Source organism: Tsukamurella paurometabola DSM 20162, assembly GCF_000092225.1.
GTDB classification, from domain to species: domain Bacteria; phylum Actinomycetota; class Actinomycetes; order Mycobacteriales; family Mycobacteriaceae; genus Tsukamurella; species Tsukamurella paurometabola.
The window spans coordinates 1826861-1883437 of the sequence record NC_014158.1 but is presented as its reverse complement, the minus strand read 5'-3'; the positions used below and the strand labels follow the sequence as shown (position 1 = coordinate 1883437).

56 protein-coding genes (1 of these 56 running past the window's edge) are annotated in these 56577 nt (G+C 68.5%); 18 read left to right on the top strand and 38 right to left on the bottom strand.

Annotated features, from left to right (window positions below; genetic code table 11):
- Window positions 1–46: 46 nt before the first annotated feature.
- Window positions 47–1021: a DMT family transporter gene (locus tag TPAU_RS09025; protein ID WP_013126449.1), complete on the bottom strand. Its 975-nt coding sequence runs from the start codon at window positions 1019–1021 to the stop codon at window positions 47–49.
- A 78-nt stretch (window positions 1022–1099) separates the two neighbouring features.
- Here TPAU_RS09025 and TPAU_RS09020 point away from each other — a divergent pair, with 78 nt between their 5' ends.
- Window positions 1100–1936 (top strand): LysR family transcriptional regulator, encoded by an 837-nt coding sequence (locus tag TPAU_RS09020; protein WP_013126448.1) that lies wholly within the window; start codon window positions 1100–1102, stop codon window positions 1934–1936.
- Here TPAU_RS09020 and TPAU_RS09015 read toward each other — a convergent pair.
- The 5 genes from TPAU_RS09015 to TPAU_RS08995 form a co-directional block, all read right to left on the bottom strand.
- Window positions 1933–2586: a DUF1345 domain-containing protein gene (locus tag TPAU_RS09015; RefSeq protein WP_049825812.1), complete on the bottom strand. Its 654-nt coding sequence runs from the start codon at window positions 2584–2586 to the stop codon at window positions 1933–1935. The two genes, TPAU_RS09020 and TPAU_RS09015, sit on opposite strands and share 4 nt — an antisense overlap.
- Window positions 2583–4022 carry a GTPase HflX gene (hflX, locus tag TPAU_RS09010; RefSeq protein ID WP_013126446.1) on the bottom strand — a complete coding sequence of 480 codons (1440 nt, stop codon included), beginning with the start codon at window positions 4020–4022 and terminating at the stop codon, window positions 2583–2585. Before hflX ends, TPAU_RS09015 begins: the two co-directional genes overlap by 4 nt.
- Before the next feature lie 62 nt (window positions 4023–4084).
- On the bottom strand, window positions 4085–4948 hold the full coding sequence (gene dapF / locus TPAU_RS09005; protein WP_041944896.1) for a diaminopimelate epimerase: 864 nt from the start codon (window positions 4946–4948) through the stop codon (window positions 4085–4087).
- Window positions 4949–4967: 19 nt separating this feature from the next.
- Window positions 4968–5888 (bottom strand): tRNA (adenosine(37)-N6)-dimethylallyltransferase MiaA, encoded by a 921-nt coding sequence (miaA, locus tag TPAU_RS09000; protein ID WP_013126444.1) that lies wholly within the window; start codon window positions 5886–5888, stop codon window positions 4968–4970.
- Complete coding sequence (locus TPAU_RS08995) at window positions 5885–6505, bottom strand: class III extradiol ring-cleavage dioxygenase family protein (protein WP_013126443.1); 621 nt, start codon at window positions 6503–6505, stop codon at window positions 5885–5887. Before TPAU_RS08995 ends, miaA begins: the two co-directional genes overlap by 4 nt.
- Before the next feature lie 125 nt (window positions 6506–6630).
- On the opposite strand from TPAU_RS08995, the gene TPAU_RS08990 reads away from it, so the two are divergent.
- Window positions 6631–7977, top strand: coding sequence for a DUF349 domain-containing protein (locus TPAU_RS08990; RefSeq protein WP_013126442.1), 1347 nt, complete (start codon window positions 6631–6633; stop codon window positions 7975–7977).
- Between the two features lie 6 nt (window positions 7978–7983).
- The gene (locus TPAU_RS08985; protein WP_013126441.1) at window positions 7984–8823 is read left to right on the top strand and encodes an AAA family ATPase; all 840 of its coding nucleotides are present in this window, start codon (window positions 7984–7986) and stop codon (window positions 8821–8823) included.
- A gap of 1 nt (window position 8824) precedes the next feature.
- On the opposite strand, the gene TPAU_RS08980 is transcribed toward TPAU_RS08985, so the two are convergent.
- The 3 genes from TPAU_RS08980 to TPAU_RS23145 are packed head-to-tail and all read right to left on the bottom strand — an operon-like array spanning window position 8825 to window position 11243.
- A complete protein-coding gene (locus tag TPAU_RS08980) occupies window positions 8825–9457 on the bottom strand; it encodes an Rv2732c family membrane protein (protein WP_176579859.1) in 633 nt (210 codons plus the stop codon).
- 58 nt (window positions 9458–9515) lie between these two features.
- Window positions 9516–11027, bottom strand: coding sequence for a tRNA (N6-isopentenyl adenosine(37)-C2)-methylthiotransferase MiaB (gene miaB, locus TPAU_RS08975; protein ID WP_013126439.1), 1512 nt, complete (start codon window positions 11025–11027; stop codon window positions 9516–9518).
- A gap of 60 nt (window positions 11028–11087) precedes the next feature.
- Window positions 11088–11243, bottom strand: a complete 156-nt coding sequence (locus TPAU_RS23145) for a hypothetical protein (protein WP_013126438.1) — start codon at window positions 11241–11243, stop codon at window positions 11088–11090.
- Window positions 11244–11442: 199 nt separating this feature from the next.
- On the opposite strand from TPAU_RS23145, the gene TPAU_RS08970 reads away from it, so the two are divergent.
- The 4 genes from TPAU_RS08970 to TPAU_RS08955 are packed head-to-tail and all read left to right on the top strand — an operon-like array spanning window position 11443 to window position 14715.
- Complete coding sequence (locus tag TPAU_RS08970; protein ID WP_041944894.1) at window positions 11443–12171, top strand: amino acid ABC transporter ATP-binding protein; 729 nt, start codon at window positions 11443–11445, stop codon at window positions 12169–12171.
- Complete coding sequence (locus TPAU_RS08965) at window positions 12171–13142, top strand: glutamate ABC transporter substrate-binding protein (RefSeq protein ID WP_013126436.1); 972 nt, start codon at window positions 12171–12173, stop codon at window positions 13140–13142. The genes TPAU_RS08970 and TPAU_RS08965 overlap by 1 nt, the downstream gene beginning before the upstream one ends.
- Before the next feature lie 5 nt (window positions 13143–13147).
- Complete coding sequence (locus tag TPAU_RS08960) at window positions 13148–13822, top strand: amino acid ABC transporter permease (RefSeq protein ID WP_041944893.1); 675 nt, start codon at window positions 13148–13150, stop codon at window positions 13820–13822.
- On the top strand, window positions 13819–14715 hold the full coding sequence (locus tag TPAU_RS08955) for an amino acid ABC transporter permease (protein ID WP_013126434.1): 897 nt from the start codon (window positions 13819–13821) through the stop codon (window positions 14713–14715). The genes TPAU_RS08960 and TPAU_RS08955 overlap by 4 nt, the downstream gene beginning before the upstream one ends.
- 50 nt (window positions 14716–14765) lie before the next feature.
- Here the strand turns inward: TPAU_RS08955 and TPAU_RS08950 are convergent, their stop codons facing one another.
- The 4 genes from TPAU_RS08950 to TPAU_RS08935 all read right to left on the bottom strand — a co-directional run bounded on the left by TPAU_RS08950 (window position 14766) and on the right by TPAU_RS08935 (window position 20907).
- Window positions 14766–15140, bottom strand: coding sequence for a VOC family protein (locus TPAU_RS08950; RefSeq protein WP_013126433.1), 375 nt, complete (start codon window positions 15138–15140; stop codon window positions 14766–14768).
- Between the two features lie 228 nt (window positions 15141–15368).
- Entirely contained in the window at window positions 15369–15965 is a 597-nt protein-coding gene (locus TPAU_RS08945; protein ID WP_013126432.1) for a regulatory protein RecX, read from the bottom strand.
- A gap of 5 nt (window positions 15966–15970) precedes the next feature.
- A complete protein-coding gene (gene recA, locus TPAU_RS08940) occupies window positions 15971–17023 on the bottom strand; it encodes a recombinase RecA (protein WP_013126431.1) in 1053 nt (350 codons plus the stop codon).
- Between the two features lie 356 nt (window positions 17024–17379).
- Window positions 17380–20907, bottom strand: a complete 3528-nt coding sequence (locus TPAU_RS08935) for an indolepyruvate ferredoxin oxidoreductase family protein (RefSeq protein ID WP_049825969.1) — start codon at window positions 20905–20907, stop codon at window positions 17380–17382.
- A 230-nt stretch (window positions 20908–21137) separates the two neighbouring features.
- Between TPAU_RS08935 and TPAU_RS08930 the strand changes: the two genes are divergently transcribed.
- Window positions 21138–24281 carry an arabinosyltransferase domain-containing protein gene (locus TPAU_RS08930; RefSeq protein ID WP_147291077.1) on the top strand — a complete coding sequence of 1048 codons (3144 nt, stop codon included), beginning with the start codon at window positions 21138–21140 and terminating at the stop codon, window positions 24279–24281.
- Here the strand turns inward: TPAU_RS08930 and TPAU_RS08925 are convergent, their stop codons facing one another.
- The 8 genes from TPAU_RS08925 to pgsA all read right to left on the bottom strand — a co-directional run bounded on the left by TPAU_RS08925 (window position 24282) and on the right by pgsA (window position 29220).
- A complete protein-coding gene (locus TPAU_RS08925) occupies window positions 24282–24473 on the bottom strand; it encodes a DUF3046 domain-containing protein (protein ID WP_013126428.1) in 192 nt (63 codons plus the stop codon).
- A gap of 9 nt (window positions 24474–24482) precedes the next feature.
- Complete coding sequence (locus TPAU_RS08920; RefSeq protein ID WP_013126427.1) at window positions 24483–25625, bottom strand: glycosyltransferase; 1143 nt, start codon at window positions 25623–25625, stop codon at window positions 24483–24485.
- 31 nt (window positions 25626–25656) lie between these two features.
- Entirely contained in the window at window positions 25657–25827 is a 171-nt protein-coding gene (locus TPAU_RS23140) for a hypothetical protein (protein ID WP_013126426.1), read from the bottom strand.
- Window positions 25828–25951: 124 nt separating this feature from the next.
- On the bottom strand, window positions 25952–26821 hold the full coding sequence (gene pspM, locus TPAU_RS21875) for a phage shock envelope stress response protein PspM (protein ID WP_049825811.1): 870 nt from the start codon (window positions 26819–26821) through the stop codon (window positions 25952–25954).
- A 7-nt stretch (window positions 26822–26828) separates the two neighbouring features.
- Window positions 26829–27647: a PspA/IM30 family protein gene (locus TPAU_RS08910; protein WP_013126424.1), complete on the bottom strand. Its 819-nt coding sequence runs from the start codon at window positions 27645–27647 to the stop codon at window positions 26829–26831.
- Between the two features lie 165 nt (window positions 27648–27812).
- Window positions 27813–28088 (bottom strand): helix-turn-helix domain-containing protein, encoded by a 276-nt coding sequence (locus TPAU_RS08905; protein ID WP_013126423.1) that lies wholly within the window; start codon window positions 28086–28088, stop codon window positions 27813–27815.
- Window positions 28089–28163: 75 nt separating this feature from the next.
- Window positions 28164–28655, bottom strand: coding sequence for a CinA family protein (locus TPAU_RS08900; RefSeq protein WP_013126422.1), 492 nt, complete (start codon window positions 28653–28655; stop codon window positions 28164–28166).
- Window positions 28633–29220 carry a CDP-diacylglycerol--glycerol-3-phosphate 3-phosphatidyltransferase gene (gene pgsA, locus TPAU_RS08895; protein ID WP_013126421.1) on the bottom strand — a complete coding sequence of 196 codons (588 nt, stop codon included), beginning with the start codon at window positions 29218–29220 and terminating at the stop codon, window positions 28633–28635. Before pgsA ends, TPAU_RS08900 begins: the two co-directional genes overlap by 23 nt.
- A gap of 55 nt (window positions 29221–29275) precedes the next feature.
- Here pgsA and TPAU_RS08890 point away from each other — a divergent pair, with 55 nt between their 5' ends.
- Both TPAU_RS08890 and TPAU_RS08885 read left to right on the top strand, forming a co-directional pair.
- Window positions 29276–29782 (top strand): amino-acid N-acetyltransferase, encoded by a 507-nt coding sequence (locus TPAU_RS08890; protein WP_013126420.1) that lies wholly within the window; start codon window positions 29276–29278, stop codon window positions 29780–29782.
- Window positions 29783–29862: 80 nt separating this feature from the next.
- A complete protein-coding gene (locus TPAU_RS08885) occupies window positions 29863–30600 on the top strand; it encodes a putative protein N(5)-glutamine methyltransferase (RefSeq protein WP_013126419.1) in 738 nt (245 codons plus the stop codon).
- Between the two features lie 9 nt (window positions 30601–30609).
- On the opposite strand, the gene TPAU_RS08880 is transcribed toward TPAU_RS08885, so the two are convergent.
- The 3 genes from TPAU_RS08880 to TPAU_RS08870 all read right to left on the bottom strand — a co-directional run bounded on the left by TPAU_RS08880 (window position 30610) and on the right by TPAU_RS08870 (window position 35130).
- Complete coding sequence (locus TPAU_RS08880; RefSeq protein WP_013126418.1) at window positions 30610–31608, bottom strand: TerC family protein; 999 nt, start codon at window positions 31606–31608, stop codon at window positions 30610–30612.
- Window positions 31609–31754: 146 nt separating this feature from the next.
- Window positions 31755–34439, bottom strand: a complete 2685-nt coding sequence (locus tag TPAU_RS08875; protein WP_013126417.1) for an FtsK/SpoIIIE family DNA translocase — start codon at window positions 34437–34439, stop codon at window positions 31755–31757.
- Window positions 34440–34512: 73 nt separating this feature from the next.
- Complete coding sequence (locus TPAU_RS08870; RefSeq protein WP_013126416.1) at window positions 34513–35130, bottom strand: TIGR03085 family metal-binding protein; 618 nt, start codon at window positions 35128–35130, stop codon at window positions 34513–34515.
- A 109-nt stretch (window positions 35131–35239) separates the two neighbouring features.
- Between TPAU_RS08870 and TPAU_RS08865 the strand changes: the two genes are divergently transcribed.
- From TPAU_RS08865 to TPAU_RS08840, 6 genes are all read left to right on the top strand, one after another.
- Window positions 35240–35833 carry a hypothetical protein gene (locus TPAU_RS08865; protein ID WP_013126415.1) on the top strand — a complete coding sequence of 198 codons (594 nt, stop codon included), beginning with the start codon at window positions 35240–35242 and terminating at the stop codon, window positions 35831–35833.
- 28 nt (window positions 35834–35861) lie between these two features.
- A complete protein-coding gene (locus TPAU_RS08860) occupies window positions 35862–36434 on the top strand; it encodes a hypothetical protein (protein ID WP_013126414.1) in 573 nt (190 codons plus the stop codon).
- Window positions 36431–37006 (top strand): hypothetical protein, encoded by a 576-nt coding sequence (locus TPAU_RS08855; protein WP_013126413.1) that lies wholly within the window; start codon window positions 36431–36433, stop codon window positions 37004–37006. The genes TPAU_RS08860 and TPAU_RS08855 overlap by 4 nt, the downstream gene beginning before the upstream one ends.
- Entirely contained in the window at window positions 37003–37572 is a 570-nt protein-coding gene (locus TPAU_RS08850) for a hypothetical protein (protein WP_013126412.1), read from the top strand. The genes TPAU_RS08855 and TPAU_RS08850 overlap by 4 nt, the downstream gene beginning before the upstream one ends.
- An 8-nt stretch (window positions 37573–37580) precedes the next feature.
- Window positions 37581–38168 (top strand): hypothetical protein, encoded by a 588-nt coding sequence (locus tag TPAU_RS08845; protein WP_147291076.1) that lies wholly within the window; start codon window positions 37581–37583, stop codon window positions 38166–38168.
- A gap of 131 nt (window positions 38169–38299) precedes the next feature.
- Window positions 38300–38776: a hypothetical protein gene (locus TPAU_RS08840; protein ID WP_147291075.1), complete on the top strand. Its 477-nt coding sequence runs from the start codon at window positions 38300–38302 to the stop codon at window positions 38774–38776.
- A 22-nt stretch (window positions 38777–38798) separates the two neighbouring features.
- Here the strand turns inward: TPAU_RS08840 and TPAU_RS08835 are convergent, their stop codons facing one another.
- The 8 genes from TPAU_RS08835 to dapB form a co-directional block, all read right to left on the bottom strand.
- On the bottom strand, window positions 38799–40751 hold the full coding sequence (locus TPAU_RS08835) for a ribonuclease J (protein ID WP_013126409.1): 1953 nt from the start codon (window positions 40749–40751) through the stop codon (window positions 38799–38801).
- 3 nt (window positions 40752–40754) lie between these two features.
- Window positions 40755–41660, bottom strand: coding sequence for a 4-hydroxy-tetrahydrodipicolinate synthase (gene dapA / locus TPAU_RS08830; RefSeq protein WP_013126408.1), 906 nt, complete (start codon window positions 41658–41660; stop codon window positions 40755–40757).
- Window positions 41661–41696: 36 nt separating this feature from the next.
- Entirely contained in the window at window positions 41697–42173 is a 477-nt protein-coding gene (locus tag TPAU_RS08825; RefSeq protein ID WP_013126407.1) for a dihydrofolate reductase, read from the bottom strand.
- Entirely contained in the window at window positions 42173–42970 is a 798-nt protein-coding gene (locus tag TPAU_RS08820) for a thymidylate synthase (RefSeq protein ID WP_013126406.1), read from the bottom strand. Before TPAU_RS08820 ends, TPAU_RS08825 begins: the two co-directional genes overlap by 1 nt.
- A gap of 57 nt (window positions 42971–43027) precedes the next feature.
- Window positions 43028–44260 carry an HNH endonuclease gene (locus TPAU_RS08815; protein ID WP_013126405.1) on the bottom strand — a complete coding sequence of 411 codons (1233 nt, stop codon included), beginning with the start codon at window positions 44258–44260 and terminating at the stop codon, window positions 43028–43030.
- A gap of 115 nt (window positions 44261–44375) precedes the next feature.
- Window positions 44376–44831 carry a flavodoxin family protein gene (locus TPAU_RS08810; protein ID WP_013126404.1) on the bottom strand — a complete coding sequence of 152 codons (456 nt, stop codon included), beginning with the start codon at window positions 44829–44831 and terminating at the stop codon, window positions 44376–44378.
- On the bottom strand, window positions 44831–45307 hold the full coding sequence (locus tag TPAU_RS08805) for a hypothetical protein (protein ID WP_013126403.1): 477 nt from the start codon (window positions 45305–45307) through the stop codon (window positions 44831–44833). The genes TPAU_RS08810 and TPAU_RS08805 overlap by 1 nt, the downstream gene beginning before the upstream one ends.
- A complete protein-coding gene (gene dapB, locus TPAU_RS08800; protein WP_013126402.1) occupies window positions 45304–46047 on the bottom strand; it encodes a 4-hydroxy-tetrahydrodipicolinate reductase in 744 nt (247 codons plus the stop codon). The genes TPAU_RS08805 and dapB overlap by 4 nt, the downstream gene beginning before the upstream one ends.
- Window positions 46048–46070: 23 nt before the next feature.
- Between dapB and TPAU_RS08795 the strand changes: the two genes are divergently transcribed.
- Both TPAU_RS08795 and TPAU_RS08790 read left to right on the top strand, forming a co-directional pair.
- Window positions 46071–46451 carry an MmcQ/YjbR family DNA-binding protein gene (locus TPAU_RS08795; protein WP_013126401.1) on the top strand — a complete coding sequence of 127 codons (381 nt, stop codon included), beginning with the start codon at window positions 46071–46073 and terminating at the stop codon, window positions 46449–46451.
- A 10-nt stretch (window positions 46452–46461) separates the two neighbouring features.
- The gene (locus tag TPAU_RS08790) at window positions 46462–47436 is read left to right on the top strand and encodes a magnesium transporter CorA family protein (RefSeq protein ID WP_013126400.1); all 975 of its coding nucleotides are present in this window, start codon (window positions 46462–46464) and stop codon (window positions 47434–47436) included.
- On the opposite strand, the gene TPAU_RS08785 is transcribed toward TPAU_RS08790, so the two are convergent.
- From TPAU_RS08785 to TPAU_RS08760, 6 genes are all read right to left on the bottom strand, one after another.
- The gene (locus TPAU_RS08785) at window positions 47433–48533 is read right to left on the bottom strand and encodes a tetratricopeptide repeat protein (protein ID WP_013126399.1); all 1101 of its coding nucleotides are present in this window, start codon (window positions 48531–48533) and stop codon (window positions 47433–47435) included. The two genes, TPAU_RS08790 and TPAU_RS08785, sit on opposite strands and share 4 nt — an antisense overlap.
- Window positions 48530–49804, bottom strand: a complete 1275-nt coding sequence (locus TPAU_RS08780) for an ATP-binding protein (protein ID WP_013126398.1) — start codon at window positions 49802–49804, stop codon at window positions 48530–48532. The genes TPAU_RS08785 and TPAU_RS08780 overlap by 4 nt, the downstream gene beginning before the upstream one ends.
- Window positions 49805–49830: 26 nt before the next feature.
- Complete coding sequence (locus tag TPAU_RS08775; RefSeq protein ID WP_013126397.1) at window positions 49831–52047, bottom strand: MMPL family transporter; 2217 nt, start codon at window positions 52045–52047, stop codon at window positions 49831–49833.
- A complete protein-coding gene (locus TPAU_RS08770; protein WP_013126396.1) occupies window positions 52044–52874 on the bottom strand; it encodes a GNAT family N-acetyltransferase in 831 nt (276 codons plus the stop codon). Before TPAU_RS08770 ends, TPAU_RS08775 begins: the two co-directional genes overlap by 4 nt.
- Window positions 52871–54205, bottom strand: a complete 1335-nt coding sequence (locus TPAU_RS08765; RefSeq protein WP_013126395.1) for a lysine N(6)-hydroxylase/L-ornithine N(5)-oxygenase family protein — start codon at window positions 54203–54205, stop codon at window positions 52871–52873. The genes TPAU_RS08770 and TPAU_RS08765 overlap by 4 nt, the downstream gene beginning before the upstream one ends.
- Window positions 54206–54297: 92 nt before the next feature.
- Window positions 54298–56577, bottom strand: partial view of an MGH1-like glycoside hydrolase domain-containing protein gene (locus TPAU_RS08760; protein ID WP_013126394.1) — the 3' portion only. Its footprint extends 456 nt past the window's final position; 2280 of the gene's 2736 nt are visible here — the last part of the coding sequence; its start codon lies beyond the right edge, outside the window — the gene reads right to left on this strand; it ends in the stop codon at window positions 54298–54300.

Genomic DNA, 56577 nt, shown 5'->3' with positions numbered 1-56577 from the left:
TTGACTCACACAATTCTACGGATTGCGATAGCGAACACTTCAGCGGTCATCGGTAGCCCCGTCCAGCGGGACGCACCTGGAGCGTCCCGCCGAGCCCGCGACGGTCCTCACCGCGAAGGCGATCGCCCTCCGAGGATGGACCGCCCACTCCGGCAAGCGGAGGCCTCCGCGAGCCCCACGATGCGGTGAGGCACGCGATACTGCCGAGTACCACGCCGATCACGGCACCCGGCCGCATCGATTCAGCGACCAATACGGCGCTGAGCAGCGCGGCGACTGCCGGGATCAGAGCGAACAGCATGGCCGCGCCACCCGCCCCGGCCACTGCGATCACCCGCAGATACAGCGTGGTGGCCACCATCGAATTCACCAGCACCATCACGACCAGGACGAGTGCCGCCCGACCGGGGTCGGTCACGGTGGCACCGAAAGCCGCGGTGAGCGCGGCGGCCGGCGCGGCGGCCACGAGCAGCCCCACGGCGTTACCCGCGACCGGATCGACGTTCCGGCAGAACCGCTGCTGATAGACGCCGCCTACCGCCAAGCCCGCCAGCCCGAGCACGGTGAACCCGATACCCGCTCCCGCGTGCGCGAGCTGCGGCACCGTCGACCAGCACGCCGCGACGACGGCTCCGAGACCGAGACCGGCGGCGACCACTTTGCGTCCGGTCAGTCGCTCGCCCAGCGCGATCCGCGCCACTACCGCTGTGGCCGCCGGATTCACTCCCAGGATGAGCGCGGCGACCCCGGCGGGAACCCCCGCCTGCAGCCCCAGATAGCAGCCGAGGAACTGCACGGCCTGCGTGAGTAGCCCCGCTACCGCGGCGTGTGTCAGATCCGCGCCGCGCGGCAACGTCCGGTGCGTCGCCCTGACCAACCCGATCATGAGCACGCCCGAGATCGCGAACCGCAGCAAGAGCAGAAGGAACGGACTCATGGAGGCGACGCCGATCGCCGCGACCGGATAGCCGAGGGCCCAGAGCAGCACGACGGACACGGCGAGAACGGGCGGGATGCGCATGCCCCATGGTCGAACGGCTACCACAGCGGCGTCCAACAATGATTGACGATCGCGATCGATCGAGAATATCGTTCATTCATGTCGGATCGCGTGCTCGATATCGTCCCGCTCCGCAGTGTCGTGGCGGTCGCGCGTTGCGGCGGCGTGCACCGGGCCGCCCAGGCGCTGCATCTCACCCAATCGACGGTGAGTGCTCACCTGCGCCGGCTGGAGCGCACGAGCGGCGCGGCCATCGTCGAGAAGACCGGACGCGGAGTGCGTTTCACCGATCACGGCACACGGCTGCTGCGTCACGCCCAGGCGATCCTCGAGGCCCACGACGCCGCAATCGTCGAACTGGCGTCGCCCGCGCCCCGAGTATTGACCATCGCCGCGACCGAGCACGGCGCCGATCTGCTGATCCCGGCTCTCAGCGCGGGCCTACGCGACCTACCTGGCGGGTGGACCGCACAATTCCGGTTCGACCGGAGCAGCCAGGTGGCGGGCGCCGTCGAGCACGGCCTCGCCGATGCGGCGATCTTCCTCGCCCCGACCGCACATCCCGATGCGGTGGGGGCGATCGCCCTGCACTGGTACGCCGCACGGGACTGGACGCCGCCGGCCGAGGATGTGCCCGTACTGCTGTTCGACGAGCCCTGTGTGCTGCGCGCGCCCGCCGTCGAGGCCCTGCACCGTCACCACGTGAGCCATGTGGTCGCGGCCGAAGCCGCCAACCTGGCCGGCCTCTACTCGGCGACCCGAGGCGGTCTCGGTGCCACCCTGTTGCCTGAGATCGACGCCACCGATGGCCTGGCCGTGGTGAATTCGCTACCGAGCCCGCCCCCGATCGGATTCGCCGTGACCATCGGCGACCGGGTGCCCGCAGCAGTGCGCAACGCGGTCCGCGAGGCGGCGGCCGCACTCACCGCGACCTAGCCCGCGACGATCCCCACCACCAGGTTGATCGCGGTCGCCAGGATCAACGTTCCGAAGACGTAGGACAACAGGCAATGCCGGAGCACGACACTGCGGATCTCGCGCGAGGAGACCCCCGTGTCGGAGACCTGATACGTCATTCCCAGGTTGTAACTGAAGTAGAAGAAGTCCCGATACGCAGGCGGATCGTCACTGCCCCAGTCGATCCCACCGGGTTCGTCGCCGCGGTCGCCGTAATAGAGCGCGGCGTACTGCGTGGAGTAGGTCAGGTGCAGCGCCGCCCACACCGCGAAGGCGGCGATGAGGGCCGCGGCGGCCGGTGCATCCTTGTTCTCGGACCGCCCGGCCACCAGCAGCGCCACGATCGCGACCAATCCGCTCAGTGCGAGCACCGCCACCACCAGTTCCGCTACCCGCGGCCGGAAGTTCTCGCGCTGCACCGTCGCCCGGGTCGACGCCGCGTCCAGCGGCCACAGCACCACCCATCCCGAGGCCGCGAAGACGCTGGCCGCTGCGCCGATACCGACGAGCACGCCGAGCGTCGGATCGACCAGGCCACCGACGACCAGAGCCGCGGCAACCCCGATCACGGCCGACGCCGCGAGCCGGGACGAGGCGGACACCGGCGGTCCGGCGGCCGGCCGGCTCACTCGACCACAGCAGGCGCGTCCGCGCCGAACTGTTGAAGCATTCCTGCCAGCGCAGCCGGAACCCGCGCCGTGATCCGGGTGCCATCGGCCTCGTGGTCGGTGGCGAGGATCGTGCCCTCGGCGTGAATCCGCGCGACCAGATCGCCGCGCTCGTACGGGACCAGGGCGGAGACCTCGACATCGCCGGCGGTGATCAGGTCCGTCATCCGTTGCATCAGCTCGTCGATGCCCTCGCGGGTGTGTGCGGAGACGAACACCGCCTCCGGCAGCGCGACCCGCAGCTGCGCCAGCACCATCGGGTCGGCGGCGTCGGTCTTGTTGATCACCAGCAGCTCCCGCGGCAGCGCGGCCTCGCGCTCCCCCGCCACCTCGCGCAAGACGTGCCGCACCGCGTCAATCTGCCGCTGCGGCATCGGATCACTGCCGTCCACCACGTGCACCAGGAGGTCGGCATCGACCACCTCCTCGAGGGTGGAACGGAAGGCCTCCACCAGCTGGGTGGGCAAGTGCCGCACGAACCCGACCGTATCGGTGAAGACCACATCACGGCCATCGGTCAGGGTGCCGTGCCGGGTCGTCGGGTCGAGGGTTGCGAACAGCGCATTCTGTACCAGGACACCGGCATCGGTGAGCGCGTTGAGCAGACTCGACTTGCCCGCGTTGGTGTAGCCGGCGATCGCGACGGCCGGGACCCCCGACCTGCGGCGTGCACCACGCTTGGTGTCACGGGCCTGCTTCATGCCCTTGATCTCCCGGCGCAGCTTGGCCATCCGCTCACGGATCCGGCGACGGTCGGTCTCGATCTTCGTCTCGCCGGGACCGCGCAGACCCACGCCGCCGTTGCTGCCGGCGCGGCCACCGGCCTGCCGGGACAAAGCCTCGCCCCAGCCACGCAGTCGCGGCAGCATGTACTCCATCTGCGCGAGACTGACCTGCGCCTTGCCCTCACGGGAGGTGGCGTGCTGAGCGAAGATGTCGAGGATCAGGGCGGTGCGATCGATCACCTTGACCTTCACCACCTTCTCCAACGCGTTGAGCTGGGCGGGTGTGAGCTCGCCGTCGCAGATCACGGTGTCGGCGCCGGTCGCGAGCACCACCTCGCGCAACTCATGAGCCTTGCCCGAGCCGATGTACGTGGCGGGGTCGGGCCGGTCGCGCCGCTGTACCACCCCGTCGAGCACCACCGATCCCGCGGTCTCGGCGAGTGCGGCCAGTTCCGCGAGCGACGAATCGGCCTGCGCCGCGGACCCCTCGGTCCACACGCCGACGAGCACCACCTGCTCCAGGCGGAGCTGGCGGTATTCGACCTCGGTGACATCGTCGAGCTCGGTCGAGAGACCGGCGACGCGGCGGAGCGACGAACGCTCCTGGAGCTGGAGTTCACCGACGGTGGGCTGCGTGCCGGGTGCCGGTTCCCAGGTATCTGTGTCTGTCATATGCCTCAAGTGTGACACGCGGGTGCACCCGAGGTCACGCGAGTTTTCCCGGGGCGAACCGGTCAGGCGCCCAGCGCGCCGATCCGGACGGTGCCGGTGGCCACGATGCGGCTCGGCCCGCGGAGCACGGCACCGTCGGGTGCGACGGTGACGGTGACGGTGCCACCGGGCACGTGCACGCCGACCACGCCCTCCTGGCGGTCGTCGGACCGGAGCGCGGCGACGGCGGCGGCGACGGTGCCGGTCCCGCACGACCGGGTCTCTCCCGAGCCGCGCTCGTGCACCCGCATGTGCACCGCACCGTCGACGAGCGGCGTGATGACCTCGACGTTGGTGCCGTGCGGGAAGAGGCCGTGGTCGAAGCTCGGAGGGCTCGCGACGTCGAGGCCGCCGAGGTCCGCGGCGGTGAGCCCGGGGACCACGCAGGCCAGGTGCGGATTGCCCACGTCCACGGCGATCCCCGCGAGGTCGCGTCCGTCGACCCCGGCGGAGGAGGAACCGAACACGGTGGCGGGCCCCATGGCCACCGAGACATCCGCAGCCTCGGGATCGGCGTGGTGCACCACGACGGGGCGTCCACCGGCACGGGAGCCGACCACGAACTCGGGCCCCGGTACCAAGGAGGACGCGGTGAGCACGTGCGCGAACACCCGGACGCCGTTGCCGCACATCTCGGCGATCGAACCGTCGGAATTGCGATAGTCCATGAACCAGTCCTCGCGGGCGACGCCGGCCGGCAGCGCGTCGAGGACGCCCGCATCCGCGAGGTCACCCGCACGGGCGATGCGCAGCACACCGTCGGCGCCGATGCCGGCGCGGCGGTCGCACAGCGCCGCCACCAGCTGCGGCGTGAGGTCGATGTCGACCCCGGGGTCCGGGAGGATCACGAAGTCGTTCTCGGTGCCGTGGCCCTTGAGGAAGTCGATGGCGCCCATGCGGTCCAGTCTACGGCTGGCGCACAGGCGCCTCGTGCGCGGCGAGGGCGGCGCCCCGCAGGTCGTCGCGGGCGGCGTCGAGCCACAGCACCCGCGGGTCGCGACGGAACCAGGACCGCTGGCGACGCACATAGCGGCGAGTGCCGATGAACGTGAGCTCACGTGCCTTCTCCAGGTCGTATTCACCGTCGAACGCGGCCAGCACCTGGGCGTATCCGATCGCCCGGGCGGCGGTGACACCGTCGCGCAGCCCCACGGCCTCCAACGCGCGCACCTCGTCGGCGAGGCCACCGTCGAACATCAGCCGGGTACGGAGGGCGATCCGCTCGTCGAGCAGAGCGGTGTCCCGGTCGAGCGCGACGATCGCCGTGTCCCAGCGAGCGGGCCCGATCTCCGGTGCCGATGCGGCGAACGGCGCTCCGGTGATGGTCACCACCTCCAGCGCACGCACGATGCGTCGGCCGTCGGTGGTGAGGATCTTCGCCCCGGCGGCGGGGTCGATCGCCGTGAGTTCGCGGTGCAGGGCGAGCGAACCGATCTCCTCGAGGCGGTCCTCGAATCGCTTGCGCACCTGAGGATCCGTGGCGGGAAATCGCCACTCGTCGAGCAGCGCCTGGTAGTACATCATCGACCCGCCCACGATCACGGGCGTCGTCCCGGCGGCGAGCAGTGCCTCGACGTCGGCGCGGGCCCGGTCCTGGTACGCGGCGACGGTGGCGGTCTCGGTCACCTCCAACACGTCGAGCTGGTGGTGGACGATGCCGCGCCGCTCGGCGACCGGCAGTTTCGCGGTGCCGATATCCATGCCGCGGTACATCTGCATCGCGTCGATGTTGATGATCTCGCCGCCCAGCCGCTCCGCCAGGTCCAGTGCCAGATCGGACTTGCCGGTGGCCGTGGGGCCGACGACGGCGATGGGGCGCACGGTCATACCGCGCCGCCGGTGGCCACCAGGTAGCCCACGCCGAAGGGCGCATCGCGGTAGAGCGTGGTCACCGGCCCGGCCCGAAACACAGCGGCCGCCGTGGCCCAGTCCGCATCGAGGCCGTCGGCGGCGGTGCCCTCGCACACCGCGTCGCACTGCGCGGCGAACACCGCGGCGTCCTCGGGGCGGTAGCCGCCCGGCGCGCGTTCGGTGAGGGTGTTCGGCCCGTCGAGTACGAACACGGTGCCCTCGGCGTCGTCCTCCGATCCAACGATCCGCGCCGACGACGCACTGATCCCACGCACCCAGGCCGCGATGAGCAGCGACAACGGCCATCGTGGATCGGGACCACGGTCGTGCGACGGCCCGCCGGGCGCGGCCGTGACCAGCACGTCAGCACCGAATCCGGCGAAGCTGCCGGAGCCTTCCGGCCTGGTCATCGGGCCGCCACCGACGACGCGCCAGGTGCGGGCGCGGTCGCCGAGCCAGGTTCCGGCGGCGACGACGGCGGTCCGGAGCCGGTCCGCCTCGGGATCCCCGGGCACGCCGACCAGCTCGGGAACGAGGAGCGGTGCGCCCGGGATCACGATCGCGGGCCCGGGGCGGGGCGGGGTCGACTGCACAGGAAGAACGCTAATCGATCACGCCGGGGAGCCCGCAGAGTGATTCAATGGACCACAGGTCCCCGGTGACGTGGGCCCCGACGACCGGCAGCCGTGACGCGCGGCGCAGATGAAGAGGAACCACCGTGGCCGAGAACGACCCGATCGCACAGAGCGCGCCGAAGCCCCACCCCGGGCCCAAGCCGCATCCGGGCCCCCGCCCCGCGGTGCCCCGCCCGCACGCCCCCGCCGCGCCCGCGCCCCGCGTGCGGCCCGCCTCGGATCCGAGCAAGTTCGGCCGCGTCGATCCCGACGGCACCGTGTACGTGACGACCTCGGCCGGCGAGCGTGCCGTCGGTTCGTGGCAGGCCGGCGAGTCCGCCGAGGGCCTCGCCCATTTCGGCCGCAAGTACGACGAGCTCGCCACCGAGGTCGAGGTACTCGAGGAACGGCTCGCGAGCGGCAGCGACCCGAAGAAGGTACGCAGCGCCGCGCAGCAGATCGCCGACGGACTGCCGACCGCCGCCGTGGTCGGCGACCTCGATTCACTCGCCTCCCGCGTCGGCGCTCTGCTCACCGGCGCCGACACCGCGATCGTGACCGCGTCGGCGGACCGGGAGAAGAACCGTGCCGAGGCCGTCGCCCGTAAGGAGGCGCTGGCCGCCGAAGCCGAACAGATCGCGTCCGAATCGACGCAGTGGAAGACCGCGGGCGACCGGATGCGGGCCCTGCTCGATGAGTGGAAGACGATCAAGGGCGTCGACCGCAAGACCGACGACGCCCTGTGGAAGCGCTACTCCAAGGCCCGCGACGCCTTCAACAAGCGCCGCGGCGCCCACTTCGCCGAGCTGGACCGCGAGCGGGCCGGCGCGAAGGCGCGCAAGGAAGAGCTCATCGCCGAGGCGGAGAAGCTCAAGAACGACACCACCTGGGGCGAGACCTCCGCGAAGTTCCGTGATCTGCTCACCAAGTGGAAGGCCGCCGGACGGGCGCCCCGCGACACCGATGACGCGTTGTGGGCCCGGTTCAAGGGCATCCAGGACGAGTTCTTCTCCGCCCGCAACGCCGCCGCGAACGAGCGCGATGCGGAGTTCGCCGAGAACGGCAAGGCCAAGCAGGCCCTGCTCGACGAGTACGGCCCGCGGATCGATCCGGCGCAGAACCTGACCGCGTCGAAGGCCGCGCTGCGCGAGCTGCAGGACAAGTGGGAGGCCATCGGCAAGGTCCCCCGCGAGCAGATGGGCTCCCTGGAGGCCGGTATCCGGGCACTGGAGAAGAAGGTCAAGTCGGCCGACGATACCCAGTGGCGCCGCACCGACCCCGAGGCCACGGCCCGCGCCGCGCAGTTCCGCGAGCGGGTCGCGCAGTTCGAGGACCAGGCCGAGAAGGCGGAGAAGGCCGGCAAGACCAAGGACGCCACGCGGCTGCGGGAGCAGGCGCAGCAGTGGCGCGAGTGGGCCGACGCCGCCGAGAGCGCGGTCGAGAACCGCTGAGCTACGGTGTTCGCACGGCGGATCTCCGTCGCACCGGAAGCGGGCAGCGGTGCGCCTCGGTGGGTCCGCGACGTACCCGCCTTGCGTCCCCTGTTCGACGGTGCCGCCATCGACCTGACCGCGCCGCTGACGTTCGTCGTCGGCGAGAACGGATCGGGCAAGTCAACGCTGGTGGAGGCCGTCGCCGAACAGTTCGGACTCGACGCCCGCGGTGGCCGCGCATCGGTTCCCGGCGGGAACGTCGACACCGAGAAGACTCCGCTCGGTGAGGTGCTGCGGCTCGATCTGACGCACCGCGGCCGGGCCATGCGGCGTGGCCCGCGATTGAATCGGAAGGGCTTCTTCCTGCGCGCGGAGACGGTGCTCGAGATGAACGAGCGGTTCAACGGCTGGCACGGGTACTGGGAGCACGACGTGAATACGCAGAGTCACGGCGAAGGCTTCTTCACCATCATCGACGCGATGCTGACCGATCCCGGCTTCTACGTGCTCGACGAGCCCGAGTCAGCCCTGTCCTTCCACTCCTGCCTCCGCCTGGTCGCGCAGCTCGGCGAACTCCGGGACAGCGGCTCGCAGCTCATCTGCGCCACCCATTCCCCGATCCTGTCCGCCACACCGGGCGCGCAGATCATCGAGATGCGGCCGACCGGCCCCACCGACACCGCGTGGGCGGATCTGGCCGTGGTGCAACACTGGCGGCGCTTCCTGAACCAGCCCGAGACCTACCTGGGCGAACTGGTGACCGCGCCGGACGCGCCGGAGCCGGACGCGCCGCGCACCGTCGCCCCGGGTGAGGAGGAGGCGTTCATCGCTCGCCTGCGGGAACGGATCTACCGCGAGGACTGAGCTACTGCTGATCGGTGGAGGGGCGCTCGGCCTGGACCGGGCGGTGCACGCCGATGTTGTTGGTGCGGGCGAAGCCCTCCCACTTCTCGGCGGCATCGCGGCGCTCCTGCTCCGCGGCGCGCTGGAACGCGGTGCGGGCCCAGATGGTCTTGATCCACACGATCGCGAGCACGATCATCGCGAACCAGCCGAGCAACAGGCCGATGCCGGCACCCGACGGGGGCTCACCGTGCAGGCCGGGGGTCTGCCGCGACCACACCGACAACAGACCGAACACGAATCCCACGCCGCAACCCGCGCCGGCGATCACCGCGAGCACCCAGCGGCGGGTCAGCAGCGCGGCGCCCGAGGCGAGCACCCCGAACAGCACCTCGAGCCAGACGAATACCTTGGAGACGATCACCAGCGAGCTGTTGTCGGCGTGGGCGTCGCCCATCAGGATCTGCAGTCCGGTCACCGAGCCGGTGTGCGGCAGTGCGAGCGAACCGATCACCACGAGCACGGCGGCCGCCGCCACGACGATGCGCGGGCTGGCCTCGAACTCGCCGGCGAGCTTGCGCTCCACGGATTCGACCTGCGTGCGCAGCTCATCGAGCTCTTCGGCGCTGCGCGGGTTCTCGCTGTCGGCGTTCATGCGGTCCATTGTCCACTCCGGGCTCGCGGTTGTCTCCTACAGGTCGTCGTAGGACGGGTCAGCAGGTCGAACATCCCGTCGCTGCGGGCTCGACGGCCGGTGCCGGGCGACCGACCGGCGGGAGTCCGAGTCCCACGCCGACGGGGGCCGTGACCGGCGTGATCGATGCCTCCACGTTGTCGCCCGCGCGCGTGCGGCGGTGACTGAGCACGCCACCGTCGGCGACCAGGTGGTGCGGCGCCGCGCCGGTGATCTCGACCTCGACCACGTCGCCGGGCCTGATGTCCGTACTTCCCGCGAAGTGCACGAGGCGACCGTCACGGGCGCGACCGGACATGCGCTTGGTCGCGGCGTCCTTGCGGCCCTCACCCAGCGCTACCAGCAGTTCGACGCGGCGGCCCACCTGCTTCCGGTTCTCCTCCAGCGTGATCCGCTCCTGCAGTGCGATGAGCCGGTCGTAGCGTTCCTGCACCACCTGCTTCGGCACCTGGTCGGGGAGGTCGGCTGCCGGAGTACCGGGCCGGATCGAGTACTGGAAGGTGAAGGCGGAGCTGAACCGGGCCTTCTCGACCACGTCGAGGGTGGCCTGGAAGTCCTCCTCGGTCTCCCCCGGGAAACCGACGATGATGTCGGTGGTGATCGCCGCGTGCGGGATGCGCTCGCGGACCCGGTCCAGAATGCCGAGGAACTTGGTACTGCGGTAGCTGCGCCGCATGTCCTTGAGCACTGTGTCGGATCCGGACTGCAACGGCATGTGCAGCTGCGGGCAGATGTTCGGGGTCTCGGCCATCGCGTCGATCACGTCGTCGGTGAACTCGGCGGGATGGGGGCTGGTGAACCGGACGCGCTCGAGTCCCTCGATCCGGCCGCACGCGCGGAGCAGGTCCGCGAACGCCCCCTTGTCGCGGGGAAGGTCGGGGTCGGCGAAATTGACACCGTAGGCGTTGACGTTCTGCCCGAGCAGGGTGACCTCGGAGACGCCTTGGTCGACGAGGGCGTGGACCTCGGCGAGGATGTCACCGGGCCGACGGTCGACCTCCTTACCGCGCAAGCTCGGGACGATGCAGAAGGTGCAGGTGTTGTTGCAGCCCACCGAGATGGAGACCCATCCCGCGTAGGCGCTCTCCCGGCGGGCGGGCAGCGTCGAGGGGAAGGCGTCGAGCGCCTCCTTGATCTCGACCTCGGCCTTCTCGTTGTGCCGGGCGCGTTCGAGCAGCGTGGGCAAGGACCCGATGTTGTGGGTGCCGAAGACCACGTCGACCCAGGGGGCCTTCTTCACGACGGTGCCGCGGTCCTTCTGCGCCAGGCACCCGCCGACGGCGATCTGCATACCCGGCCGCTCGCGCTTGATCGGAGCGAGGTGACTGAGGTTGCCGTAGAGCTTGTTGTCGGCGTTCTCGCGGACCGCGCACGTGTTGAACACCACGAGGTCGGCCTGCTCGCCGCCGTCCGCGCGCACGTACCCGGCGTCCTCGAGCAGGCCGGAGAGGCGCTCGGAGTCGTGTACGTTCATCTGACATCCGTAGGTACGGACCTCATAGGTACGGCTCTGCTGGGCGGGGTCGATCATCTGACCAGGATATCGGCAGGTGCAAATCGTCCGATGCTCCCGATCGGGACTACCTCCGGATCACTCCTCGGACTCGAGCTGCTCCAGTTCGGTCTCGGACTCGGAATCGAAATCCGCGCCCACCGCGGCGCGCGCATCGAGCTCGGCCTGGGCCGCTTCCGCCTTCGCCTGCTCTGCGGTCTCGTTCAGGTCGGAGAGATTCTCGTCGTTCGCCATACGTCGACTCTAGACGCGGCCCCGTCGCGGCGCGCGATGATGCTCCATGCCGCCGCCGAGGGCTCAGGGCCGTCACGATCGCACCGAGTGCGATTCCGCCGCACCAAAACCGGTCAACTTTACGCGGATGAAACGTCGAAACTCCTAGGCTCTCCCCATGACCACTCCCGCAGAGACCGCGCCCACCGGCGCGGCCCCGATGATCGAGATCCAGTCAGCCGACAAATACTTCGGCGATCTTCACGTACTCAAGGACATCAACTTGACGGTGCCCAAGGGGCAGGTCGTGGTCGTGCTCGGCCCGTCGGGCTCGGGCAAGTCCACTCTGTGCCGCACCATCAACCGGCTCGAGCCGATCAACTCCGGCACCATCCGGATCGACGGATCGGTGCTGCCGGAGGAGGGCCGCGGCCTCGCCGCGCTGCGCGCCGATGTCGGCATGGTGTTCCAGTCCTTCAACTTGTTCTCGCACAAGTCGATCATCGACAACGTGACTCTCGCGCCGATGAAGGTGCGTAAGAAGTCGGCCGCCGACGCCCGCAAGCGCGGTATGGAGCTGTTGGACCGAGTGGGCATCGCGAGCCAGGCCGATAAGATGCCGGCGCAACTCTCCGGCGGCCAGCAGCAGCGCGTGGCGATCGCGCGCGCGCTGGCCATGGAGCCGAAGGTGATGTTGTTCGACGAGCCGACCTCGGCACTGGACCCCGAGATGGTCAACGAGGTCCTGGACGTGATGGTCTCCCTCGCCAAGGAGGGCATGACGATGGTGGTCGTGACGCACGAGATGGGCTTCGCCCGCAAGGCCGCCGACCGCATTCTGTTCATGGCCGACGGTGCGATCGTCGAGGACACCGATCCCGAGTCCTTCTTCAACACGCCGAAGTCCAGCCGCGCCAAGGACTTCCTGTCGAAGATTCTGAGCCACTGATGAGTAGACACAGGAGCACCCGACTGGTCGCGGTGGTGATCGCGGCGATCGCCATGGTGGGCGGCCTCGTGGCGTGCGGCAGCACCGGTCCCCGCGACCTGCTCAAGTCCATCGAGTCCGGTTCCGTGATCCTCGGCACGAAGTACGACCAGCCCGGCCTCGGCCTGCGCAACCCCGATAAGTCGATGTCCGGGTTCGATGTGGACGTCAGCTCCTACGTGGTCAAGTCGATCGCCCAGGCGAACGGCTGGAAGGAGCCGAAGACCCGCTGGCGCGAGACCCCGTCGGCGCAGCGCGAGACGCTGATCAACAACGGCGAGGTGGACATGATCGCCGCGACGTACTCGATCAACGCGAACCGCTCGAAGAAGGTCGATTTCGCGGGGCCGTACCTCGTGGTACGGCAGGGCCTGCTGGTCCGCAAGGATGACACCAGCATCACCCAGCTCACCGATCTCAACCAGGGTAAGAAGCTGTGTTCGGCGGCGGGTTCGACATCCGCACAGAACGTGAAGGCACAGCTGCCCGGCGTGCAGCTGCAGGAGTTCGACTCGTACTCCACCTGCACGGAAGCGCTGCACCAGAAGAGCATCGACGCGCTCACCACCGACGAGTCGATCCTGGCCGGATTCAACCAGCAGTACGGCGGCGAGTTCCGTGTGGTCGATATGACCTACATCGCCGATCAGTGCATCAAGGGCTCGCAGAAGAAGGCGGGCAGCCCGTTCTCCACCGAGCGTTACGGCATCGGTCTGGCCAAGGGGCAGAAGAAGACCCAGGAGGCGATCAATGCCGCGGTCAGTGCGATGATCGCCGACGGCAGCTGGGAGAAGGCCCTGCGGAAGAACCTCGGTGACGAGGAGACGCAGCGCCTGATCGACCGTGCCGGCGGATTCGACAAGTTCACGCCGTCGGTCGGCGACCTCGCGTTCGTGAGCGCCCCGTCGACGAAGTGCGGAGGTGCCTCGTGACCACCATGTGGGACTACATGGGGCCGCTGCTTTGGCCCGCGTTCTGGATGACCATCAAGCTCACCGTGTTCTCGGGTGTCATCGCTCTGGTGTGGGGCATGATCCTCGCCGGTATGGCGGTCGGTCCCGTGCCGATCATGCGGTCGTTCGCGAACTTCTACGTCAACGTCGTCCGGAACACGCCGCTCACGCTGATCATCCTGTTCTGCTGGATGGGACTGTTCATGATGCTGGGGCTCACTCTGGCGCCGCAGAACGACAGCTTCATCAAGGAGAACAACTTCCGGCTGGCGATCCTGGGCCTGTCGTTCTACACCGCCGCGTTCGTGTGCGAGACACTGCGTTCGGGTATCAACACCGTGCCGGTCGGCCAGGCCGAGGCGGCCCGCGCTCTCGGCCTGCCCTTCTTCACCGTATTCGGCACGATCGTTCTCCCCCAGGCGATCCGCGCCGTGGTCGCTCCAATGGGCAGCGTGCTCATCGCCCTGACCAAGAACAGCACGATCGCCTCGGTGATCGGTGTTTCCGAGGCAGCCCTACTGATGAAGTCGTCGGTCGAGACCTATCCGGACTCGATCTACACGATCTTCGCGATCATCGCCGTCGGCTTCGTGATCCTTACGCTGCCACTCGGCCTGCTGTTCACGTACCTGGCCAACCGATTGGCGGTGAAGCGATGACCCAGCCGAATCCGGTGGACCTTCCGAACCCGGTGAACGACCTGCCGCCGAAGGCACCGAAGATCAATCCGAAGCAGAAGGGCAGCGTGCTCTTCGATGCGCGCGGCCCCAAGCAGCAGCGCCGCGACACCGTGGTGGCGATCGGCTTCGTCGCCGCGATGTTCGCCTTCGCGGTGTGGGTGCTGTGGGTCATGGGTAACAAGGGCCAGTTGGAGTGGTCCAAGTGGGACATGATCGTCGACTCCCGCTTCTGGACCACATACCTGATCCCCGGTCTGTGGGGCACCCTGCTCGCTGCCGTGGTGTCGATCGTGCTGGCGATGGTGCTCGGTACCGTGCTGGGCCTGGGCCGCCTCTCCGACCACCGTGGGGTGCGGTGGATCAGCGGGGCCGTGGTCGAACTGTTCCGCGCCATCCCGGTGCTGATCCTGATCCTGTTCGCGTACTACGCGTTCGCGGCGGCATCGCTGTTCCCGTCCTCGCAGCTCGCATTCGCGGCGGTGGTGTTCGGTCTCACGATGTACAACGGCTCGGTGATCGCCGAGATCATCCGCTCCGGTATCAACTCGTTGCCGAAGGGACAGTCGGAGGCCGCATCCGCACTGGGGCTGCGCAAGAGCCAATTGATGCGACTGATTCTGCTGCCGCAGGCGATCACGGCCATGCTGCCGGCACTGATCTCGCAGATGGTGGTCGCCCTCAAGGACTCGGCACTGGGCTACATCATCGGGTACACCGAGATCGTGCGGCAGGGTATCCAGGCCGGTATCACCTACCGGTCACTGTTCGTGGCGCTGATCGTGGTCGCTGTCATCATGATCGTGATCAACTACGGCCTCACCCGCCTCGCACGCTGGGTGGAGAGGAAGATGCGCGAGCGCCGCAGCCACTGAGGCTCCCCGACCGAGGCCCCCGGAGTGTGCGACTCCGGGGGCCTCGTCCGTCAGAGGTAGGGCCGGGTGAGCAACTCGATGCCGTGGCCGGCGGGATCGAAGACGTAGACACCTCGTCCGCCGTGCTCGTGATTGATCTCCCCCGGCCGCTCCCAGCGCGGATCCGCTGCGTGGTCGAGGCCGGAGTCGGTGATCCAGGCGAGCGCCCGGTCGAACAGCTCGTCGTCGACCAGGAAGGCGTAGTGCTGCATCTGGATCTCGACCGGCGGCTCGGCGAACTGCAGGAGCACGCCATCGTCCAGGGTGAGGTTGGTGAACGGGCCCCAGGACGGTGCGTCGCGGGCCTCGAGCAGACGGCGGTAGAACTCGGCGGACCGTTCCCGGTCCGTGGCGGCGATGATGGTGTGGTTGAAGCGTGCTGACATGCGTTCCTTTCGTGGGAGTGGAGTGTTGATCTCGAGGTCCATTCCCACGCGGAGGCGCCCGCGCCGTCAACCGTTCGCCGGATCACCCATCTGTGCGTGACCCGTGGCCGTTCCGGCAGTCATTCCTACACGGTATCGCGCCGCCACGGAAATAGCGAGGCCCCCGGAGTTCTCTCCGAGGGCCCCACTTCGCCGGGGTTCTCCCCCTGGTCTCTCGTCGGCTGGTCGCTATTCGGCGGCAGCCTGGGCACGCACGGCGTCGAGAACCACCGACAGCGCGAGCGAAGGATGGTAGCCGCGGCGCGCCAGCATGCCCACGAGCCGCTGCGTGAGTTTGTCGCGCTCGGCACGATCGTCCGGGATCGCGACGCGGGCCAGCTTGCGCTCCACCAGTTCGGTGGCGCGTTCCTGCTCGTCATCGCGGCTCACAGTCTCGAGCGCCGCGGCGGCATCGGCCTCACCGATGCCCTTCGTGCGCAGCTCCTGAGCCAGCGCGCGTCGGCCGCGGCCGGAGTACCGGTGCCGGGACTCGACCCACCGCTGCGCGAAGGCCGCGTCGTCGACGAGGCCTGCGGCGGCGAACTTATCGAGCATGCGCTCGGTGAGTTCGTCGTCGAATCCCTTACGAGCCAGCTTGGTACGCAGCTCGCCCCGTGAGTGGTCCCGCGTCCCGAGGGCACGGTAGATCACGTCCCGGGCGAGCGCTTCACGCTTCGCCGGATCCTGCTCGACCTGCCGTTCCGGGCCTCCGCCCTCGGCGTCGCGGGACTTACGTCCACGACGCCGCCGGCGGGAGACGACCTCATCGTCCGAGTAATCGGACACGGCGGCTAGAACTCGACGGGCGCCGGGGCGATCTCGTCGGCATCCACGGCGGTGACGTCGGCGCCGACGCCCAGCTTCTCCTTGATCCGCTTCTCGATCTCGTCGCGGACGTCGGGGTTCTCCAGCAGGAACTTACGGGCGTTCTCCTTGCCCTGGCCCAGCTGATCGCCGTCGTAGGTGTACCACGAGCCGGACTTGCGAATGAAGCCCTCGTTGACGCCCATATCGATGATGGAGCCCTCGCGGCTGATGCCCTGGCCGTAGATGATGTCGAACTCGGCCTGCTTGAACGGCGGCGAGACCTTGTTCTTGACCACCTTGACGCGGGTGCGGTTACCCACGGCGTCGGTACCGTCCTTGAGGGTCTCGATGCGGCGCACGTCCAGGCGCACCGAGGCGTAGAACTTCAGCGCCTTACCGCCCGTGGTGGTTTCGGGGGAGCCGAACATGACGCCGATCTTCTCGCGCAACTGGTTGATGAAGATGGCGGTGGTGCCGGAGTTGTTCATGGCGCCGGTCATCTTGCGCAGCGCCTGGCTCATGAGGCGGGCCTGCAGGCCGACGTGGCTGTCGCCCATCTCGCCCTCGATCTCGGCCTTGGGGACCAGCGCGGCCACCGAGTCGATCACGATGATGTCGAGCGCGCCGGAGCGGATCAGCATATCGGCGATCTCCAGGGCCTGCTCGCCGGTATCCGGCTGGGAGACCAGCAGCGCGTCGGTATCGACACCGAGCTTGGCGGCGTAGTCGGGATCGAGCGCGTGCTCGGCGTCGATGAAGGCGGCGATACCGCCGTTGGCCTGCGCCTCGGCGACGGCATGCAGCGCGACGGTGGTCTTACCCGAGGACTCCGGACCGTAGATCTCGACGACGCGGCCGCGCGGCAGGCCGCCGATGCCGAGCGCGACGTCCAGCGCGATGGATCCGGTGGGGATCACTGAGATGGGCTGGCGGACCTCGTCTCCGAGGCGCATGACCGAGCCCTTGCCGTAATTCTTATCGATCTGAGCGAGCGCCAGCTCCAGCGCCTTTTCCCGATCCGGTGCTGCAGGTGCCATGAGACTCTCCGTCCTTCGTGCCGACGGTGCCGCCGGCGCTTCTCTCGTATTGCCCGGGACGCTAGAGAGGGCCACTGACAAGTTTTGGTATCGCCACGCGGGGCACTCTCGTCGGCTCGCTTTCACGTCGAACACACACGACTATAGGGGAACGACCGTTCGAAGCAAGCATCTCGCGTGCGACACGCCGCACGCACCGCCGCCCGTCCCGCGACCTGCCCGTTCACTGCTTCGTCCGAGCCTCACCCCCTGGTCGCGACCATCGACATGAAGTGACGGTTGAGGCGGATCCGTACGAACACCCGAACGACGGCACCCGCCCCGACCGGCGGGAGAAGGCACCGTCGTTCGAGGAATTACCAGCCCAGCGTCTCCAACTGATTCTGGACGGCGGCGCGGTACTTCTCGACATTGGCCGTCTTCACGCCCTCGTAGCCGCGCACCATATCGGGCAGTTCCGCGAGCGCGATCACCTGCTCGCGCTGCTCGTCGGTCACCCGGCCGCCCTCGACCGCGGCGATCATCAGGCCGATGAGAGCGCGGTACTCGGCGATCAGGGTGCGCTCCATGCGGCGCATCGCGGTCATACCGAACGGGTCGAGCTTGGTACCGCGCAGACGCTTCATCGTGGCCAGCGTCTTCATCCCCGGGTTCACCCACTCACCCAGGGCCAATTTGTTCTTCAGGCCCATCTCGCGCAGCGTCGGCGGGTGCAGGCGGATCGCCTTCTTCGCGTCGGCACCGAACTCGTCGGCCACCTGCGCCGCGAACTCCGCGTCCTGGCTCAGGCGTGCCACCTCGTACTCATCCTTGTACGCCATGAGCTTGTGCAGGTTGTGCGCTACCGCGGCGGTGAGATCCTCCGAGCCCCAGGCCTTCTCGGCGCGAAACACGCGAGCCACATCGTCGGCGTACCGGGTGGCGTAGGCCTGGTCCTGGTAGGCGACCAATTCGTCGACTCGGAGCGCGACCTGCCGCAGCACCTCCGCCGACGCACCGTCGAGCTTGCCGGCCTGCGCGGTCGCGAAGGCGCTCAGCGCGACCGGCGCCGGCATCGGATGGAGCGCATCGATCGCCGCGGTCACCGCCGCCGGGTCGGCCACGGACTGACGGCCGCGGCGGAAGGCCTGCAGGTTCTTCTCCACCGCCACACCGTTGAGACCGATGGCCCGTTCGATCGACGCCGAGCTGATCGGCAGCGCACCGGTCTGGAAGGCGGCGCCCACCATGAACATGTTGGCGTACTGCTCGTCGCCGAACAGTTGCAGCGTCAGATCGCCCGGATCGAGGTACACCGACCGCAGCGAGGCCTGATCGATCGCGGCGTGGATACTGCCCTGATCCGGATAGCCGACCGCCGTGTCGATCACCATCTGCCCCGTGGGGATCTTGGTGGTCGAGACGATCGACGTGGTGCGTTCCGGCGATGCCACCTTGAGGTTCGCGGGATCGACGCCGACGAGGCCGTCGCAGGACAGGTACACGTCGCAGTCACCCGAAGCCACCTTCGCGGCCTGCTCGACGTAGCCGGCGGACACCTTGACATCGGAGATCACGGCGCCGCCCTTCTGCGCCATGCCGGTCATGTCGACGGTCCGCGCGACGTGCCCGTCGAGCACCGTCGCCGTCGCAAGGATCTGCGACACCGTGACCACACCCGTGCCACCGATACCGGTGACCCGGATCGCGAAGCCGTCGGATTCGCGCCGCGCCTTGACCGGCTGCGGCACATCGTCCGCGCCGATGTCCGGCACGGACTTGCGGATCTTGCCCTGCGTTCCGGGAGTGACGGTGACGAACGACGGGCAGTCCCCCTTGAGGCACGAGAAGTCGAGATTGCACGAGCTCTGATCGATCCGCGTCTTGCGGCCGAACTCCGTCTCGACCGGATGCACCGACAGGCAGTTGCTCTTCACACCACAGTCGCCGCAGCCCTCGCAGATGCGCTCGTTGATCACCACTCGCTGATTCGGCGTGGGGTACTTGTCGCGCTTGCGCTTGCGCCGCTTCTCCGCCGCGCAGTACTGGTCGTGCACCAGGACGGTGACACCCGGCAGCTCCGCGAGCTCGCGTTGCACCTCGATCATGTCCTCGCGGTGGCGCACCTGAACGCCCTTGGGCAGGCCCGAGGCAGCGGTGCGCTTCGGATCGTCGGAGGTCACGACGATCTTGGTGACGCGCTCGGCCTGCAGCAGCGCGCAGATCTGCGGGAGCGTCATCTGACCCACCGGGTCCTGGCCGCCCGTCATCGCGACGGTGCCGTTGAACAGCAGCTTGTAGGTGATCCGCTCCCCCGACGCGACCGACTGGCGCAGGGCCAGCGAGCCCGAATGCATGAAGGTGCCGTCGCCGATGTTCTGCACGAAGTGCTTCTCGGTGAGGAACGGGGCCATGCCCACCCACTGCGCGCCCTCGCCACCCATCTGGGTGACGCCGGTGATATCGCCCACCTGCTGCGGGTCCATCAGCAGCACCATCGCGTGGCAGCCGATGCCGGCACCCACGAGCGTGTCGTCGGTGACCTTGGTGGAGGTGTTGTGCGGACAGCCCGAGCAGAAATAGGGACTGCGCACCGCGAGCGGCAGCTCGATCCGGGTGCGCTGCTGCGCCTTCCGGTCCAACCAATCCCTCGCGGCGGACACGCCGTGCACACGCGCCAGGCGCGAGGCCAAGCCGCGGGTCACCGAATCCTGATCCAGCTCGCCGAAGCGGGAGAACAGGGTGGAGCCGTCCTCGTTGGCCTTGCCCACGATGTTCGGGGCACCCGGGTGCCGGAACAAGATGTCGCGCATCATGGTCTCGAGGAAGTCGCGCTTCTCCTCGACCACGATCACCTCGTCGAGGCCGTCGATGAATTCGTGCATGATCTGCCGCTCGAACGGATAGACCATACCCATCTTGAGGATGCGGATGCCCAGCTTGTTCAGCTCGGCATCGTCGATACCGATGAGCCGCAGCGACTCCCGCACGTCCATGTACGTCTTGCCGGCCGCCACGATGCCGATCCGGTCATCGGAACTGCGCACCGTGATCCGGTTGAGTCGGTTGATCCGGGCGTATTCGGTGGCGCGCGGCATCCGCACCGTGAGCTGATTCTGCTCCAGCTCCATCAGATTCGCACCGAGCAGCTTGCCCGACGGAACGTGCGGGCTCATCCCCAGATCGCCGTAGACCGGGAGGACCCGATCCGGGTGCACGTCGGCGCACGAGGCGCCATCGGCGACGTGCGCCGAGATCTTCAGCGAGGTCCACAGGCCCGACACGCGCGACATGATCGCGGCGTGCACGCCGAGGTCGAGGATGTCCTGCGAATCGGCCGGGTAGAGGATCGGCATGTAGAGATCGGCGAGGGCCATCTCGGAGGCGCACGGCACAGTCGAACTCTTGGCGCCCGGATCGTCGCCGACGAGAGCGACGGCACCGCCGCTCGCATGGGTGCCGATGAGATTGGCGTGACGCAGCGCGTCGGTGGCACGGTCGAGGCCCGGGGCCTTGCCGTACCAGTAGCCGACGACACCGTCGAGCCCACGGGCCAGAGTGCCCACCTGCGCGGCCACCTGCGAGCCCATCACCGACGTGGCGGCGAGCTCCTCGTTGAGGCCGGGACGGTGCACGATGTCGTACTCGGTGAGGTACTTACCGCGTTTGGCGATCTCGAGGTCGTACCCGGCCAACGGCGAACCCTCGTAACCGGAGATGAACGAGCCGGTCGTGAGGTTCTGGCGGCGATCGAGCCGCGCCCGATCGCGCACCATGCGCACCAGGGCCTGAATGCCGGTGAGATAGATCGTGCCCTGTTCGCGCGTGTACCGATCGTCCAGCGAGAAGGATTCGACGGAAGCCGACTGCCCGCCTCGGGGGTCCGCATCGTGATCGCCCGCCAGATCTCGTTCGGTGTTGTCACCGGGGAGGTCGGTCGGCGAGTTGGCGTCAAGGGTCACGGAAACCACCAGGCTTTCTGTTGTGCGCTGCGATCCAGGGGTGGCGGAGCGAAGCGACGGGCTGTGTCGGTGGTCACAGCATAACGTGCAGTTCGGGAGAAATCACACGCCGTGCACCGCCCCCGCACGCGCCTGTCCGGGGTGACGGCGAAGGCCCGATACGCTCAGTGATCGTGAATCGCCGTACCGCTCGGATCGTCGCCGTCGTCACCGGCCTGGTGGGTCTGCTGCTCGCGCTCGCCACGCCACTGCTGCCCATCAAGCAGACCGCCGTGACGATCGACTGGCCGCAGGCGGGCTCGCCGGCATCGGTGACCGCGCCGCTGACGATGTACAAGCCGCTCGATATGCAGGCGACGGTGCCGTGCGCACTGATCGCCGCACAGCCGACGGACCGGGAGACCGTGCTGGTGGCCACCACGCCGCCGCCGGCGGGCGACCGGGCGCGCACCGTCGGGCTGTGGGTCACGACCGACGCCGAATCGGTGACGGTGCGCTCGCGCGGCGCGCTGGTCTACACCGCGCCCCGCGCGGGTGCGGCCCGATGCGGCGACCTGACGATCGCCGTCGATGAGCAGGCTGCCACCGCCAGCGCTTCCGGGCTCCCCGGCCGGGGCGAGGTCCGCGGCGACTTCCGGCCACAAGTGGTCGGGGTGTTCAGTGATCTCTCCCCGACGCAGGCCGGTCCGCTGCCGACGGTGCACATCAACGTCGATTCTCGATACACCTCGACACCGTCGGCGCTCAAGGGGCTCGCCATCGTGCTCGGCGTGCTGTGCGTGCTCGCCTCCATCGTCGCGCTGGCGGTGCTCGACCGCGCCGACGGCCGCCGCCGACGGCATCTGATCCCGCGGCACTGGCTGCGTTTCGGTCTGGCCGACGCCGCGGTGATCGGCAGCCTGCTGGTGTGGCACATCATCGGCGCTCCCACCTCGGACGACGGCTACATCCTGGGAATGGTCAAGGCGGCGCTGCACTCCGGGTACATGCCCGAGGTGTTCCGCTACTACGACGCGCCGTACGCGCCCTTCGGCATGCCCTTCTACGTGGTCGCCTGGATGAGCGAGCTCAGCGTGTCCAGTCCATGGCTACGCCTGCCCGCGCTGGTCTCGGGGATCATCGCGTGGCTGCTGATCTCCCGCGAAGTGCTCCCCCGGCTCGGGCTGAGCAGGCGCCGCGCACCGCGCGATCACGCCCGCGGTCTGTGGGCCGCCGCCGCGGTGTTCACGCTGTTCTGGTTGACGTACAACCCCGGCCTGCGGCCCGAGCCGATCGTCGCGCTGGGCACCGTCCTCACCTGGTGTTGTGTGGAGCGCACCCTCGCCACCCAGCGGTTAGCGCCCGCCGGAGTCGGGCTCGTGGTGGCCGGGCTGACGCTGTCGGCGGCGCCGACCGGCAGCTTCGCCTTCGTGGTGTTCCTGGTCGCCGCCGCACCGCTCTGGCGTGCGGTGCGCGCGCACGTCGCCGCGAACGGCTACGCCGGATCACTGCTGCCCCTCGCCGCCGCGGGCACCTCGGTGCTGTTCCTGATCTTCGGCGACCACGGACTGATCGAAATGATCCAGTCCACGCAGATGCTCAGTACGGTCGGTCCGGCCGAACCTTGGCACCGCGAGATCATCCGCTACGAGACGCTGTTCCAGCAGAATCCCAACGGCTCTGTGGCGCGGCGCTTCTCGATGCTGGCGATGTTCCTCGCCGCTGCCGCCACCGCGGTGGTACTGCTGTGGCGGCGCCGCATTCCGGGTATCGCCACCGGGCCGGCGCGGCGGATCGTCGCCGCGATCGGCGTCTCGCTGCTGGTGATGGCCTTCAACCCCACGAAGTGGACCCATCACTTCGGCGCTTTCGCCACGCTCGGCGCGATGGCGGCCGCCGTCGCGGCCGTCGCGATCGGCCCGCGGGTGGTGCGCCGCCCGCAGTTCCGGCTGCTGTTCCTGGCCGCGGCCTCCGGCGCCGCCGCCCTGGCGTTCGAGTCGACCAACGGCTGGTTCTACCCCGGTAACTTCGGCATCCCGTGGGGCGGCGAGGAACCCGCCATCGCCGGCATCAAGCTGGCGAGCGCCTTCGTGGCGCTCACCGTCGTGCTGCTCGCCGCCGCGCTGGGGGTGCACGTGACCGGCTGGACACCGCCGGTGCCCGCCACGCCGTCGGTGCGGCTGCCGGGGTGGGCCACTCCGATCACGCTGGTCGCGACGCTGATCATCGCGATGATCGGGGCGACGAACGCCGCGTCGATCCTGGTGCAGCATCCCGCGTATTCCTATGGCAAGCAGAACCTCGAATCGCTCGCGGGCAACCCGTGCGGCATGGCCGATGAGGTGCTCGCCGAGCGCGACGCCAACGAGGGCGTGCTCACACCCCTCGGGAACTCGCCGGAACCCCTGATCGGCGCGGAGAACGAGAACTTCACCCCGAACGGCCTCGCGACCGATCTCAACACCACTTCGCGCGGCGCGGCGGATCTGCTCAACACCGGCGACGCCGACACCACCGCATCCAACACCGGCGGTACCGGCGGCGGCACGCTCAGCACCGCGGGTGTCAACGGCTCGACCGCCGCGCTGCCGTTCGGCCTCGATCCGAAGCGGGTGCCGGTGATCGGTAGCCGCCAGCAGGGCGCCAGCCAGCGGACCGCGAAAGCCGTCTCCAGCTGGTACGCGCTGCCTGCCGGCGGCGTGGACACACTGCTCACCATCAGCGTCGCGGGACGGTTCGACACGGGCAACATCCGGCTCGAATTCGGTACCGGCTCCGGCGAGATCACGCCTGCGGGCGCGGTGACGCCGATCGACATCGGCCCGCCGCCGGCCTGGCGGAACCTTCGGGTCCCCGCCGGTCAGATCCCTCGCGGTGCCACCGCGGTGCGCGTGCGCGCCGAGATCACAGCACCGTCGGAGCGCACCTGGGTGGCGTACACGCCGCCCCGCGCCCCGAAGCTGGTCACGCTGCAAGAGCTCCTCGGAGACGACCCGGCACTGGTGGACTGGGGCGCCGGGATCGGTTTCCCGTGCCAGCGGCAGTGGCGCGAATTCGGCGGCATCGCCGAGCAACCGCGCTGGCGCATCCAGCCGGAACGCGACCTCGCCGCGGCGGCCACCACCACGTGGCAGGGTGGGGATGCGGGCGGCCCGCTGGGCTGGGCGCTGCTGCTCGCCAAGGCGCAGACGGTGCCGACGTACCTGAACAACGACTGGGGCCGCGAGTGGGGTGCGCTGGAGCGGTACGTGCCGTACGTCGCCGCGCCGCAAGCCTCCTACGGAAGCACGGAGGTCACCCGGCAGGGCTGGTGGACCCCGGGGCCCACGCCTGTGTAGCTACCAGCGTTCCTGAGGGACATCGAATTCCGCGCACAGCGCGCGCCAGACATCGCGTGGGTCGATGCCCGATTCGATGGCCTCATCGCCGGTCATGCCGACATCTGTGAGCCGGTGGTCGCGCATGAGGGTCTCGCCGCGCAGAGTACCGAACTCGGTGATGAGCAGTTCGCGGAATTCGGTGAGGCGCACCGCACCAGATTACCGGTAGGCCTCGCAGACGTGCACCGGGTCGGCGACCCGGTGCGCGGAGGCGGCGGCGGCACGCGCAGCGACCGCGTACGACGGATCATCGAGGACGCGGCGCACGCCCTCCCGGATCGCGTCCGGGGTGGCGGGCCGCACGATGACGCCGCTGCCCTGTCGCGCCACCCGGTTGGCCAGTTCCCACTGGTCGCCTCCGCCGGGCACCACGACCACGGGGCGGCCCGCGGTCAACGCCTTGGTGAGCATGCCGTGGCCACCGCCACAGACCACTGCGTCGACCATCTCCAGCAGCCGGTCTTGACGACCGAAACCGCTAGCCACCCAGGGCTGTTCGAATGCGGGCGGGTTCAGCCCGGAGACGGCCACCCGCACGCCCTGGCCCGCGAGGCCGGCGACGGCGGTCTCCGCGAGGTTCTGCTCCCCCGTCGCCGCGGTCGACGGTGCCACCATCACCAGCGGTCCGTCGCCACCCGGAACCGGACACGGCTCGTCGGTCGGTTCAAGGGTGAGGGGCCCCACGAGGTGGGTGCGCGCGGGCCAATCCGGACGCGGAACTTCCAGGGCGGGGATGGTCGCGACCAACCTCCCGTCCGGCCCCGGATCACGCGCCAGCAGGCCGATCCCGGCTCGTGCGGCCTCCCGCTGACGGCGTCCATTGCGGAGATCGCGCGCGGTGAAGGCTCGCAGCACCGTATCGCGGAGCATTTCCCCGGGGGTCTGCGCGGCAGCGAGGCCGGAGCCGATCGGCGGAAGGCCCTTCGAGGGCAGATACAACGGGTGCGGACTGAGTTCGACCCACGGGACAGCGAGCAACTCGGCGGCGAAACCACCACCGGGAGTGAGAATATCGGCGACCACGAGGTCGGGGTCGGTGTCTCTCAGCGCGGGAAGCAGGCTGGTGGCGATATGGGCGGCGCGATCGTGGATCTTGGCCCCGGCGTCTGCGTCGTCGTCGCCGGGGCGCGCGGCCAGGCCGGGTAGTTCGCGGGTATCGACGTCGTGCTTGCCGCCGACCTCGATCCACTGGCGGCCGGTGAAGACGACGGCGTCGTGGCCGGCGGCGTTCAGGCGGAGAGCGAGTGCGAGGCCGGGCAGCGCATGCCCGGCCTCGGAACCCGCGACGATGGCGACGCGCATCCGCACTCCTCCCGTGCGGGTCGCCCCGCTACTACAGGGTGGTGGAGCTCTTCTTCCCGGAGCCCAACCACTTGACCACCGAGACGATACCGATGATCACGAGGGCGATGAGCGCGAGCGGAAGCAGCGACTTGACGATCGCCGACGCCACCATGAGGGCGATCCAGATGACGACGATCGCGCCGATGATCTTCCAGAACATTTTGCGGTCCTTTCGAGCGGTGTGTGCACCAGTTCTTTCACCATCCATACTGCCCCGGCGAGAACGCGGAAGTCACGCGCTGAGCAGGGAGTTCGGGGAAAGATCCGGGTGAACCCTGAGCGGGCTACCAGCGGTGTGGATCGGGTACCGGGGGGAGCGCGGCGATGCCGTAGGCCCATGCGCGCAGCCGCTCCGCGGTCTCCTGGAGCCGCGGGGTGGCGCGACTGAGGTCGTCGAAGCGGGACGGCGAGCCCAGGGACTGCCGGGCCGCGGCCACGGTCGACGCAGCGGAACGGACCATCTCCTGATAGGTGACGATGCCCTCGTCGAGGCTGCGCAGTCCGTCGTCGAGGACAGTGCGGAGCATGATCGCGGACTCACTGCCGCCGGCGATGGCGCGTTCGAGGTCGACGAGTTGCTCGCCGTAGGAGACGATCGCGTCGGCGGAGGTCTCGGCGTCGTCATCGAGTTCGGACAGCGCATCGGGCGGGAGCGCACGGGAGCGGTACAGGACGGACACCAGGGCGAGAAATTCCTGTTCGGCGTCGGCGAGCCGTCGGACCGGGTCGTGCACTGCCGACGAAGACGCGGGAATCGTGCGGCGGGCGTAGGACCGCGGCGGCACGGGCGCCTTCTTGAGCCGGCGCAGTTTGCGGTAGGCGTAGGCGGCGGGGACGGCTATCACCGCGGTGATAGCGGTGGCGGTTCCGCCGACCAGTGGTGCCGCCGCGGCGAATCCGCCGACGGAGACCGCAGCGGAGGCCGAGGTGGTGGCGGCCCAGGTGTTCACGGTGTGCCGGGCCGTGCGCACAGACCGCTGGTGTGCGGCCTTCGGGTCGCGACGGCGGGCGGCTTTGTCGCGCGCCTCATCGACGGCCCGGGCGGCGGCCTCCATCGCGGTCGCCGAGGCGCCGATCGCGGAGGTCGCCATCCGTGCAGCGGAGGCCGCCACCGCCGAGAAGTCGGTGCGGTGGCGGCCTCCCTGGGTGCTCACGGTGCGCTTACTGGCCGGCGGGGTTGGGGCCGGCGGCCTGACCGGGCGCGGCCTGTGGCGCGGGGGCCGACTGCGGTGCCGCGGGAGCCCCGGCGATCTGACCGTTGGCCTGCATCGAAGCGCGGATCTGCTCGAGGCGCGAGTGCCCGGCCATCTGGACGGTGGCCTGCTGCACCTCGGCCATGCGGCCCTGGACCGAGTTCTGTGCGAGCTCGGTGGAGCCGAGGGCGTTGGCGTACCGCTTCTCGATCTTCTCCCGCACCTCGTCGAGGTTGGGGGTGTTGCCCGGGGCGGACAGCTGGCCCATCTGGTTCAGCGAGGCGGAGACCTGCTCCTGCATCTTCGCCTGCTCCAGCTGGCTGAGCAGCTTGGTGCGCTCGGCGAGCTTGTTCTGCAGTTGCAGAGCGTTCTGCTCGACGGCGCGCTTGGCCTGGCCGGCGGCCTGCAGCGACTGGTCGTGCAGTGCCTTCAGGTCCTCGACGCTCTGCTCGGCGGTCACCAGCTGCGCTGCGAAGGCCTCGGCGGCGTTGGTGTACTCGGTCGCCTTGGCGGCGTCACCGGCACCCGCGGCCTGGTCGGCCAGCTGCACGGCCTGGCGGGTGTTGGCGGAGAGCTTTTCGACCTCGGCCAGCTGCCGGTTGAGCTTCATCTCCAGCTGACGCTGGTTGCCGATCACGGCCGCAGCCTGCTGCGACAGTGCCTGGTGCTGGCGTTGGGCGTCCTCGATCGCCTGCTGGATCTGCACCTTGGGATCGGCGTTCTCGTCGATCTTCGCGTTGAACAGCGCCATGAGGTAGCGCCAGCCCTTGACGAACGGGTTAGCCATCGGTCTACTACGCCTCCGTGTCGAAGTGTGTCCGGTCGGGTCGGCGCGAGCCCCGGTGGGCGACGTACCGACGTGATGTCCAATCTATCGGGTATCCGGGCCGTTGTGCGGCCCCGGACCGCGGGTTCAGGGATTTCCCCGGTGCCCGCGGTCCGTGATCTCGGGTCAGGCGGCCGCCATAGCGGGCGCAGGGATGACCAGCTTCGGGATCGGCCGCATCGAGACGCTGGCCTGTGCCACCAGTTCGGCGACCTCCACGTCGAGCGCGCCGCAGATGGCGGCCAGCAGTTCGCTGGACGCCTCCTTCTGGCCGCGCTCCACTTCGGACAGGTAGCCCAGGCTGACCTGGGCCGCCGACGACACGTCCCGGAGCGTGCGGGATTGGCGCACCCGCGTCTTGCGCAGGTTCTCGCCGATCGCTTCGCGCAGCAGTAGAGCCATGCTCACCTCCGTTTCGTTGATATCTGTTCACTCAACGCTGACGGCGCGCAGTTGGTTCCCGTTTGCGAAATTTCCTCACGAATTCGCTGCATTCACCCGGACGGCGAGCTCGCGCAGCGCCGCCGTGACGGCACCGGCCCGCACCGCGGCCCGGTCACCGTCGAGCCGGAGCATGCGGACGGTCGCACCCGAGGGCCCGGAGAGTCCCAGGTACACGGTGCCCACCGCAATGCCGTCCTGTTCGGCGGGACCGGCCACCCCGGTCAGTCCGACTCCCCAATCGGCCTCGCACCGCATGCGGGCACCGTCGGCGAGCGCGACCGCGGTCTCCGGATGCACGGGGCCGCACCGGTCGAGCAGGGCCTGAGGAACACCGGCGAGGGAGGCCTTGAGGTCCGTGGCGTAGACGATCAGTCCGCCGCGCAGCACCGCGCTGGCTCCCGGAACATCGGCGATGGCGGCGGCGAACAAGCCCGCGGTGAGTGATTCCGCGGAGGCGACGGTGGCACCGCGCTCCTGGAGAGCGGCGACCAAGCGCTGCGCCTCAGGCGACGGTGTCGGAGGCACGGCGCACACTCCGCACGTAATCGAACCCGGTGACCACCGTGACTACTACGGCGGCAGCCATCACGGCGACCTTCGGCCAGTGCATCACCTCGGGCAACGGCATGAGGTACAGACCGATCGCGAGCGTCTGCAGCAGCGTCTTGAGCTTGCCTCCGCGGCTGGCGGGGATCACACCGTCGGAGATCACCCAGAACCGCAGGGCGGTGATGCCCAACTCGCGGCCGAGGATGACCACGGTGACCCACCACGGCAGATCGCCGAGGGCCGAGAGGCCGATGAACGCGGCCCCGGTGAGCGCCTTGTCGGCGATCGGGTCCATGAGCTTGCCGAAATCGGTGATCAGTCCGTAGCGGCGGGCGATCTGGCCGTCCGCGCGGTCGGTGAACATGGCCACCGCGAACACGGCGAAAGCGATCCAGCGCCACATCGGATCGTGGCCGCCGGCCGCGAACAGAGTCACCAGGAACACCGGGACGAGTAGCATCCGGAGCACCGTGAGCGCGTTGGCCACGTTCACATTGGGGACACGTGTATCCGTGGGACTCACGCCATCCGGTGCACTCACGGCGCTAAGCCTATCGGGTCCGGGGATCGGTGCCCGCGCGCGCTAGTGTTTGGCCATGACCGCCGCCTCCGCCGACGAGTTGCGCCGTGCCCGGACCTCCGACGTCCCCGCCATCAAGCGCCTCATCGACGTCTACGCGGGCAAGATCTTGCTCGAAAAGAACCTGGTGACGCTGTACGAGTCGATCCAGGAGTTCTGGGTGGCCCAGGTGGGCGGCGCGATCGTCGGCTGCGGCGCGTTGCACGTGCTGTGGTCGGACCTCGGGGAGATCCGCACGCTGGCCGTCGATCCGGCCGTCAAGGGGCACGGCATCGGGCACAGGATCGTGGCCCGCCTGCTCGACGAGGCGCGGTTCCTGGAATTGCGGCGGGTGTTCGTGCTCACCTTCGAGACCGAATTCTTCGGCCGCCACGGATTCGTCGAGATCGACGGGACACCGGTGAGCGCCGAGGTGTACGCCGAGCTCTGCCGAAGCTACGACACCGGGGTCGCGGAGTTCTTGGACCTGAGCTACGTCAAACCGAACACCCTGGGCAACACGCGCATGTTGGTCACGCTCTGACGAACGGTCGAACCGCGGATTCCGTTGCGATCGCAGCCGGAAATGCCGGACTATCGGTTGAATCATGATTGACTCTTCCGGTGGACGTGATCGACGAATTGCGGGCGGCGGGTTGCGTGTTCGCCGACCAGGAGGCACAACTCCTGGGTGAAAGCGCAACCGGCGCGGAACTCGAGGATCTCGTACGGCGGCGTTGCTCTGGCGAACCATTGGAGCACCTGCTGGGCTGGGCCGAGTTCCGCGGCACGCGCTTGTCGGTGGGGCCCGGTGCGTTCGTGCCGCGGCGTCGCACCGAGCTGCTCGCCGAATTGGCCGACGAGGCCCGGCCCTCCGTACTCGTGGAACTCTGCTGCGGAGTCGCACCGATCGCCTCGACCTGCACCGCCGACGAGGTGTACGCGGTGGATATCGATCCCGTGCCGCTGGTGTACGCGCGGGAGAACGCTCCCTCGGCCACCGTGCTCGCCGGCGACCTGTTCGCCCCGCTCCCCCGCGACCTGTGCGGCCGAACCGACGTGATCGCCGCGAACGCACCCTATGTGCCGTCGGCGGCGATCGCCACCATGCCCGCGGAAGCGCGCGACCACGAGCCGCGAGCGGCGCTCGACGGCGGCCCCGACGGGCTGGCACTGCACCGGCGGATCGCCGCCGAGGCTCGGATGTGGCTCGCCGAGGGCGGCGTCGTCCTCATCGAGACCGGCCGCTACCAGGCGGAGTACACGGAGCGGTTGCTGCGGGCCGCGGGATTCACGGCCCGGGTCGTGGCCGATGCCGAGCGGGCATCAACCGTCGCCGTCGGCGTACTGGAACCGGCCTGACCTACCGGGCTACTGCGCGTCGACCGACTTCTGATCGTCGCGCTTCGACTTGAGCAATGAGGCGATCGTGGTGACCGCGAGGACACCGATGATCACCGCGAGTGACAGGCCGGTCGAGATCTCGGGGACCGCGACGTGCTCGCCGCCGTTGATGAACGGCAGGGTGTTCTCGTGCAGAGCGTGCAGCACCAGCTTGACGCCGATGAAGCCCAGCACGATCGACAGTCCGTACGACAGGTACACCAGGCGACCCAGCAGGCCGCCGATGAGGAAGTACAGCTGTCGCAGGCCCATCAGGGCGAAGGCGTTGGCCATGAACACCAGGTAGGGCTCCTGGGTGAGGCCGTAGATCGCGGGGATCGAATCGAACGCGAAGAGCAGGTCGGTGAAGCCGATGACGACCAGCGCCAGCAGCAGCGGAGTCGCGACCTTCTTGCCGTCGATCTTGGTGACCAACTTGTCGCCGTCGTACTGGTCGGTGGTGGGTACGACCTTCTTGAACAGCGCGGCGACGCGGCTCTCGCGCTTCTCCTCATCCTCGACCGGGCCCTCGGCGGCCTCTTTGACGAGCTTGTACGCGGTGTAGAGCAGGAAGATCCCGAACAGGTAGAACACCCAGCTGAACGCGGAGATCGCGGCGGCGCCGACGGCGATGAAGATGCCGCGCATCACCAGCGCCATCACGATGCCGATCAGCAGCACCTTTTGCTGGTAGATCTTGGGCACCGCGAACTTCGCCATGATGATGACGAACACGAAGAGGTTGTCGACCGACAGCGCCTTCTCCGTGACGAAACCTGCGAAGAACTCGCCGCCGTACTGCGGCCCGGATACCACCCAGACGCCGATACCGAAGACCACGGCGAGGCCGATGTACACGGCCGTCCAGAAGCCGGATTCCTTCAGCGTGGGTTCGTGTGGGGTGCGCACGTGCGCGAAGAAGTCGAAGACGAAGAGCCCGAGGACCACCAGGATCGAGACGACCCAGACCGCGGTTGAGACGTGCATTGCATATACCTCCGGTACAGATCCGGAGGTCTCTCCCCACCCGCCGCCAGCGGGTTCAGCGCGCCCGGGCGGATATCGATCCACCGTGATGACGATCGCGCTGCGAGCGGGATACTCCCCTCACGCATGCGCCATCACTGTAACAGCTAGAAGTCCGGTTCGCCGTCCGAGTCGTCCGCGCCGGCGTCGCCGCCGCCGCGCAGCACCATCAACAGGCCGGGCAACTCGTCGGGGGTGACCAGCACATCGCGCGCCTTGGAACCCTCGGATGGGCCCACGATGTCGCGGGTCTCCATGAGATCCATGAGGCGGCCGGCCTTCGCGAAGCCGACGCGCAGCTTGCGCTGCAGCATCGACGTCGAGCCGAACTGCGAGGTGACCACGAGCTCGACGGCCTGGAGGAAGACATCGAGATCGTCGCCGATATCGGGGTCGACGTCCTTCTTCTCGACCTTGGTCTCGGTGACACCGTTGGTGTAGTCGGGCTCGGCCTGCGTGCGCACGAAATCGACGATGGAGCCGATCTCCTCATCGGTGATGAACGCGCCCTGCATACGAGTGGTCTTGCCGCCCATGGGCAGGAACAGCGCATCGCCCATGCCGATCAGCTTCTCAGCACCCGGCTGGTCCAGGATGACCCGCGAGTCGGTGAGCGAACTGGTCGCGAAGGCGAGCCGCGAAGGCACATTGGTCTTGATCAGACCGGTCACCACGTCGACGGACGGGCGCTGCGTGGCGAGCACCAGGTGGATGCCGGCGGCGCGGGCCTTCTGCGTGATCCGGACGATCGCCTCCTCGACGTCGCGCGGGGCGGTCATCATGAGATCGGCGAGCTCGTCGACGATCGCGACGATGTACGGGTACGGCCGGTACACGCGCTCGCTGCCGAGCGGCGTGGTGATCTCCCCCGACTTCACCTTTCGGTTGAAGTCGTCGATGTGCCGCACGCGCGAGGCCTGCATGTCCTTGTACCGCTGCTCCATCTCCTCGACCAGCCAGGACAGCGCCGCGGCCGCCTTCTTCGGGTCGGTGATGATGGGCGTGATGAGGTGCGGGATGCCCTCGTAGGGCGTGAGCTCGACCATCTTCGGGTCGATGAGGATCATCCGCACCTCGTCGGGCGTGGCGCGCGCGAGCAGCGAGACGAGCATCGAGTTCACGAAGCTCGACTTGCCGGAGCCCGTGGAGCCGGCGACCAGCAGGTGGGGCATCTTGGCGAGGTTGGCGTTGACCATCTCGCCCTCGATGTCCTTGCCCAGGCCGATGACCAGCGGGTGGGTGTCCTTGCGGGTGTTGTCGGCGGCCAGGACGTCGGCCAGGCGCACCATCTCGCGGTCGGTGTTCGGCACCTCGATGCCGACGGCCGACTTGCCGGGGATCGGCGCCAGCAGGCGCACATTGTCCGTCGCTACGGCGTAGGAGATGTTGCGATGCAGCTGGGTGACCTTCTCGACCTTCACGCCGGGGCCGAGCTCCAGCTCGTATCTGGTGACGGTCGGGCCGCGGGTGTAGCCGGTCACGGCGGCGTCGATCTTGAACTGCTCCATCACCCCCGTGATGGCATCGATCATGGCGTCGTTGGCGCTGGTGCCGGCCTTGGCGGGCTCCCCCTCGATGAGGAGATCGGCGGGCGGAAGGCGATAGTCGTCGCCCTCGATGGTGCGCGCCACGGTGAATTCGGCGGCCTTCGGTGCGGGCGGCGGGGTGTTGTCCTTGACCACCGCGGCGCGGCGCTTCGGGGTCGCCGTGGGCGGCACCTCGACGGTGGGCTCGTCCGACGGTGCGGGGTCCGCCCCGATCGGCGCGGTGACCTGATCGGACAGGGCCTCGTCGGGTTCGGTGGCGGGCTTGCGACGGCCACGCTTCGGCGGGGCCGGGTCCGCCGGGTAGTTCTCGTAGGGGTCGCCGTAGGGCGATGCGGCACGGCCGGCCGCATCGGCCGGGCCCGAGTCGAAGGCGAACGGCGAGTCGAGGTCGTCGTCGTAGGACTCGTCATCGAGCGGCTCGTCGTCCTCGCCGTATTGCCGGTCGAGGTCGACGCCGAAGTAGAACTTGAGTCGATCGATGATCTCGCGCACCGTCATTCCGCTCACCAGAAGCAGGCCGAACAGCGCGACCAACACGAGCAGGGGCACGGAGATCCACGCCGTGAAGCCGTCGGTGAGGGGGCCACCGACGATGTAGCCGAGGTAGCCACCCGCGGCGGAGCGGTCGTCGAACTCGCTGGGGCGGCCGGCTCCGATATGCAGCAGGCCGAGGAAGGCGAGCACGATCAGGGCACCGCCGACACGGTGTCGCACGTGAGCGCTGGGATTGTCGGGTCGACGCATCATCACTACGCCGAGCGCGATGGCCAGGGCCGGCACCAGGACCGCGAACCAGCCGACCACGGCGCGGACGCCGGTGGAGAAGAACGAACCGACGGGGCCGCCGGCGTCGAAGTAGAGCGCGGCACCGAGCACGATCGCGACGGCGAACAGTCCGAGGGCGAGCCCGTCGCGGGAGTGGGTGCCGGAGCTGCGCGGTGCGCCCTCGGCGCCGGCGCTGAGCACCTCGGTCTCGGCAGACTCCGACGGCGTCCGGCTGCCGGTACGCACAGCGCCCCCGACCCCCTTGGCCAGCAGTTTCCAGCTCGCACCGAGACCGCGTCCCACCCCCCTACCGGCGGAGGCGGCGACGGACGGGCCCTGCTTGCTGTGCTGTTTGGTCTGCTTCGCGGGGGTGCGCGGCGCGGGCTTGCGGCCGCGGTTCGAGCTCGCGGCGCGGCCGCGGTTGCTCCCCGAGCGGGAGTTCGCGGTGCTGCGCGCACGGGTGGTCGTCTTCGCTGCCATGAGGGTCAGTCTATCGACACCAGCCCCATCTGTATCAAGTGCAACACAAGTAACAGGGTGTGACGGCGCGTCGCTACAGTGAGCGAACCACTGATCCGAGCCGGTCGATGTGTGGATCGTCGCCCTCGAAGGTGACCAATGCCTCGTCGCGACCGTAGGCCCACATGGCGATTTCGCCGATCGCCCCGATCACTGCAACCTCAGGCCCCTTGCCAGCGGTGACCAGCGTTCCCGATTCCGTTGTGAGGCTGATCCGCAGCGGTGCACGGCGCAGGGTGAGCGCGGCGATCCGCGCCACCGCGGCCGCGAGAGCCTGCTCGACTCCACGATCGAGACGGCGGGGCGTCCATCCCGCGACGCCGCGGCGGATGTCTTCGGTGTGCACGAAGAACTCCCCCAGATTGGCCTGCTCGTCCACCAGGCGCAACGGGGACAGCTTCGGCGGTCCGCCGGCAACGGCGGAGAGCAGGTCTTCGAACGAACGCTCGGCGATCCTCGCCTGGATGCGTGCGGTGCGGCCGGCGAGTGGACGCAGCAGGATCCCCGCCGCCGCGTCCGGACGGGATTCGCGAAGGATCAGATGCGCGAGGAGGTCACGCACCGTCCAGTCGCCGCAGAGCGTGGGCGCTTCCGGCCCCGCCGCGCGGGCCGCTTCGACGAGGGCGGCGCGTTCGATGCGTGCAGGCTTCACGCAGCCACCCTAGTCCCCCATGACGCCCCCGCGCGGAGTGCGCGGATTCGCTCGGCCAGGTGTGGAATCCTTCACCGAGATCAATGAAGTATGTCGTAGGATCCCTGACATGACTGTGAATACCGCACGCGCGCGGACCCGTCTGGCCGTCGGCGCGGTCGTCGCGACGATCACCGCAGCCGGCTCGCTGGTCTCCCCTGTCGCATCCGCCGCACCGGTCAGCACGAACCTGTTGCTCGGACCCGATCAGTTCCCTTCCGGATCCACTGACTACCGGGTGAATCCGAGCGCGGCGACGTCGAAAGTCCGGATTCCAGAGTCGGCGCCGGCCGATTGCCGCGCCGCGGGCGACAGCCTCAACAGCCTGATCGGCTCCGTCAACGGCGCCGAGGCCAGCGCACGCAACGGCTACTCGTTCATGACCTCGGCGGTGTTGTCGCCGGTGGTCACCAGCCAGTGGCGTGCGGTCGTGGACCGCTGCGAGGGCGGCCAGCTCGCCACGCCGCCCGATCTGGCCCGGTACAACCCGGTGATCCTGACTGCGAACGAGGGGGGTCGGATCGGAGCGGTGCAGGGCTTCGCCGATGTGAACGGATACACCGTGAACGCCTACGTCGAGGGGATGAGCGCGACCCCGGCGAATACTGATCGATTCTGGGCCGTCTTCCGTGCTCAGATCCAGAAGGTCCAGACCGGTCGCTGACCGGCATCAACGATCCTTGGGGGGATTCATGAACACTCGTCATCTCATCGTCGGCGCAGCCATCGCCGGCGCCGTCAGCGTGGGGGTGCCCGCGGTCGCCCATGCGGCGCCGGTGGTGCCTGCGCAAGCAGTCCTCGCCGCGCACGAGTTTCCTTTCGGCAGCACGGGATACGAGACGAACCAGTCGGTCGAGAAGGCGCCGACGAAACCCTCGGGCACCACGCCGTGTGACCTCAAGGAGTACGAGGCGGAGAAGACGCTCACGGGTGCCCGCAGCGCGGACGCGCAGGTCGACCGCGGGGAAACTACCTTGGCTGCCAGCATTCTCGATCGCCCCATTATCAACACGATTCGAGACCTTCGCCGCGACTGCGGAAGCCGATTTGTTCGGGAAGGTCGTCCACTCGCCGTGCCCGCGGACCTGACCAGGTACAAGGCGGACGTCTTCACCTTCGCGGAGGGGCAGCTTCTCGACGCTACCGTCGAAGTACGTGGCGTCACCGTCTCGGTCATGGCGGTCAATGAGAAGAATCCCGCCGATTTCGATGGCTTCTGGCAGACCTTGCGGGCGCAGGTCGCCAAGGTGGAGCGGCAGCCGTGATCGCCCGACGGCTCGCCGCCGTAGGCGCCCTCACTCTCGCCGCACTCTCGGCCCCCGCCCTCGCGCAGGCCGCCCCGATCGTGCCGTCCCAGGCAATCCTCGCCGCACATGAATTCCCGTTCGGCAGTACGCGCTACAAGGTCACCTCCGAGGTCGGCAGCCCCGCGAAGTCGTCGGGCGAAACCGCTTGCGATCGCGCGTCGTACGCCGTCGACAAACGCATGGAGGGCACACGGACCACGGACGCGAGCGCTGAGCGTGGCGCGACCGAGCTGGAGGCGAGCGTCAACGAACGCCCGATGGCGGACGCGATGCGCACCGTCTTCCAGACTTGCGGGACGCAGTTCGGCATTCGTGACCGCATTGCGCTCCTGCCGCTTCCGGCGGACCTCAACCGGTACAACGGATTCGTGTTCATCTCGGTGGCGCGTGATTCGTACATCGGCGTCGTGGACGTGCGCGGCGCGGCCGTGGGTGTCTCGGTCAATTCCCGCGGCGATCAGCCGGCCGATGGTGATGCGTTCTGGCAGACCCTGCGTGCGCAGGTCGCCAAGGTGGAGCGGCAGCCGTGATCGCCCGACGGCTCGCCGCCGCAGGCGCCCTCGCTCTCGCCGCACTCTCGGCCCCCGCCCTGGCCCAGGCCGCCCCGATCGTGCCGTCCCAGGCAATCCTCGCCGCACATGAATTCCCGTTCGGCAGTACCAGTTACCAACTCAAGGACGAGACGATCGACTTCACCGGCGCGGAGTCAGCCGACGACTCGCCGTGCGAACGATCGCTGCGCGACGCGATGGCGGCCATCGCCGGCACGAAAGCCATGAGTGCCGAGGCGAAGCGGGGTACGACCACGATCTCGTCGGCAATCGTTGCTCGCTCCTACACCGATCGTGTCGCCAAGATCGATGAGGCCTGTGACGACGGCGCTGCCCGCCAGCAAAACCTCGCTGCTCCACCGGATCTGGCCCGATACACATCCCACATCACCACGTACCGCGGGTCATCGATCGACAGCTGGGTGGACGTGCGAGGTGTCACCGTGTCGGTGCAGGTCTACAGCAGCGGCAGCAATGCTGTCGACTCCGAGGCATTCTGGCAAACCCTGCGCGCCCAGGTCGCGAAGGTGGAGCGACAGCCGTGAGGCGCATCGTGACCACCGCAGCGGCGATGTTCGTGCTGCTCCTTGGTCCCGCTTCGGCAGTCGCCGCACCCTCGACCAGCAGTCTGACGCTCGAACCCGCAGACTTCCCACCGGGATCGAAGGCCGCGGAGGTCTGGTCCACGCGATATGGCATCGCGCTCAGCGTTGGCGACGGCGGTCCCGCTTGTTCGCAGGCGATCGCCGCCCTCGACGCGGCGCGGCGGGGCGCGGAAGGCGCGGGTTCGTCGGCGCGGCGCGGTGATCAGGAGTACCGATCCGAGGTCATCGATCGCCCGACGGCTCGCCAGGCGGCACGCCGGGCAACAGCGTGCCCCGACGCCTTCGCGATGCGCCACGTGGCGCCGCCGAGCGACCTGGTGCGCCTGTCGCCGGACATCTTCGAGATGCGATCGCCGTCGGGCGTCGTGGTGGGAATGGTGGCGTACGCCGACCTCGGCGACCGGTCGATCGAGACGGCCGCGACATCGCGCGAGTTCCGCCGGGATTCGAGTTCCATCAAGAACACGCAGGTCGACGTAGCAGGCTTCTGGCACATCGTGCGCACCCAGATCACCAAGGTCGAACAGACGCGATGAGGCGCAGCGCAGTAGCCCTGGTCCTCACGATCGCGATCGCCGTGGCAGGATGCGCGCCCTCGCAGAAGAGTTCGAACCCGGCGAGGGACCTATCGCTCACGGAATCCGAGCTACCTGCGGGGGTCCGGAACGTGATGCGGACGCCAGACACCTCGTGGGGACGCTCCGAAGTCCTGGAGGGTTCCGAACCGTGTTTCACCGCAACGCGCAACTACGAGCGTGCCCGAGACACGGTCGGGCTGTCGACGGTGAGCGCGGCACTCGACCAGACGGTGCTCCGTTTCGAAGTGACGGCCGCACCGATCTCATCGACATATGTGCTCAGTAGATTCGCCTGCATTGCCGAGGGCGGAAAGTCCGCTCGGGCCGCGTGGCTGCCCGACGATCTGCTTCGCCGTCCGGCGACGGTGATCGAGGTGCGCACCCCTACCGGACGGCTGGCGGCGCTGGAAGGCTACATCGATATCGGCGAGCTGTCGGTCGCCGCGACTTCTCAGAACTTCAAACTCGTCACGAACGCGCCCGACGCCACCCAGGACGAGGTCGACCGCGACCAGTTCTGGCAACTCTTCCGCGCACAGATCGCGAAGGTGGAGCGGGCCCGGTAACCGGGCCCGCTCCACGGGAGTCCTACTCCCCCACCACCATCACGGTCGGAACGATCATGGGGCGGCGACGGTAGGTGTTCGACACCCACCGTCCCACGGCCCGCCGCACCGCCTGCGCGATGCGGTGCTGATCCTTGATGCCCTCGGAAGAAAGCTGCGCGAGCGTGTCCTCGACGAGCTGCTCGGCCTCCTTGAGCGCCGTCGGATCGTCGGAGAAGCCCCGGCCGCTCACCTCGGGAGTGGTCACCGAATTGCCCTCCTCGTCGATCACGATGCTGATCGCGATGAAGCCGCCCTCGCCGAGCACCAGTCGATCCGAGAGCGTCGACTCGCCCACATCGCCCACGGACGAGCCGTCGACGTACACGTGTCCCACGGGCACCTGACCGACGATCTTCGCGACACCGTCGATCAGGTCCACGACCACGCCGTCCTCGGCCAGCATGATCCGGTCCTTCGGCACACCGGTCGCCTCGGCGAGCGCGGCGTTGGCGCGCAGGTGCCGCCACTCGCCGTGCACCGGCATCGCGTTGCGCGGGCGCACCGCGTTGTACAGATACAGCAGCTCCCCGGCGCTGGCGTGACCGGAGACGTGCACCTTCGCACTCTGCTGGGTCACCACGGTGGCGCCCAGCTTCGCGAGGCCGTTGACCACGGCGAACACCGAGTTCTCGTTGCCCGGGATGAGCGAGCTGGCGAGCACCACCAGGTCGTGCGGCGAGATGGTGATGTTGCGGTGTTCACCGCGCGCCATCCGGGACAACGCCGACAGCGGCTCGCCCTGCGACCCGGTGGACACGAGCACGATCCGGTGGTCGGGCAGTGACGCGGCGGTGTCGAGATCCACCTCGACGCCCTCGGGCACCCGGAGGTAGCCCATATCCTGCGCGATCTGCATGTTGCGCACCATCGAGCGGCCGACGAACACCACGCGCCGGTTATGCGCCACGGCCACGTCGACGATCTGCTGAATGCGGTGCACGTGCGAGGCGAACGAGGCCACGATCACGCGACCCTTCGCGCGCCCGATCACGTTGTCGAGAACCGGTCCGATCTCTCGTTCGGGGGTCACGAAACCGGGAACCTCGGCGTTGGTGGAGTCGACGAGGAACAGGTCGACGCCCGCATCACCGAGTCGCGAGAAGCCGGCGAGGTCGGTGAGTCGGCCATCGAGCGGCAGCTGGTCGAGCTTGATGTCGCCGGTGTGCAGCGCCACCTGGCCGCCCGCGTGGATCGCCACGGCGATCGCGTCGGGGATGGAGTGGTTCACGGCGAAGTACTCGCATTCGAATGGACCGTGACTGGTCGATTCACCCTCGCGGACCTCGATCAGCTTGGGGCGCAGACGATGTTCATCGCACTTGGCCTTGATCAGGGCCAGGGTGAACTTCGCGCCGATCACTGGGATGTCGGGCCGCAGGCGCAGCAGGAAGGGCACCGCGCCGATGTGGTCTTCGTGACCGTGCGTGAGCACGATCGCCTCGACATCCTTGATGCGGTCCTCGATGTAGCGGAAGTCGGGGAGAATCAGGTCGACGCCGGGCTGCTGGTCCTCGGGGAACAGCACACCGCAGTCCACGATGAGGAGCTTGCCGTCGTACTCGAAGACGGTCATGTTGCGACCGATCTCCTTGATGCCGCCGAGCGCCACCACACGCATGCCGCCCTTACGGAGCTTGGGCGGGGGCCCGAGCCTCGGTGCGGCGGTCGACGGTGCCGCACCGCGCGATCCGCGGTCGTTACCACGGCGGTTTCCGCCGCCGCGTCCGCGTCCGCCCTTGGATGCCGACTTCTGCTGCGACGCCGCTGTTTCGGCACTCTTGGGCTCGGCCGCCTTGGCCTCGGCGCGGGGCTGATCCTCGACCACGACGCGCGCGGCGGATGTCGAGATCACGGGCTTGGGCTCGGCGGGCGGGCCGGCCTGGCGGGTGGCCTTGCGGCCCCGTCGGGCTCCGCCTGTCGGTGTGTCTGTCATGTCTTAGAGAACCCCTGCCTGGGTCAGGAGCGCGGCGAGCCGGTCGCGCTGTTCACCGGTGGGCGGCACCTGCGGCAGGCGCGGAATACCCATATCAAGGCCCTGGAGGGCCAGTGCTGCCTTCGAGAACGTGACGCCGCCCAGGCCCGCCATGGCTTCGTACACCGGGCTGAGTGAGGCGTTGATCTCTCGGGCGCGGGCGACATCGCCCGCGAAGTAGGCGTCGCGCAGAGCGCGCAGCTGCGGTGCGACCACGTGGCCGATCACCGAGACGAATCCGGAGGCCCCCACGGAGAGCCACGGCAGGTTCAGCGGGTCGTCGCCGGAGAGGAACTGCAGGCCGGTCTCGGCGATGAGGCGGGCACCGGCACCGAGGTCGCCCTTGGCGTCCTTGACCCCCACGATGTTCTTGTGCTCGGCGAGTGTGCGCAGTGTTGCCGATTCGATCGGAACCACCGAGCGCGGCGGGATGTCATAGAGCAGGACAGGCAGATCGGTGGCGTCGGCGACCATGGTGAAGTGGGCGAGTAGGCCGGCCTGGGACGGCCGCGAGTAGTAGGGCGTCACCACCAGCAGGCCGTGCGCGCCCGCCTCGGCGGCGTCGCGAGCGAAGACGGCGGACTCCTCGGTGTCGTAGGTGCCGACGCCGGCGGTGATCTTCACCCGGTCACCGACGGCCTCGAGGATCGCCTTGAGGAATTGGATCTTCTCCCAGGGCTGGGTGGTGGGCGATTCACCGGTGGTCCCGGCCACGATGAGCCCGTCGACGCCCTGATCGGCGAGGTGCGACGCCAGCTTCTGCCCGGCCTCCAGGTCGAGCGTCCCGTCCGCCTTGAACGGGGTGACCATCGCGACGGAGATCGCGCCGAAGGGGGTGGTGGGCGGTGTCGTCGCCGAGGTCGCACTCATAAGCGCTAAGGCTACCCACCCTGCCGGGACGAATCCCTACTGGCTTGCCGTTCGCCGGTAGGTCAGGTGGCGGTATCGCAGGCCCGACGTGGACTCGCGCCAACCGGTGTCCTCGGTCGCGGTGAAGCCGTCCGGGATCGACGGGGCGTAGGTGTCGCCGGGGATGTCGGCATCGACCTCGGTGACCGCGAGCAGGTCGGCCGAGGGCAGCGCGGCGGCGTAGATCTCTCCCCCACCGATCACCCACACGTCGCCCTCGGGCAGCACCAGTTCGTGGTGCACCACCGCACCGTCGGCCGACCAGTCCCGGTCCCGCGTGACGACGATGTTCGTGCGGCCCGGAAGCGGCCGGAACCGCGCGGGCAGGGAGTCCCAGGTCTTGCGGCCCATGACAACGGTGGCGCCGGCCGTGGTCTCACGAAAGAACTTCATGTCCTCGGGGATGTGCCAGGGGATGCCGCCGCCGTCGCCGATCACTCCGCTACGGGCCTGCGCCCAGATGAGGCCGATCACTAGACGGCCACCGGCGCCTTGATCGCGGGATGGTGCTGGTAGTCGTGGACGGTGATATCGCCGTACTCGTAGTCGAAGATGCTGGGGCGCTCTGCGAGTTCGAGTCGCGGATACGGGTAGGGCTCGCGCGAGAGTTGCTCGGTGACCTGCTCCACGTGGTTGTCGTAGATGTGGCAGTCGCCGCCGGTCCACACGAAGTCGCCGGGTTCGAGGCCGACCTGCGCGGCCACCATGTGGGTGAGCAGCGCGTAGCTGGCGATGTTGAAGGGCACGCCGAGGAAGAGATCGGCGCTGCGCTGGTAGAGCTGGCAGCTGAGCTTGCCATCGGCCGCGTAGAACTGGAAGAAGGCGTGGCACGGCGGGAGCGCCATGTTCTCGATCTCGGAGACGTTCCAGGCGGAGACGATGTTGCGCCGGCTCGACGGGTCGGTCTTGAGCAGCTCGATCGCCGTGGCGATCTGGTCGATGTGCTCGCCGTTCGGCGTGGGCCAACTGCGCCACTGCACGCCGTAGACGGGGCCGAGCTCACCGTTCGCATCGGCCCACTCGTCCCAGATGGTGACGCCGTGCTCCTGCAGCCACCGCACGTTGGAATCGCCGCGCAGGAACCACAGCAGTTCGTACGCGATGGATTTCATGTGCACCCGCTTGGTGGTGATCAGCGGGAAGCCCTCGGAGAGGTCGTAGCGGAGTTGGCGCCCGAACACACTGCGGGTTCCCGTGCCGGTGCGGTCGGGGCGGTGCGTGCCGTTGGCCAGCACGTCGCGGAGCAGGTCTTCATAGGGCGTCGCGATCACGTGCTCAGTCTAGGTGGGACGTCCGACATCCTCATGCGCGGCGCGTGAGCTGGTCTTTCATGCGGCCTGCCTGGGCGCAGTGGACCGGTGGACATGTCCGCTGGGGGTACGCGTTTCGACGGTGTGCCGTCCGCTCGGATCCTCGACGACACCGCTGTGCCAGCCGGTGGGTTCCTTGGCGTAGTTGCACGCCGCGCACAGGCCTTGCCCGTTCTGGAGGGCGGTGGGCCCTCCCGCAGCGTGCGCAGTGATGTGGTCGATGTGCGCGATCGGCGCGTCGCAGTACGGTGTCCGGCAGTAACGGTCCCGGACCCGGATCACTTCCGCGAGCCCGTCGGGGAAGCAGCGCCGCCGTGAATCCATCGCCACAAGCGAGCCGCTGTCCGGAGTGACGTAGAGGCGCTTGACCCAGGCGACGCCTGTGGCCGCGGCCTTGCCGACCAGGTTGCGGGCGATCTCCGCCGGCATGGCGCCGCCCTCGTGCAGGTGCGCGGTGCCGGGCCGGTCGCCCAGCAGCACCGCCGCCGGCATCGTGAGATTCACCGTGACCGGTTGCCCGTCTGCGGCTTCCCTACCCGTGAGGCGGGCGAACGCCGCATCGGCCATGATCTGCCCCAGGGTGCGTAGGTCCTGCCCCACGCCGATCACCGTGGCGGCGTGCTTCCGCAGTGCCGCATACACCCCGACGCCCTGCGCGACCGGCAGCAGGATCGATACCCGGGCCATACCCTCTGGCAGCGGCCGGATCGTGACGGTGCGGTCCTTCTCCGCGCACGCGGTGCGGTCGACAGTGGCGCGCGCGTCGAGCCGGTAGGCCACCTGTTCGACGTGAGCGGCGAGCTGCTTGGGCCCCATCCCCGCAAGCGTTCCGGGATCGTCGCACAGCTGCTCGTCCGCCTCACGCCGGTCCGACGGGTCCAGGTGCGACAGTCCGCTGACGATCACCGGAACCGCCTCCGGTGAGAGGTCACCATCGCGCAGTCGCGACCGGGTGTGCGGCAAGCACTTCTCCAATTCCACCGCCCGGGCCAGGAATCGCGCGGCGGTGCTCGGAGACATGTGCAACGCCAGCCCGATCTCCGCGGCGACGCCGCATTGCCACCGGTCCTGGGATAGCCCCGCTGCGGCCCGCGCAGACACTCGCTGCCGCAGGAGCTCTACCGCCCACCGATATTGTTCGAACACGGTTCGGCAACGCTGTCGCTCCATCGAACGCAACTCCTCCGCCGGATCGACGGACGGAGCCCCGATTGGTATCAGATGTACTTCTCCACCAACATCTTCGTCCATGCACTGAGGCTACGCCGACCGACTGACATGTTTTCGATTCCGACAACTTAATCGAACACCGAGCGGGTCCCGCCGGCCGCGGCCACGCCGTGGGCACCGACTGTGAATCCGCCCGCTACCCCTCCATGAGCTGTGCGGCGACCGTCGCGCCGAGGTTCCAGCACGCCTCCAGGTCGGCCTTCGAGGGCTTGCCGGACACCACCACGTTGGGCGTGACCTTCTCCCAGCCGAGACCGGCGGTGATCGAGTCGGCGGCCCGCTCGGCCCCCTCGGTGCCCTCGTTGCCGTGGACGTAGAAGCCCCACGGCCGCCCTCGCGTGGAGTCGAGGCACGGGTAGTAGATGGTGTCGAGCCCGTGCTTGAGCGCGCCGCTGAGGTACCCGAGGTTCGCCGGGGTGCCGAGCACGTAGCCGTCGGCCTCCAGCACGTCGGCGGGCGACAGCGTGAGCGCGGCACGCCGCACGACCTCCACGCCCTTGATGTCAGGATCGGTCGCCCCCGCCACCACGGCCTCGAACATCTCCTGACAGTGCGGAGACGGGGTGTGGTGGATCACCAGGAGCACGGCCATCAGCGACCCTTCTTCTCCATCGAGACCGCGCGCGTCATCCAGTCCCGAGCACGCGACCGGTCGCCGGCGTAGTCGTACGCACGGGCCAACCGGTAGACGTTCACCCACGAGTCGGGGTCGGCCTCGTATTCCGCCTTCACCTCGGCGAACAGCGCATCGGCGCAATCGCGGTCCACCCGGCCCGAAGGCATTTTCGGCAGGTCGCTGACGTCCAGGTCACGGCCGAGCTCCTTCGCCTGCGCGGCGAGCCGCTGATGAGCGTAGCCGTTGCGCAAGACCGAGTACAGGATCCACAGCCCGACTATGCCGAGCACGATCATGCCTGCGCCGAGGCCCAGATTCGCGCCGCCGCCGCGGCGCATGATCATCCACGCCCACACGCCGATCAGGCCGATGTAGACCAGCATCGCCACCGAGAGGAAACCGATCACCAGGAGCGGCCCCAAGTTGCTCCGCGCGGAGCTGCGTCCGGTCACAGGTCGAGAAGCGGTTCGATGCCCACGGTGAGTCCGGGGCGGTCCGAGATCCCGCGCACGCCGAGCAGCACACCGGGAACGAACGAGCTGCGGTCGAGCGAGTCGTGCCGGATCGTCAGAGTCTCCCCCTGCGTACCCAGCAGCACCTCCTGGTGCGCGACGAGGCCCGCGACCCGGACCGAGTGCACCCGGACACCGTCGACCCGCGCGCCCCGGGCACGGTCGAACTCGGCAGAGGTGGCGTCGGGCATCGGGCCACGACCGGCTTCCTCGCGGGCCTCCGCGATGAGTTCGGCGGTGCGCGTCGCGGTACCCGACGGGGCATCCGCCTTGTGCGGGTGGTGCAGCTCGATGACCTCGACGGATTCGAAGTACTTCGCGGCCTGCGCGGCGAAGCGCATACACAACACGGCGCCGATGGCGAAGTTCGGAGCGATGAGCACGCCGACGCCGGGCTTCTCGTCCAACCAACCGCGAATGGTGTCGAGGCGGTCGTCCGTGAAGCCGGTGGTGCCGACCACGGCGTGGATCCCGTTGTCGATGAGGAACTTCAGGTTGTCCATCACCGCGTCGGGGTGGGTGAAATCGATGACCACCTGCGTATTCGAGTCCAGGAGAGCGGTCAACGTATCGCCTGCATCGACCGCCGCGCTCAGCACCAGATCGTCGGCCGCGTCGACCGCGTCCACCATCGCCCGGCCGACCTTGCCGCCGGATCCCAACACACCCACGTTCAGCATGGGGCCGACGATACCCTTCTGACGTGACCGCCCGACCAGACGTTCCCGACGAATGGATCGACCGCATCGCGGCGATCGTCGAAGCCTTCCCCGAGTGCGTCGCCGACCGCGCGTGGGTAGGCACGCGCTGGCGCGTGCGCGGGTCGACGGTGGCGCACGTCTTCGGCGGCGAAGACCAGCTGTTCCGGTTGATCTTCCGAGCCGAGCCCGGCGAGGTGCCGGCCTTCGAGAACCTCGGGGACCCGTACTTTCGCACCGACTGGGGAGCGACCACGGTGGGGATCATGCTCGACGAGCGCACCGATTGGGACGAGGTGGCGGAGCTGCTCACCGACTCCTACTGCGTGCAGGCGCCGGAGAGCCTCGCGTCGCAAGTCGAGCGACCGGGTCCGGCGTCGTCCTAATGTTGCGACCATGAACGTGACCATCCGCACCTGGCAGCCCGGGGCGAATCCGCATTTCGACGTCGAGGACAATTCCGATCCCGCGGTGGTCGCCGAAGCGCTCTCGGACCAATCGGGACTGGCGTGGGTGGATGTCCTGGACCCGACGGACGAATCCTTCGCACCGTTCGCAGAGGCGTTGAACCTGGATCCCCTCGCGGTGGAGGACGCCCTGACGGTGCACGAGCGCCCGAAGTCGCTGCGGTACGACAACTCCTTGTTCGTGACCGCGTACACGGTCACGGGAGACGGTGCCGCGAGCCGTATCTCGCTGTTCCTGTTCAAGTGCGGCCTGCTGACGGTGCGGCTCGGCTCCGGTTTCGACGTGGTCGCGGCCGCGCACACGATCGCCGAGAACGAAGTGCTCCTCAAGTACGGTCCGTACGCGTTGGAGCTGTTCCTGCTGGACGCGATCGTGGACGGGTACACGGCGCGAGCCGCAGCGATCGACGAGCAGGTGGACGATCTCGAGTCAGCGCTGTTCGACGACGGCCACGGCGGCGATGAGGTGGCGCAGGAGACCTTCACACTGCACAAGGAGGTCGGGCAGCTGCGGCGGATCGTCTCTCCGATGCGGGAGGTGTCGAGCGCATTGTTGCGCCGGGTGTCGGTCGACCCCGAGAAACGCGAGCTACTCCCCTACGCCGAAGACGTGCACGACCACACGATGCGCGCGGCGGACTGGGCGGAGACCCTGCGCGACAACGTCGAATCGGTTCGCTCGACGAACCTCGCCCTGGTCGACAATCAGCTCAACACGGTGATGAAGAAGCTCACCAGTTGGGCCGCGATCATCGCGGTACCCACCGCGGTCACCGGCTACTTCGGCCAGAACGTTCCCTACCCCGGATCCGAGCAGGAGTGGGGCTGGATCGTCAGCACCCTCACGATGGTCGCGCTGGCCGGCGGGTTGTACTGGATGTTCAAGCGTCGCGGCTGGCTCTAACACCGGTCGGGGTGGCGCCGCCGCAGCATCGCACGACTGGTGTACTCCACGATGCGGTGCACAATGAGCAGCGGGAACAGCGCGGCCCCGAGTCCGGTCACGGTGATCGACAGGGGGATCACCGCCACCGTCGCAAGCGCGAAGACGCCGAGCGACGAGCCAATCGCACGGATCGGACCCGAGCTCCGCGCCACCGCCCTCAGCACGCCCCGCCGGTCGACGGGAATCCGGCGAACGTTGAACCACACCCACCCGCCCCACAGAGCCACGACGAGAACGCATCCCACCGCGGCCGGGACGAGGGCGGAGGACAGCGGTCCACCGGTGGGGCGTGACGCCAGGACCGAGGTGATGATGGCGGCGATCATGGGAAGCGCGATGTACCAGCCGGTGCGCGCAAGCGTGTTGTACACCACGACCTCAAGGTTGTACCGCGCCACGGAATCGAGTGGATCGAGTGCGGCGGCTCGCGAGTAGGTGTCGATCTCTGCGGCCCGGCGGCCGGACCGGAATCGCTTCATCATCAAGCCGCGATTGTTGAGAGCCGCAGCATTGTTCGGATCGAGGCGCAGCGCCTGCCCGGTAGCCTCGCGGGCCAACCGCAGGTCACCCGATCGATGTGCCGCGAGTCCCAGGTTCACGTGGTACTCGGGGACCTCGGGGTCGAGCACCACAGCGGTCCGCGCCGCGATCATCGCTTCATTCGCCAACCGCTTGTTTCCGGTCTCGAGCGCCACCGACGACAGCATGAAGTGACTGCCGGCGACGTCGGGATACGCCCGCACCAGCGCACGCGCGGTCCGCAGCGCGTCAGCGTGACGGCCCACCTCGCTGAACTCGCCGGCAAGCCACACGGACGCCGCATAGTGGGCGGGATCGACGCCCAACGCCCGGCCGAAGCAGTCGATCGCGGCAGCGTGGTCGCCCAGCCCGCGCTGGGCCCGGCCCAGTGCCACCAGAGCGTCGGGATCGGAGGGATGCGCCGTCAGGAAGGCGCCGGCAAGCGTGGCAGCGGTGGTGTACTGCTTCGTCTCGAGCAGCAGTCCGACCTTCTCCAGGGTGCGGTCGTCGGCGCCGACCTGCTCCCGTTCCGTCACTTCCGGCGCCGATTCCGCAGGTACTGAACAAGATCGTCGTAGGCGCCGGATTCGTTGGAGAAGGTGGCCACGTTCTCGGCGGCGGCGAACCACTCCTCGCACGACGACCGGATCTGGCCCGCAGCGGCCAGCAGGTCGGCGGTGGTGATCATGCGCGGGGTGCCGGTGCGCACGGAGTCGAGCAGAGCCATCTCCGAGGCGCTTTCGCAGACGTGCGCGATGTCCGCACCCGAGTATCCCTCGGTGCGCCGCACCAGCGCGCCGATGTCCACGCGTTCGATGGGACGTTCGCGCAGGTGGTAGTCGATGATCGCGGCGCGGGCGGGGGCGTCCGGCGGCGTCACCAGCACCATCCGGTCGAGGCGACCCGGCCTACGCAGGGCGAGATCGACGTCCCACGGTGTGTTCGTGGCCGCGAGCACGAAGACGCCCTCGTTGGCGGTCGCCGAATCGACACCGTCGAGCTCGATGAGGAGCTGGTTGATCACGGTCCGCATCGTCGTCGACTGGTGTCGGGATCGCTTGCCGCCGATGGCATCCAACTCGTCGAACATGATCACGCAGGGGGCCTGTGCGCGTGCGGTCGCGAAGATCTCGTGCAGATTCTTCTCGGAGTTGCCGAGCCACTGATCCAGAATGTCGCTGATGGTGACGGACAGGAATCCGGCTCCCAGTTCACCGGCGACGGCGCGCGCCAGGAAGGTCTTGCCGCATCCGGGCGGGCCGTAGAGCAGCATGCCGCCGCGCAAGGACTTGCCGTAGAGGCGCCGTAGCTCGGGGTTGCGCATCGGGGCGAGAAAGGCCGCCTCGAGCCGATCCTTGACGTCCTGCATGCCGCCGACGTCGGCCAGGCGGAGCCCGTCCGGATCGTCCACCTGCCACAGGCCGTCGGCGCCTGCGTCGCTCGACGGGACAGCGATCAAACCGCCCTCACCCTCGTAGCGCGGAGGGATCACGTCACGCACCTGTTCCTCCGCCGCGTCCCAATCGAAGTCCGTAGCCGTAGTGCCCGGTTCCGGCTCAGCCGAGTCGGACATCTCCGGTTCCCGGCTCGCAGCCGGGGCCGGGTTCCCGATCGCGCGAGCGAGCAGGGCACGGGCGGCGGGGTCCGCCGGCGCGCGGCTCACCGCGAGCGCGGCTTCCGCGACCGCCTCGTCGGTCCGGCCCGCGTCCAGGAGGAGTTCGGCGTAGTGGACACGGAGAGCAATGTCGTCGGGGGCAGCGGCGACGGCGGCACGCAGGCTGCTCAACAGCGGTGATTCCTCGGGCACGGTCGAATTCTAGCGTCCGCGATCCTTCATGAGGAATTCGATGAAGCGGGATGACGGTGCGGCGGCTCGTCATCGAGGTGCGGCCGGCTCGGGACCCGCGCGGTGCGGCCGGAGAGCCGGGAACCGGGCCACCAGTTCGCGGTGCCGGCGACCTTCATGAACGCGGGCACGAGCACCATCCGCACCAGCGTGGCGTCGAGGATCACCGCGAGCGCGAGTCCCACGCCGAGCATCTTCATGAACGAGACCTGCGAGGTACCGATGGCCGCGAAGACCACGGCCATGAGCAACGCGGCAGCGGTCACCACCCGCGCAGTGCTCGCGATTCCGCGCGCCACGGCTTCGTCGTTGGCGGCACGGTCGTGGGCGTCCATACCGTCCCACTCCTCCTTGATCCGGGACAGCAGAAACACCTCGTAATCCATCGAGAGGCCGAAGGCGATGCAGAACATCAACACCGGCATATCCGCGATCAGGTGTCCGGTCACGGTGGTGCCGAGCCCGCCGAGGTTGCCCCACTGGAAGATCCACACCATCGCCCCGAACGTGGCGGACAGCGACAGAATGTTCATCACGAGCGCTTTGAGCGGTAGCAGCACGCTGCCGGTGAGCAGGAACAGCAGCACTGCTGTGGTGATCGCGATCGCCAGCAGCACCCGCGGAACTGCGCCGAGAATCGAATCCACGGCATCCCGATCCGCTTGCGCGGCACCGGCGAACAGTGTGTGCCCAGGCGGTGGCACGGCCCGGAGGGAATCGAGTTGGGCACGTCCGGCCTCGGACATCGGGTCGAGTTCCGCGGTCACGGTCACTAACAGCCGGTCGCCGGCCCGGGCAGTAGGGTCGCCGTCCGCGATGCGCTCCCCGCGGAGCCACGTCCCATCGGGCCCGGTGACCGGTCCGGTGCGCTCCACCTGGGACAGTGCTTGCGCGTACGCCTCCGTACCCGACGGTGCGCCGTCGGGCAGCAGGATCAGGACGTCGCCGGTGGGGTTCGGCGTGAACGAGCCGCGCAGTTCGTCACCCACCCGGTGCGACGAGGCCTCCCGTGGCAATACCCGGTCGTCGGGGTATCCGAGCTTCGCGGACAGGAAGGGGGCGCCGAGTACGAGCAGCAGCACGACCACCGCGATTCCGAGCGGCACCGCCCGGCGCTGCACCGCGCGGACGATGTCGTACCACCGCGATTCGTCGGCCGGCTTCGGGCCTCGGCCCACCTTCCCCTTGTCGATCCGGTCGCCGAGCAGGGTGAGCACGGCGGGCGTGATGATCAGCGTCGCCAGTGCGGTGAATCCCACGACCACGAGCCCCGCGTAGGCGAAGGACCGCAGGAAATACATGGGGAACAACACCATCGCGGCAAGACTCAGCCCGACGGTGACGGCCGAGAAGACCACGGTGCGACCTGCCGTGGTCATCGCAACGACGATCGACTGGTTCCGATCGCCGCGGGTGGACACTTCCTCGCGGTACCGGCTCACCACCAGCAACGTGTAGTCGATCGCCAGCGCCAGGCTCATCGCAGTGATCAGGTTGAGCGCGAACACCGAGACATCGGTGACCTCGGCCACCAGCCGCAGCAATCCGGAGGTCGCGATGATCGCGGCGACGCCGAGCGCTACGGGCACGGCGGCGGCGACCAGGCCGCCGAAGGCCCACACCAACACGAGGAAGGCCAGGGGCAGTGCCACGAGCTCGGCCCGCACCAGATCGCTTCCGGACTGTTCGTTGATCTGTCGGTAGGTGATGGTCTCACCGCCGGTGGCGAGGGCGATCCCACTGGGCGGCGGAGGCAGGGCGTCGACGATGGTCTGCGCGTTGTCCGGAGCCTTGCCGCTCCCGCCGGCGATGCTCGCCACGATCAGTCGGGTGCGGCCGTCCGACGAGGTGAGCCGGGCCTCGGCGGCAGGGCCCGACCAGGCCGAGATCACTCGCTGTACGCTGCGGTCGGCGCGCAGACGCTCGGTGATTCGCGCGGCGTAGTCGGCCTCGGCCGCGGGGTCGGCACCGTCGGCGGCGGTGAGAGTGAGTACCAGCGACGATCCGCCCCTGCCGAATTCGTCCTCCAGTACCTGCTGCGCGCGGGCCGACTCGGCGGCGGGATCCACACTGCCACCGCTCTTGAGGGCGCCGCCCACGCCGGCACCGAGCCAGCCGAGCACGATCAGCACCAGGCCCGCGGTGATGAGCACCGCGCGGGGCCGCGCGATCACCGCCCGGGTGAGCGGGGCGATCAGATTCACAGCACGGCCACCAGGGCGCGCACGTCGTCCATGCAGCCGCGCGCGCGAAGCCGCTCGGCATCGAACAACACGAGGAAGTCGGCCATGTCGAAGTCAGGATCGTACGATGGATCGCCGCAGATCAGGCCGCCGTAGCGGATGGCGGTCGGGATGGTGGGCGGCACCAGCTCCTCGACCGTGCCCGCGGGCCGCGGCAACTGCGCGAGCGGCACTCCGGCCACGTCGACGGGGCGGCGCGGCACCGCGTAGAGGTCACCGACGGTGCGGCTGTCGGTGTCGTCGACGAATCCCTGGGTGGCGCGGATCAGGGCGCCGCGCGGATGCACGCCGTCGTCCATCCGTACCGACATGCATCCCATCGCGTACTGGAAGCCGGAGCGCTCGTAGAACTCGAGCAACGAGATCCGCAGCAGCATGGAGACGGCACCGCCACGGAAATCGGCATCGATGGTGGCACGCCCCCATTCGGCGACCTCGTCGGACATCGCCGCGAAACTCGGGCTGAGGTCGAACATGGTCTCGGTGAACACCTCTCGTTGCCCACGCGGCGCGGGCAGGATCACGCGGTAGCAGCCGACGATGCGCTGGGTGGGTTCGTGACGCACCAGAAGATGGGAGCTGTACGCGTCGAACCGGTCCACATCGATCGGGCGGCCCAGCCGCTCACTGATCACCGCCCCGGGCAGCGGCGCGCCGAGCTCGGTCGAGAAGGCGTCATAGCGCAGCGCTTGCGCGAGTTCGATGTCCTTCGGATCGTCGGCGACGAAGGCCGTGAAGGGGGTGTTCTCCGTGGCGCGGAACAGCGGTCGATCGGTGCTGCACTTCATGGCCCCTCCGGGTGGTTGAGTTCGTGGCTGAGGTCGGCTGTGATCTCCCCGGCGCGGACGGCGGCATTGGAGAGCAAGGTGGTGGCGAGGCCATGTCCGTTGAGGTCGGCTCCCTGAACATAGAGGCCGGGAATCTCGCGGCCGTCGATCACGGCGCGGTGCGAACGGGCGACCCGCACCTCGGCACCGTCGGGCGCCACACCGGTGAGGCCACGCAGGCCCGCGGGACGAAATCCGGTGGCACAGATGATCGCATCGAACGGCGCGGTCCGTTCGTCGCCGGTGATGGTGCTGCGGATCCCGACATCGAGGAGCCCGTCGTCGGCTGGGGCGCAGGCGATCACCTCACTGGTGCGATGCACCCGCAGGCGGTGTTCGCCGCTGACCCGTTCGCGGTACCAGCGGGCGAAGAGGTCATCGGTGAGCGCCTGTTCGACGGCGCCGTAGTTGGTGTTCGCATGCCTGCGTAGCAGGTCATCGCGCACGTGCGGCGGGGCGGTCTGGAACTCGTCGACTACGGCCGGATCGAAGATCTGGTTCACGAACGGGCTCTCCTCGACCGCCGCGAGGCCGAACCCACGGAACACCACATCGACTGCCGCGCCCTGATCGTGGAGGTACGCGGCGACCTCCGCCGCCGACTGGCCGCCGCCGACGACGAGGAACCGGCCTGCGTCGAGCGCCCCGCCCAGCCTGCGCCGAAGATCGGGCACGCGATCGAGGAGCTCGATCGCGTGGAAGACGCGGCCGCCGCCGGCGTTGTCGACCGCCCAGTCCGGCAAGACGGCCTCCAGACCGCGGGCCACGACCACCGCGCGCGCCCAGACGGTGTGCTCCTCGCCGTCGGGGCCGCGGTGGCGCACTGCGAACCGGGCCGGCGCGTCCCCGTCGGCTTCGCGCACCTCCACCACCTCGCGGCCGTAGTCGACCACTGCATCGAACCGGGCCGCTGCCCAGGCGAGGTAGTCCGCGAACTCGGCGCGTTCGGGAGTCAGCGTGGCGCGGTTGACGAAGTCCACCAGTCTGCCGCGCTCGGCCAGGTAGGAGACGAAGGAGAATGTGCTGTGCGGGTTGCGCAGCGTGGCGAGATCCTTGAGGAAGCTGATCTGCATCGTGGTACCGGGGAGCAGCATTCCCGGATGCCATTGGAAACGGGCGCGTCGTTCGAGGAACACCATCTCCAACGGAGCGCCGGATTCCTCGACCGCGATCGCAAAGGCGAGGTTGGCCGGACCGAAACCGATTCCCACCACATCGAAGACACCGTCGCTCTCGGCCGCTGTCTTATGGCGCGCGTGCCCCTCGACACCCACCCCCGATGTTGATCGCATAATCGTCTCTGATCGCCGGGCGGATGCGATGGGCCGCATGCCGCGTGAAAGCGAATCGTAACCCCTCGCAATAATGCGTACGGTGTTCTCAATTAGGTGGACTCGGCAGTTCCCGGCCGATACACCGGTGAATCCGATGCGGGTGGCTCCATAGGTAGACGAGGGTTGTGCAAATGCGCGACGAGTCCGGTCCATCCGGTCTGATGAGTCGCACCGAGCCCTTCCCCGGTATCGCCGTCGAAGTACTCGTAGAACGTCGGATGCTCGGCCCAGAGCGGGTTGTCACTGCCCTCGATCCGTGCCGCGTCGGCGGGCCGGCGCGCACCACCACCGTCGGGCCGGGCGACGGGCCGGAACAGCCCGACCAGTCCCCCGTCGATGATGTCCGCGGCCTCCTCCAGCGTGCACAGATTGTCCGATCCGGTCGGAACGGCGATGGTGAAAGCGTCGCCGAAGTGGCGACCGTAGGTCCGCAACTTGTCGGCGAGCAGCACGTTCACCGGGAACCAGACGGGGCCGCGCCAGTTCGAGTTTCCTCCGTACATGCCGGTGGTCGATTCGCCCGGCTCATAGGCGATCGAAACCGAATTGCCCTCCACGTCTTCCGTCACCTGTTGCTCCGCCTTCGACAGCGAACGAATCCCGAAGGGCGCGAGGAACTCGGCCGGATCGAACATGCGCTCCAGTACTCGCCGCAGCCGGTCGGGGTTCACCAGGGACAGCAGCATTTTCCGCTCGCCGCCCTCGCCGATGCTGTCGAGCAAAGGTTCTACCAACTCCGGTCGGCGCTGGCGCAGCCAGTTCAACCGCGAGGTCACATCGGGGCACTTGTGCTCGATCCAGGAGGGCACGTCGGTAGCGCCGAGGATCGGCAGCAGGCCCACCATCGAGCGCACCCGCATCGGCTGCGCGGTGCCGTCCGGGCGTACCAATACGTCGTAGAAGAAGCCGTCTTCGTCATCCCAGAGCGACAGGCCGTGGGAGCCGAAATTGTAGGTGGCGCGGGAGATCTGCAGGAAGTGCTCCAGGAACTTGGTGGCACAGTCCTGCCACGCCGGATCGTGGCGTGAGAGCTCCAGAGCGATCTTGAACATCTGCTGGCAGTAGAAGGCCATCCAGCTGGTCGCATCGGACTGTTCCAGCCGGAAGCCGGGCGGCAACGGAGCGGACCGGTTGAAGAAGCCGATGTTGTCCATACCGAGGAAACCGCCCTCGAAGACGCCGGCGTCGTCGGATCCCTTGCTGTTGACCCACCAGGAGAAGTTCAGCAGCAGTTTGGTGAACACACGCACCAGGAAGTCCTGATCACGCCAGCCATCGATGCGATAGACGTGCCAGGCGGCCCACGCGTGCACCGGCGGATTGACATCGCCGAATTCCCATTCGTACGCGGGAAGTTGTCCGTTGGGGTGCATCGCCCATTCTCGGCACATCAATACCAGTTGCTCCTTGGCGAACTCGGGATCGATGTGGGCCAACGGTATGCAGTGGAATGCCAGGTCCCAGGCGGCGAACCAGGGGTACTCCCATTCGTCGGGCATCGAGATCACATCGGCCAGCGAGAAGTGTTTCCAGGTGGTGTTCCGGCGGCCGGGGTCTGATCGTTCGGGCGGCGATGGGTCGACCACCGAGTCGCCCTGCAGCCAACTCTCCACGTCGTACCGGTAGAGCTGCTTGTTCCACAGCATCCCGGCGTAGGCGCGGCGCGCAACGGTGCGGTCCTCGCCGGTCACGTCCGCGTGGATCACGGTGTCGTAGAACTCGTCGGCCTCCCCACGCCGGTCACGCAGCACCGCGTCGAATCCGGGCCCGAAGGTATCGAGCGACGGCGCCTGATGCGACAGCCGCAGCCGCACCCGTACGCTCGCGCCCGGCGATACACTCGCGAACCGGTACCAGAGCGCCGCCTTGGTACCGCGCCCCTCAGGGTTGACCGCGGATTCATCACCGCCGACGATCCGCTTGTTGATCGCGTCCTTCGGGTACGGCGAGGCGTTCGTAGCGTTACCGAACAGCTCCACCCCATCGGTCTCGTTGTCGCAGAAGAGAACCTGCGGTGTCCCCTCCGCTGCGAGGTAATATTCGCCGAGCCACTGATGAGTCACGCGGACGGCCGCGAGCCCTCCGGTCGCGAGCTCGGGCTGGCGCAGCAGAGCGATCTCCCCGCGGCGGTCGTCGTGCCCCCAGGCCCAGGTATTACGGAGCCACAACTGCGGCAGGAGATCGAGTGGCGCGGGAGACGGCCCATGGTTGACCGCCTCGATCTCGACGCAGATGTCGTCAGGGGCGGCCTTGGCGTAACGGACGTGGACGTCGAAGAAACGGTTGTCGGCGAGAATGCCGGTGTCGGCGAGTTCGAACTCGCGTTGGCT

Bases quoted from the DNA above. Each gene is read 5' to 3' on its own strand.
- TPAU_RS08950 (WP_013126433.1), bottom strand. From the start codon at position 15,140: ATGTCAGCACGCTTCAACCACACCATCATCGCCGCCACGGACCGGGAA.
- TPAU_RS08960 (WP_041944893.1), top strand. From the start codon at position 13,148: ATGTGGGACTACATGGGGCCGCTGCTTTGGCCCGCGTTCTGGATGACC.
- TPAU_RS08970 (WP_041944894.1), top strand. From the start codon at position 11,443: ATGATCGAGATCCAGTCAGCCGACAAATACTTCGGCGATCTTCACGTA.
- dapA (WP_013126408.1), bottom strand. From the start codon at position 41,660: ATGAGTGCGACCTCGGCGACGACACCGCCCACCACCCCCTTCGGCGCG.
- miaB (WP_013126439.1), bottom strand. From the start codon at position 11,027: ATGATCGACCCCGCCCAGCAGAGCCGTACCTATGAGGTCCGTACCTAC.
- TPAU_RS09025 (WP_013126449.1), bottom strand. From the start codon at position 1,021: ATGCGCATCCCGCCCGTTCTCGCCGTGTCCGTCGTGCTGCTCTGGGCC.
- TPAU_RS08790 (WP_013126400.1), top strand. From the start codon at position 46,462: ATGAACGTGACCATCCGCACCTGGCAGCCCGGGGCGAATCCGCATTTC.
- miaA (WP_013126444.1), bottom strand. From the start codon at position 5,888: ATGACCGTGCGCCCCATCGCCGTCGTCGGCCCCACGGCCACCGGCAAG.
- TPAU_RS08980 (WP_176579859.1), bottom strand. From the start codon at position 9,457: ATGAACGCCGACAGCGAGAACCCGCGCAGCGCCGAAGAGCTCGATGAG.
- dapB (WP_013126402.1), bottom strand. From the start codon at position 46,047: ATGCTGAACGTGGGTGTGTTGGGATCCGGCGGCAAGGTCGGCCGGGCG.
- TPAU_RS08860 (WP_013126414.1), top strand. From the start codon at position 35,862: ATGAACACTCGTCATCTCATCGTCGGCGCAGCCATCGCCGGCGCCGTC.
- recA (WP_013126431.1), bottom strand. From the start codon at position 17,023: ATGGCACCTGCAGCACCGGATCGGGAAAAGGCGCTGGAGCTGGCGCTC.
- TPAU_RS08875 (WP_013126417.1), bottom strand. From the start codon at position 34,439: ATGGCAGCGAAGACGACCACCCGTGCGCGCAGCACCGCGAACTCCCGC.
- TPAU_RS08865 (WP_013126415.1), top strand. From the start codon at position 35,240: ATGACTGTGAATACCGCACGCGCGCGGACCCGTCTGGCCGTCGGCGCG.
- TPAU_RS09020 (WP_013126448.1), top strand. From the start codon at position 1,100: ATGTCGGATCGCGTGCTCGATATCGTCCCGCTCCGCAGTGTCGTGGCG.
- TPAU_RS08810 (WP_013126404.1), bottom strand. From the start codon at position 44,831: ATGGCCGTGCTCCTGGTGATCCACCACACCCCGTCTCCGCACTGTCAG.
- TPAU_RS08880 (WP_013126418.1), bottom strand. From the start codon at position 31,608: ATGCACGTCTCAACCGCGGTCTGGGTCGTCTCGATCCTGGTGGTCCTC.
- TPAU_RS08920 (WP_013126427.1), bottom strand. From the start codon at position 25,625: ATGCGCGTCGCCATCGTCGCGGGTTCCGAGGCCGGGCATGCGCTGCCC.
- TPAU_RS08835 (WP_013126409.1), bottom strand. From the start codon at position 40,751: ATGACAGACACACCGACAGGCGGAGCCCGACGGGGCCGCAAGGCCACC.
- TPAU_RS08905 (WP_013126423.1), bottom strand. From the start codon at position 28,088: ATGGCTCTACTGCTGCGCGAAGCGATCGGCGAGAACCTGCGCAAGACG.
- TPAU_RS08770 (WP_013126396.1), bottom strand. From the start codon at position 52,874: ATGAAGTGCAGCACCGATCGACCGCTGTTCCGCGCCACGGAGAACACC.
- TPAU_RS23145 (WP_013126438.1), bottom strand. From the start codon at position 11,243: ATGGCGAACGACGAGAATCTCTCCGACCTGAACGAGACCGCAGAGCAG.
- TPAU_RS23140 (WP_013126426.1), bottom strand. From the start codon at position 25,827: ATGTTCTGGAAGATCATCGGCGCGATCGTCGTCATCTGGATCGCCCTC.
- TPAU_RS08765 (WP_013126395.1), bottom strand. From the start codon at position 54,205: ATGCGATCAACATCGGGGGTGGGTGTCGAGGGGCACGCGCGCCATAAG.
- TPAU_RS08955 (WP_013126434.1), top strand. From the start codon at position 13,819: ATGACCCAGCCGAATCCGGTGGACCTTCCGAACCCGGTGAACGACCTG.
- TPAU_RS08890 (WP_013126420.1), top strand. From the start codon at position 29,276: ATGACCGCCGCCTCCGCCGACGAGTTGCGCCGTGCCCGGACCTCCGAC.
- TPAU_RS08815 (WP_013126405.1), bottom strand. From the start codon at position 44,260: ATGGACGAAGATGTTGGTGGAGAAGTACATCTGATACCAATCGGGGCT.
- TPAU_RS08965 (WP_013126436.1), top strand. From the start codon at position 12,171: ATGAGTAGACACAGGAGCACCCGACTGGTCGCGGTGGTGATCGCGGCG.
- TPAU_RS08910 (WP_013126424.1), bottom strand. From the start codon at position 27,647: ATGGCTAACCCGTTCGTCAAGGGCTGGCGCTACCTCATGGCGCTGTTC.
- hflX (WP_013126446.1), bottom strand. From the start codon at position 4,022: ATGACAGACACAGATACCTGGGAACCGGCACCCGGCACGCAGCCCACC.